Here is a 57671-nt window from a genome sequence, read left to right as displayed (position 1 = left end):
GAATTTGCCGTAGTAGAAGTTCAAATCACGAACCTGAATCTTACTCGGGGCAGTTTCAACCATACTCATTTCACTCTTTTCCTCATCCAGCGCCGCATCCGCCACGCCGTAAAATAATGCCTGATGGCGCTACGCTTATCAGGCCTACAATGTCTTTAACCGTGTTTTTTCTTCGCGAAAACAACACGCGCCAGAATATTCAGCAGCAGTACGCACAGGGTAATAATCAGCACGCCCGCCCAGGCTAATTGTTGCCATTCGGCAAACGGGCTCATCGCGAATTTAAAAATGGTCACCGGCAGGTTGGCGATCGGCTGCATCATGTCGGTGCTCCAGAACTGGTTGGAGAGCGCGGTAAACAACAATGGCGCCGTTTCGCCGGCAATACGCGCAATAGCCAGCAGGATACCGGTCATAATGCCGGAGATAGAGGCTTTCAGCGTAATCGCGGAAATCATCTTCCACTTCGGCGTACCCAGCGCATAAGCGGCTTCACGCAGGCTATCCGGCACCAATTTGAGCATGTTTTCAGTGGTACGGATAACGATCGGTACCTGCAACAGCGCCAGCGCAATCACCCCTGCCCAGCCGGAGAAGTGCTGCATCTGCGCCACCACGATGGTGTAAACAAACAGCCCCACAACAATTGACGGCGCGGAAAGCAGAATGTCGTTAATAAAGCGAATGATTTCCGCCAGCCAGGATTTACGGCCATATTCCGCCAGATAGATCCCGGCCATAATCCCCAGCGGCGTACCCAATACGGTAGCCCAGAGAATCAATAATCCACTCCCCGCCAGGGCGTTCGCCAGCCCGCCGCCCGCCGTGTTCGGCGGCGGCGTCATTTCGGTAAACAGCGCCAGCGACATCCCGTCGATACCACGCGTGATGGTGGACATCAAAATCCAGATCAGCCAGAACAGGCCAAATGCCATCGTCGCCATTGAGAGCGTTAGTGCGATACGGTTCTTCATGCGGCGACGCGCCTGCATCTTGCGACGGGATTCCGCGAGCTGCGCGGTGTTCTGCATATCAAGCGTAGCCATTAACGTGCTCCCTCGTTCTTCGCCAGACGCATAATCATGAACTTAGACGCCGCCAGGACGATAAAGGTGATCACAAACAGGATCAGCCCCAGCTCCATCAACGCTGCCACGTGCAGGCCCGATTCCGCCTCAGCGAATTCGTTCGCCAGCGCGGAAGTGATGCTGTTGCCCGGCATATACAGCGACGCGCTGTCGAGCTGGTAAGTGTTGCCGATGATAAAAGTGACCGCCATCGTTTCACCCAGAGCACGGCCCAGCCCCAGCATAATGCCGCCGATCACGCCATTTTTGGTGAACGGTAGCACGATGCGCCAGATAACTTCCCAGGTAGTACAGCCGATACCGTAAGCGGACTCTTTCATCATTACCGGTGTTTGCTCGAAGACGTCGCGCATAACCGCCGCAATGTAGGGGATGATCATGATGGCGAGGATGACGCCCGCCGCCAGAATGCCGATACCAAAGGCCGGGCCGGAGAACAGCGCGCCGACAAACGGAATGTTGGAAAGAATATTGCCGACCGGCTCCTGGAAGTACGTCGCAAACAGCGGCGCGAAGATAAACAGCCCCCACATGCCGTACACGATACTGGGAATTGCCGCCAGCAGTTCAATGGCGATGCCGAGCGGACGCTTTAGCCAGCCTGGCGCCAGCTCGGTTAAAAACAGGGCAATGCCGAAACTGACCGGAACGGCGATCAGCAGTGCGATAAAGGAGGTCACCAGCGTGCCATAAATGGGCACCAGAGCGCCGTAGATATCGTTTGGCGCGTCCCATTCCTTAGTCCAAAGAAATGAGAAACCAAATTTCTGAATACTTGGCCAGGAGGAGATGATCAATGAGACGATAATACCGCCCAACATCAATAGCACAATCAGCGCAGCCAGTTTTACCAGCGCGCTGAAAATCATGTCGCCTTTTTTACCCGGCGGGTTAAAAGCAGGCTTGGTTGCAGCCATAAATTACTCTTTCCATTAAACGCATTTTACGACGTTGCCCCTGCCGGATGGCGCTACGCTTATCCGGCCTACAACGTGGGCCTGCGGTCGAAACCGTAGGGCGGATAAGCGTAGCGCCATCCGCCAATTCGTTAATTAATACAGCGCCTTACCGTTGCTGTCTTTTATACTGGTCTTCCATGCAGCACGAACCTGCTCAACAACGTTATCCGGCAGGCTGGCGTAGTCCAGATCATTCGCCTGCTTAGCGCCATTTTTGTAGGCCCAGTCGAAGAACTTCAACACTTCAGCACCCTGCTCAGGTTTCTTCTGCGCTTTGTGGACCAGGATAAACGTGGTGGAAGTGATTGGCCACACATCGTCACCTTTCTGGTTGGTCAGATCCTGCGCGAAGGTTTTGCTCCAGTCTGCGCCTTTCGCCGCATTAGAGAAGCTCTCTTCCGTCGGGCTTACCGGTTTGCCGTCGGCAGAAACCAATTTGGTGTAGGCCAGGTTGTTCTGCTTGGCGTAAGCGTATTCAACGTAGCCGATAGCGCCTGGCAGACGCTGTACAAATGCCGCGATGCCGTCGTTACCTTTACCGCCCAGACCGGTTGGCCAGTTCACGGTAGAACCCGCGCCCACTTTCGATTTCCACTCGTCGTTGACTTTCGCCAGGTAACTGGTGAACACGAAGGAGGTACCGGAACCGTCAGCGCGACGCACCACAGCGATGTTCTGAGAAGGCAGCTTCACGCCTGGGTTCAGTTTGGTGATGGCTTCATCATCCCACTTCTTGATTTTACCGAGGTAGATGTCACCCAGCGTTTTACCATCCAGCACCAGTTCGCCGGATTTGAGGCCTGGAATATTCACCGCCAGCACCACGCCGCCGATCACCGTCGGGAACTGGAACAGGCCTTCCTGATTCAGTTTTTCGTCAGACAGCGGCGCATCGGAAGCGCCAAAATCAACGGTATTCGCGGTGATTTGTTTCACGCCGCCGGAAGAGCCTATCCCCTGGTAATTGACTTTGTTACCGGTTTCTTTCTGGTAGGTATCCGCCCATTTGGCATACACCGGCGCAGGAAACGTTGCACCGGCACCTGTCAGGCTTGCTGCTGCAAAGGCAGAGAACGCGCTCATCGATAAGGTCGCGGCGACAACAGTTGCGACAGTGGTACGCATAACTTTCATAATGTCTCCTGCACGGTTTCGGTAAATCGTTGTTTGAGTTGCTACGATGAGCAAAATAGGACAAATTGATGACAGTTATATGTCTTGATTATGACGGTTTGATGACAATGGAAATAAAAAAAGCTGGCCCGGGGAGACACCAGACCAGCCTGCAGGGGGAGATGAATTAGACTGTTTGCGCAACCGCAGACGGTTTCAACAGCGCGTACATCAGGCCGCAGACAATCGTGCCCAGGGCAATCGAGAGCAGATATTGCATCACATGTTCTACCGCATGCGGGATCGCCAGGACAAAGAGGCCACCGTGTGGCGCCATCAGTGTACAACCGAAATACATGGACAGTCCCCCGGCGATTGCGCCACCGACCATCGTGGAAGGGATGACGCGCATCGGGTCACGCGCGGCGAAGGGAATCGCCCCTTCAGAGATAAAGCACAGCCCCAGAATAAAAGATGCATTACCCGCTTCATGCTCAGCGGCATTGAATTTCGCTCTGGCCGCCCAGGTTGCGACGCCCATTCCTAATGCCGGTACCATCCCTGCCGCCATAATGGCCGCCATCGGCATATAGGAATGAGAAGCCAGTAAACCGACGCCGAAGGTATACGCAGCTTTATTCACCGGCCCACCAAGGTCAAAACCTTGCATTGCGCCCAGCAACATTCCCAGCAAGATAGCATTCGTAGAGGTCATATTCCCCAGGAACGTCGTCAGCCCTTCCATCACCGCAGACACCGGGCCACCCACCACGTAAATCATGATTAGGCCGGTAATCAGCGTAGACAGTAGCGGCAGAACCAGCACAGGCTTAAGCGCTTCCATTGACGCTGGTAGCTTAATATTTTGCGCCAGAAACCGTACGCTGTAACCGGCCAGAAAACCGGCCACAATCCCTCCCAGGAAACCGGCGCCGCACAGGCTGGCCAACATCCCGCCAATAAGCCCCGGGGCCAGACCCGGACGATCGGCAATTGAGAAGGCAATAAACCCAGCCAGTACCGGCACCATCAGCGCAAAGGCCGCCTTACCACCGATTTGAAATAACGCAGCCGCCAGCGTGCCCGGCTCGTTGAAGGCCTGGATACCGAAGACAAAAGAGAGTGCGATACACAATCCTCCCGCCACCACCAAAGGAAGCATATGGGATACGCCGGTCATTAAATGCTTATAAACGCCGGGTAGCTCTGTTTTACCAGCTGAAGAAGAGCGCCCGGCACTCCCCTGATAGACCTCGGCGCTATTGAAAGCATTATCCATTTCCTGCGCACTCTTTTTTAGCGCCGCGCCGGTACTGGTGCGATAGAGTCTTTTGCCAACAAAGCCTGACAGATCCAGCTCAATATCCGCCGCGATAATCACCACATCCGCCTGCGCTATCTCTTCCGCGGTCAGCGTGTTCTTCGCCCCGACGGAACCGCGGGTTTCAACCTTGATCCAGTCACCACGCTTGCGGGCTTCAATTTCCAACGCTTCTGCCGCCATAAAGGTATGGGCGACGCCCGTCGGACAGGCCGTCACAGCAACAATTTTTTTAGTCATAGTAGGGTACCCTGTTCTTTTAATTTAAAGAAAAAGCGGGAAAAAATGTTACAGGCGTGACCAGGCCGCTGCTTTCTGGAACAGCGCGTCATCCGGGCGAATCCCGGTATAAAGGACAAATTGCTCCACGGCCTGAATAGCAAACACTTCGGAACCGGTAATCACGGTTTTACCGCGTTCACGGGCGTAGCGGATTAGCGGCGTGACGGGCGGTAGCGCCACCACATCAAAGATAACGCTCGCCTTATCCACTTCCTGTTCGGAATAAGAAAGTTTGTCGGCATCATTACCGCCAGCCATTCCGATAGGCGTGGCGTTAATTAACAAATCAGCTTCAATACCGTCGGTATCCGGGCGCCATTCATAGCCATAGAGTTCGGCCAGTTGTTTACCTGACGCTTCATCAATCGCGACAATATAACCACGGGTAAACCCCGCATCCTTCAGCGCGCAGGCCACCGCCTTTGCCATACCACCGCTGCCACGCAAAGCAAACACCAGGTCGGGAGAGACCTTGTAATTCGCCAGCAAGCGAGCTATTGCAATGTAATCGGTGTTGTACGCCTTCAGATGGCCATTGGTATTCACAATGGTATTAACTGAGTGAATGGCCTGAGCGGAAGCATCCAGTTCATCCACCAGCGGAATGCAGGCTTCTTTAAACGGCATAGAGATCGCGCATCCACGGATCCCCAACCCGCGCACGCCGCTAATGGCCTGCGTAAGATCGGTCGGCGAAAAAGCTTTGTAGAGATAATTGAGATCCAGCGCTTCGTACAGATAGTTGTGAAAGCGTGTACCGAAGTTACTTGGGCGTGCCGCCAGGGACATGCAGACCTGAGTGTCTTTATTAATGCGCTTTGTCATGATGAATCCTCATAGAAGTTGCGATAGAGAAAATCATCGGCTAAAAAGGGGATATTAAAAATTGCTCATTCCCGTTCGGGAAATTTCACCTTTTATGACAACCCGGCACACTGAACAAAAATACTTAAAGCTACTCCAGCACTATGGCGACAAGCCTGTTAGCGTGACATTACAGGAGCTGGCGGATGTGTTGTTCTGCACCCGACGGCATATGCGTAATCTGTTGCTTCAGATGCAGGAGGCAAAGTGGCTCATCTGGCAATCACAGGCCGGACGTGGGCATCGCGCCCGGCTTCACCTGCGCTATAAACCAGAACAGCTGTTAAGCGAAAAGGCGGAGCAGTTACTGGAGTCTGGTCATATTGATCAGGCCATTCAGCTGCTGGGTAAAAATAAGCACCAGGTGGCGCAACTGCTGCGTTCAAAGCTGGGCTATAGCGTGCGGGCAGACTATCAGCGGCTGTGCATCCCCTATTATCGGACAATGCCGTCGCTGTGCCCCGGCATACCGTTGCGTCGCTCTGAGCAGCATCTGGTCAGGCAGATTTTTAGCGGCCTGACGCGCATAAATGAGGAAAAAGGTGAAGTCGAAGCCGATCTTGCCCACCACTGGCGGCAGATTGATCCACTGCGCTGGCGTTTTTATCTGCGCCCCGCCGTCCTCTGGCATGATGGTCAGGAGCTGACGATCGACGCGGTTATCGCTTCACTGACCCGCAGCGCTAAGCTGCCGTTGTTCTCGCACTTGCAGACCATTCAGGCCACCGGGCCGCTGAGCCTTGAAATTACGCTGGCGCACCCGGATAACCGACTGCCGCTGCTGCTCAGCCATATTGATGCCATGATCCTACCGCCTGACCATACACAACGCGCTGATTTCCCGGCACATCCTGTGGGGACTGGCCCTTATGAGGTGGTGGAAAACAATGGCTTTCATCTACAAATGAAGGCCTTTGACCACTATTTCGGTCTGCGCGGGCTGCTGGATGAAGTGGAGGTCTTTATCTGGCCGAATTTAACGGAGACAGACAACCTGGCGGAATCGCTGTCGGATAACGACACGGCAGCCTGGCTCAGCTCCAGCCTGAGCGATGAGGATTACGTTTCCGGACGGCTTAGCCAGGTATCAGGCAAACCTTCTGACAACCTGCGCGAGATGTTTCTTGAGCGTGGAGGATATTTTTTATTATGCGACAGCCGCTCCCCGCACTGGCATACCGCCGAACATCGCCGCTGGCTACGGGAAACACTCAGCCCTTACGCCATACTCCAGCATCTGAGTGAGGCAATTCGCCCCTTCTGGGTACCGGGCGGCAGCCTGCTGTCCTCCTGGTTTCATACTATTGAGGCGGGCCCGGCCTGTTCACCTTTTATCTCGTCGTCGCCCTACGCAAAACTGCGTCTGGCCTATCACGATCAGCACCCTGAATTTCCAATGCTCCTGGATATCATGCAAGAGATCATGCGCCAGCAGGGCATTTTACTTGAGGGCGTTGAGCTGAATTATGATGACTGGGCGAATGGCAAAGCCAATGTGGATCTCTGGCTGGGGACGGTCAATTTCCCCATTCCCGAAGAGTGGAACGTCGGTACATGGCTACTGGGCTCCCCTTTACTGCGCCACGCCATCAGTGGTGGGGATGATGCGCTGCTGGCCCAATGGGAAACCCAGTGGCATGCCGAAACCATCAGCGCGGAACAACTGGTCAGGGAAACCACCCGTTCAGGCTGGCTACAGCCGCTTTTTCACCACTGGATGCGACTCAAAAGCAACGACCGGGCCAGGGGGATCCACCTGAATAACCTGGGGTGGTTTGATTTCCGATCCACCTGGATTGAGCCAGGGCCTTAAAGAAGAGAATGTGACCGGGTGCCCGTAGCGCAGGCAGGCGTAGCACCTCTTAGTCGCTCTTCAGCCACCATAGAGAAAGAACAGCGCCTGTCACAGCGCACAAAAAAAGGCCGTCTGTCGACGGCCTTCTGCCTGGTACTACATTTGTACTTACTCTACGGTAACCGATTTCGCCAGGTTACGCGGCTGGTCAACGTCGGTGCCTTTAATCAGCGCCACGTGATACGCCAGCAGTTGCAGCGGAACGGTGTAGAAGATAGGCGCAATGACCTCTTCCACATGCGGCATCTCGATGATGTGCATGTTGTCGTTGCTGACGAAACCCGCATCCTGATCGGCGAAGACGTACAACTGACCGCCACGTGCGCGAACTTCTTCGATGTTGGATTTCAGTTTCTCCAGCAGTTCGTTGTTCGGCGCCACCACAATCACCGGCATATCGGCGTCAATCAGCGCCAACGGCCCGTGTTTCAGCTCGCCTGCAGCATAGGCTTCCGCGTGAATGTAAGAGATCTCTTTCAGCTTCAGCGCGCCTTCGAGCGCAATCGGATATTGATCGCCACGCCCCAGGAATAGCGCGTGATGCTTGTCGGAGAAATCTTCTGCAAGCAGCTCGATGCGTTTGTCCTGCGACAGCATCTGCTCAATACGGCTCGGCAGCGCCTGTAGGCCATGAACGATATCATGCTCAATGGACGCATCCAGACCTTTCAGGCGAGACAGTTTCGCCACCAGCATCAACAGCACGGTTAACTGGGTGGTGAAGGCTTTGGTAGATGCTACGCCAATTTCCGTACCCGCGTTGGTCATCAGCGCCAGATCGGATTCACGCACCAGCGAAGAGCCCGGCACGTTACAAATTGCCAGAGAGCCCAAATATCCCAGCTCTTTCGACAGACGCAGGCCAGCCAGGGTATCTGCGGTTTCGCCAGACTGTGACAGGGTGATCATCAGGCTGTTACGGCGCACGGCAGATTTGCGATAACGGAATTCAGAGGCGATTTCAACGTCGCACGGAATACCTGCCAGCGATTCAAACCAGTAACGGGAAACCATACCGGAGTTGTAAGACGTACCGCAGGCGAGGATCTGAATATGCTCAACCTTCGACAGCAGTTCGTCGGCGTTCGGTCCCAGCTCGCTTAAATCCACCTGACCGTGGCTGATGCGCCCGGTAAGGGTGTTTTTGATCGCGTTCGGCTGTTCGTAGATCTCTTTCTGCATGTAGTGGCGGTAAATACCTTTATCGCCCGCGTCATATTGCAGATTGGATTCGATATCCTGACGTTTTACTTCCGCGCCGGTGTTATCGAAGATATTTACCGAACGGCGAGTGATTTCAGCGATATCGCCCTCTTCAAGGAAGATAAAGCGACGAGTCACTGGCAACAGCGCCAGCTGGTCAGAAGCGATAAAGTTTTCGCCCATACCCAGGCCAATCACCAGCGGGCTACCAGAACGTGCCGCCAGTAGGGTATCCGGGTGACGGGTATCCATAATTACCGTACCATATGCGCCACGCAGTTGCGGGATAGCACGCAGAACAGCCTCACGCAGAGTACCGCCCTGTTTCAGTTCCCAGTTTACCAGGTGTGCAATCACTTCGGTGTCGGTTTCAGAAACGAAGGTATAGCCACGCGCTTTTAACGCTTCACGCAGCGGTTCATGGTTTTCGATGATGCCGTTATGCACCACCACAATGTGTTCAGAAACATGCGGATGCGCGTTAGCTTCTGAAGGTTCACCGTGCGTCGCCCAGCGAGTGTGAGCAATACCAGTGCCGCCATGCAGAGGATGTTCTTCCGCTGCCTGAGCCAGCATCTGGACTTTACCGAGGCGACGCAGGCGGGTCATATGACCTTCTGCATCCACCACGGCCAGACCGGCAGAGTCATATCCGCGGTATTCCAGACGACGTAAACCTTCGAGAAGGATTTCAGCTACATCACGCTGCGCGATAGCGCCAACAATTCCACACATAGTTTTATTTCCTGATTATGGCATTACGCCATGCGTTGTCGCTGACCTGTATGCCCGTCGTTGCGGGCGCCCCGAGCCTTGTAGAGAGTGGGGTTATTTTTATAAGTACTGCTCATGGAGCGGAGGATTATTTTATCCTCTCATCTCCGGTCTGCCGGATGGCGCTGACGCTTATCCGACCTACAAAATCACTTTTTCTTCACCGGACGCTGCCAGCCTTGCTTATGCACCTGCGGCACGCGGCTTAATACCAGTTCATTGTCGGCTACATTACGGGTGACGGTAGTCCCTGCGGCGATGGTGGCCCCTTTACCAACAGTAACCGGCGCCACCAGTTGGGTATCGGAGCCGACAAACACATCGTCGCCAATAACCGTTTTGAATTTGTTCGCGCCATCATAGTTACAGGTGATGGTCCCCGCGCCGATATTCACGTTGTCGCCAATTTCCGCATCGCCCAAGTAGGTCAGATGGCCGGCTTTAGAACCTTTACCGAGACGCGCTTTTTTCATTTCAACGAAATTGCCGACGTGAGCGCCCGCTAACAGCTCCGCGCCGGGACGCAGGCGAGCAAACGGACCGATGGTGCAGGCCGCTTCCAGATGCGCATCTTCCACCACGCTGTATGGGCTAATTTCGCAGTCATCGCCAATAACGCTGTTTTTAATAATGCAGCCCGCGCCGATCTTCACGCGGTGACCGAGCGTTACATAACCTTCGATGATAACGTTAGCGTCAATTTCCACATCCATTCCACAATGAAGGGTGCCGCGAAGATCAAAACGTGCCGGATCGCGCAACATAACACCGGATAACAGCAGTTTCTCCGCCTGTTCGGCCTGGTAAATACGCTCCAGACGAGAAAGCTGTAGACGGTTATTCACGCCGTCCGTTTCGCTGATGCGAGCCGGATGCACCGCGGCGATTTCTCGTCCTTCCTGATAAGCCAGCGCAATGATATCAGTGATGTAATATTCACCCTGCGCATTATTGTTAGTCAGCTTAGACAACCAACGTTTCATGTCCGCGCCGTTGGCGATCAGAATACCGGTGTTAATTTCCTGAATCTGACGCTGTTCATCAGTGGCGTCTTTATGTTCAACGATGCCGGTCACTTTACCGTTTTCACGCGTAATACGGCCATAGCCGCTCGGATCGTCCAGCTTCACGGTTAATAACCCAATACCACCCTGCGGTTTGGCATCGCGCAGGCGCTGTAAGGTTTCAACCGAAATCAGCGGCACGTCGCCGTAAAGCATTAAAATATCTTCATCGTCGCTAAAGAAGGGCGCGGCCTGCTGCATTGCGTGACCTGTTCCCAACTGTTCCGCCTGAAGCACCCAGTTCAGCTTGTCATCTTTCAGGGTCTGTTTTAACAACTCGCCACCGTGGCCATAGACCAGATGAACCTGTGCGGCCCCTAATTTAGTAGCTGCATCAATGACATGCTGCACCATGGGTTTACCCGCCAGCGTGTGCAGCACTTTAGGAATATCGGAATACATGCGTGTGCCTTTACCTGCGGCAAGGATCACTACGCTCATAGCACTATTTAACATACGCGTCCTGACTGTAATTTGAGAACGAATTTATACTGTTTCACGTTGAAAATACTACATTTTTTTCATCGTAAAATGGAAGAAGGATAAAACGCTCACCGGGATAAAATCCCCGCCTGCTAATGAATCATTTTCGTTCATTACCGCGCCTCTTGTCTCCTGAAAAGTAAAAACACCCGCGTATTGGCAACGTAGTCCGATGTTTTTGCTGTTTTTTTACTCCATAAATAAAGAAGATAACGTAATAAAGCGCAGGGGAGTCAGAAAAGCAAAAACCAGCGACAGAGGCCGCTGGTTTTCCGTTGCGCGTATTTTTTACTTAATTACGCGACATAAAAATCCGCAAAATATACCAGAACATGGTCGCGATAGAAGCAAACAGATGTAATGCCGCGCCAGCAGGGCGATCGGTAGGGTAATGGTGAATAATGTTAGAAGTATCGTAAAGTATAAACCCGGCGCACAGCAGTACCATTAGCGCAGAAAACCAGACGCCCAGCGAGAAGCCGCAGATGACGCTGGCAATAATCGCGCCAAAAGCAATGAACCCAGCCATAGTCAGAAACGAGCGCAGAAAAGAAAAGTCTTTTTTTATAGAAAAAGCGGTAAACGTCAGGCCGCCGACCAGCAACAGAGTCGTTATTGCCGCCGCGCCAATGCTCGACGGGTTAATATACGCCGCCACCGTTAACAGGGGGGCAAAAATCAGGGATTCTGCCAACACATAAATCCCCAGCCCGATAAGTTGCGTTTGATTATTCCCCGCATTATCCGCCAGACGGGTCGCCAGCATTCCCACCAGCATAAAAGCGCCGAGAACAACCAACCAGCTATATCTTCCACCAGCCAGCAGCACATCAAGCGCATACTCCCCGACCCCTATAAAACTCCACGCCGCGCTCAATACGATAAAACCGACGATGGCGACGGCGAGATGAAGATAAGCACGACGAATAAAGGTAGTACGATCAATCCTTGAGTCGGGTTGTGGACCCGCAAAGGATGGCTGAAATGACATAGTAATAATCCCTCATTTTATGCAATAAAAACGCATCCATTCCTCCCTTCTTCGCACAATGTGCAGATGCCAATGACAGAAAGAAGGATTTAATGAAAACAGCGCTGTCGCTGAAAACGCGTCGCCTTCAGCCGCTTGTTTTTGTCGTTGCTAGTTTATCGAATAAAAATTGAGAGGATAAAAAAAAACCAGTCCGCAATCAGACTGGTTTTATGCTTTCAAGCCGGTGTTACATCGCTTTTTTGGTCAACTCGATAACGCGCAGTTTAGCGATCGCTTTGGCCAGTTCCGCAGACGCCTGAGCGTAATCCACGTCACCGTGCGAGCTCTTAATGTGCTCTTCGGCTTTACGCTTCGCTTCCAGGGCTCGCGCTTCGTCGAGATCCTGACCGCGAATCGCGGTATCCGCCAGAACGGTCACGCTGCCAGGCTGCACTTCCAGAATGCCGCCGGACAGATAGATAAACTCTTCATGACCGTGCTGCTTAACGATGCGAATCATACCAGGCTTAATGGCGGTGAGTAGCGGCGCGTGCCCCGGGTAAATCCCCAGTTCGCCTTCGCTACCCGTAACCTGGATTTTCTCGACCAGACCGGAGAACATTTGTTGCTCCGCGCTGACGACATCCAGGTGGTAAGTCATTGCCATATCACCCTCCGATTAAGGCGTTAAAGTTTTTTGGCTTTTTCCACGGCTTCGTCGATGGAACCGACCATGTAGAACGCCTGCTCCGGCAGGTGATCGTATTCGCCTTCCATGATGCCTTTAAAGCCACGGATGGTGTCTTTCAGGGAGACGTATTTGCCCGGAGAACCGGTAAATACTTCCGCCACGAAGAACGGCTGGGACAGGAAGCGCTGAATTTTACGCGCGCGAGCTACCACCAGTTTATCTTCTTCAGACAGTTCATCCATACCGAGGATGGCGATGATGTCTTTCAGTTCCTGATAACGCTGCAGGATGGACTGAACGCCACGCGCGGTGTCGTAGTGTTCCTGACCAACAACCAGCGGATCCAGCTGACGGCTGGTGGAGTCCAGCGGGTCAACGGCCGGGTAGATACCCAGGGATGCGATCTGACGGCTCAGTACCACGGTTGCATCTAAGTGCGCAAAGGTGGTGGCTGGAGACGGGTCAGTCAAGTCATCCGCCGGTACGTATACCGCCTGTACGGAGGTGATAGAACCGGTTTTGGTGGAGGTGATACGTTCCTGCAGAACGCCCATCTCTTCCGCCAGAGTCGGCTGGTAACCTACTGCGGAAGGCATACGGCCCAGCAGTGCGGATACTTCCGTACCGGCCAGGGTGTAACGATAGATGTTATCGACGAACAGCAGTACGTCACGACCTTCGTCACGGAATTTCTCCGCCATGGTCAGACCGGTCAATGCAACGCGCAGACGGTTTCCCGGCGGCTCGTTCATCTGGCCATACACCAGGGATACTTTATCGATAACGTTGGAGTCGGTCATTTCGTGGTAGAAGTCGTTACCCTCACGAGTACGTTCCCCTACGCCCGCAAACACTGAGTAACCGGAGTGCTCGATCGCGATGTTACGGATAAGCTCCATCATGTTTACGGTTTTACCTACACCCGCACCACCGAACAGACCGACTTTACCGCCCTTCGCGAACGGACACATCAGGTCGATAACTTTGATACCGGTTTCCAGCAGTTCCTGAGAGTTTGACAACTCTTCGTAGGAAGGCGCTGCGCGGTGAATCGCCCAACGCTCTTCTTCGCCGATCTCGCCTTTCATGTCGACCGGTTCGCCCAGGACGTTCATGATACGACCCAGCGTAGCTTTACCTACCGGGACTTCGATCGGGTGTTCGAGATCTTTTACATCCAGACCGCGACGCAGACCGTCAGAAGACCCCATCGCGATGGTACGCACAATACCGCCGCCAAGCTGCTGCTGAACTTCCAGCACCAGCTTCTCATTACCATTCTGCACCTCAAGGGCATCGTACACGCGTGGTACGGCATCCTGAGGGAACTCGACGTCGACCACGGCGCCGATTACCTGGACAATCTTTCCAGTAGCCATCTTAAATCCTCTACGAAATAACCTGGTTAAACCGCGGCGGCCCCCGAGACGATCTCGGTGAGTTCCTGAGTAATGCTGGCCTGACGAGCTTTGTTGTATACCAACTGCAGCTCTTTAATCAGGCTGCCGCCATTATCGGTTGCGGCTTTCATCGCCACCATTCGTGCGGCCTGCTCGCTGGCCAGGTTTTCTACCACGCCCTGATAAACCTGAGACTCCACATAACGACGCAGGAGAGTATCCAGCAGCGCTTTCGGGTCTGGTTCATACAGGTAATCCCAGGCTTTACGCTTCAGATCATCATCTTCTGACGCCGGCAGCGGCAGCAGTTGAGTGATCGTCGGCACCTGAGACATGGTGTTAATAAATTTGTTGCTGACAATGTAAAGCTTGTCCAGACGGCCTTCGTCGTAGGCCTGCAACATCACTTTAACCGGACCGATCAGTTCGGACAGAGAAGGGTTATCCCCCATACCTGTCACCTGAGCGACAACGTTGCCGCCTACGGAATTAAAGAATGACACGCCCTTAGAGCCGATCATTGCGAGTTCGCACTGAACGCCTTTATCGGACCATGCCTTCATATCCGCCAGCAGCTTTTTGAACAGGTTAATGTTCAAGCCACCGCACAAACCACGGTCGGTCGACACTACCAGGTAGCCCACGCGTTTAACGTCGCGCTCTTCCAGGTAGGGGTGCTTATATTCCAGATTACCGTTCGCAAGGTGACCAATCACTTTGCGCATGGTCTCTGCATAAGGACGGCTGGCCGCCATGCGATCCTGCGATTTACGCATTTTGGAAGCGGCGACCATCTCCATCGCTTTAGTGATCTTTTGCGTGTTCTGGACGCTTGCGATCTTACTACGTATCTCTTTTGCGCCGGCCATGAGCTTCTCCTCAATGCCTTACGGCCTGCCCTAAGGCAAGCCGCCAGACGTTACCAGGACTGGGTTGCTTTGAAGGAATCGAGGATGCCTTTCAGCTTGCCTTCGATTTCGTCGTTATAGCCACCGGACTGGTTGATCTCTTGCATCAGCGGAGCGTGATCACGGTCGACGTAAGCCAGCAGTGCGGCTTCGAAGCTACCGATTTTCGCCAGTTCGACATCCGCCAGATAACCACGTTCTGCTGCGAACAGAACCAGAGACTGCTGCGCGACGGACATCGGCGCATACTGTTTCTGTTTCAGCAGTTCGGTCACTTTCTGACCGTGGTCAAGCTGTTTACGGGTGGCATCGTCAAGGTCGGATGCAAACTGAGAGAACGCCGCCAGTTCACGATACTGCGCCAGCGCGGTACGAATACCACCGGACAGTTTTTTCATGATCTTGGTCTGGGCTGCGCCACCTACACGGGATACCGAGATACCCGGGTTAACCGCAGGACGGATACCGGCGTTAAACAGGTTAGATTCCAGGAAGATCTGACCATCGGTAATGGAAATTACGTTGGTCGGAACGAACGCGGAAACGTCACCTGCCTGCGTTTCGATAATCGGCAGCGCAGTCAGTGAACCGGTTTTCCCTTTCACTTCACCTTTAGTGAAGGCTTCGACGTAGTCGGCGTTAACACGCGCAGCACGCTCCAGCAGACGAGAGTGGAGGTAGAATACGTCGCCCGGGAATGCTTCACGTCCTGGCGGACGACGGAGCAGCAGGGAGATCTGACGGTAAGCAACAGCCTGTTTAGACAGGTCATCGTAAATGATCAGCGCATCTTCGCCGCGGTCACGGAAGTATTCGCCCATTGCGCAACCGGCATACGGCGCCAGATATTGCAGCGCAGCGGATTCGGACGCGGTCGCCACCACAACAATGGTGTTAGCCAGCGCGCCGTGCTCTTCCAGTTTACGCACCACGTTAGAGATGGTGGACGCTTTCTGGCCGATAGCGACATAGATACATTTGATGCCGGAGTCGCGCTGGTTGATGATGGCGTCGATAGCCAGCGCGGTTTTACCGGTCTGACGGTCACCGATGATCAGTTCACGCTGACCACGACCGATTGGGATCATGGAGTCAACGGCTTTATAGCCGGTCTGCACCGGCTGATCGACAGACTGACGATCGATAACGCCCGGCGCAATCGCTTCAACGGCAGAGAAGCCGTCATTATCAACCGGACCTTTACCGTCAATTGGCGCACCCAGGGTGTTTACCACACGTCCCAGCAGGCCGCGGCCAACCGGAACTTCCAGGATACGACCCGTACATTTAACCTTCATGCCTTCGGCAAGGTCAGCGTATGGACCCATGACTACCGCACCCACGGAGTCGCGCTCCAGGTTCAGTGCGATAGCGTAACGGTTACCCGGCAGGGAGATCATTTCACCCTGCATACAATCGGCCAGGCCGTGAATGCGGATAACACCGTCACTGACAGAAACAATAGTACCTTCGTTGTGAGCTTCGCTCACCACATTGAACTGAGCAATGCGCTGCTTGATCAGTTCGCTGATTTCGGTGGAATTCAGTTGCATGCTCCAGTCCCCTTAAGACTGCAAGACGTCTGCAAGGCGCTCAAGACGGCCGCGTACGCTGCCATCAATGACCATATCACCCGCCCGGATGATAACGCCTGCCATTACAGACTTATCGATTTTGCAATTCAGCTTCACTTTGCGTGACAGACGTTTTTCCATCGCGGCGCTGATTTTCGAAAGCTGCTCTTCACTCAATGCGGTTGCCGACGTAACTTCTACCTCGGAGGTAGCTTCACTGGCGGCACGCAGATGAATAAACTGCTCCAGAACATCCGGGAGCGCGTTCAGACGATTATTTTCAGCCATCACCCGAATCAGGTTCTGACCGTTTTCGTCTAACTGCTCACCGCAGACTGCGATAAACGACTCAGCGAGCGTTTCCGGCGCCAGCGCGCCAGAGAGAAGCTCTGCCATTTGTTCGTTCTTGGTTACCTCGGCGGCAAACGCCAGCATATCCTGCCAGCGCTCTACACTTTGGTGTTCAACGGCAAAGTCAAAAGCTGCTTTGGCGTAGGGGCGAGCTACCGTAACAAATTCAGACATCAGCCCCTCCCTCCTTACAGTTCAGCGACAAGTTTATCCACGATGTCGCTGTTAGCAGCTTCATCCACGGAACGTTCGATGATCTTCTCGGCGCCAGCAACAGCCAGGATAGCAACTTGCTTACGCAGCTCTTCACGGGCGCGTTTACGCTCGGCTTCAATTTCCGCCTGCGCCTGCGCCACGATTTTAGTACGTTCCTGCTCTGCTTCAGTTTTGGCTTCGTCCAGGATCTGAGCGCGGCGTTTGTTTGCCTGCTCGATGATTACCTGAGCTTCCGCTTTCGCTTTTTTCAGCTGGTCGGTCGCGCTGGCCTTTGCAAGGTCAAGATCCTTATGTGCTCGTTCAGCAGAAGCGAGACCGTCAGCAATTTCTTTCTGACGTTTCTCGATGGCTGCCATTAACGGCGGCCATACGTACTTCATGCAAAACCAGACAAAGAGAATAAACGCGATGGCCTGGCCGAGGATTGTTGCGTTAAGATTCACAGCACAATGCCTCTATCTAGTTAACCTTCTGATATTGCTCTTAATTCAAGCAACGCTTACTACGCGACAGCGAACATCACGTACAGACCCAGACCTACAGCGATCATCGGGATAGCATCCACCAGACCCATAACGATAAAGAACTGAGTACGCAGCAGAGGAATCAGATCAGGTTGACGCGCCGCGCCTTCCAGGAATTTACCCCCGAGGATGCCGATACCGATCGCAGCACCGATTGCCGCCAGACCCATCATCACAGCGGCAGCCATGTACAGCAGATCCATATTCAGGTTTTCCATGACAGTCTCCAGTTTGTTTCAGTTAAAACGTAGTAGTGTTGGTAAATTAATGCTCTTCGGACGCCATCGACAGATAGACAATCGTCAGAACCATGAAAATGAAGGCTTGCAGCGTAATAATCAGGATGTGGAAAATGGCCCACGGCACATTCAGAATCCACTGTGACCACCACGGCAACAGACCAGCAATCAGAATGAAAATCAGCTCACCGGCATACATGTTGCCGAACAGTCGCAGACCGAGAGAAACCGGTTTGGACAGCAGACTTACCCCTTCAAGGATTAAGTTGACAGGAATGAACGCCCAGTGATTGAACGGCTGCAGCGTCAACTCTTTTGCGAAGCCGCCGATGCCTTTCATTTTGATGCTGTAGAACAGAATAAGGATGAATACGCCCAGCGCCATCGACAGGGTGATGTTGACGTCAGCAGACGGCACCACGCGCGTTGCCGGCAGACCCAGCCAATGCTCAGCGATATACGGCAGCAGGTCGATAGGCAGTAAGTCCATCAGGTTCATAAGGAATACCCAGACGAAAATCGTCAGGGCCAGCGGCGCAATCAGCTTGCTTTTGCCATGGTACATGTCTTTGACGCTGCCATGCACAAAGCCGACTATCAGCTCAATCGCGGTCTGAAACTTGCCTGGCACGCCGCTGGTCGCTTTTTTAGCAACGCTACGGAACATCACCAGAAACAACAGACCCAGCACCACCGAGAAGAACATGGAGTCAATATTGAGCGTCCAGAAGGTGGCTGGGGGGTTCTGCGGATCCACCAGCGAGAAAGTACGCAGGTCCAACTGAAGGTTATTCAGATGGTGTCCTATGTATTCCTGCGGCGTCATATTTTCTGAAGCCATGATGCCTTTTACCCTTTGTTGTTAATTACAGCCGGCGCCAGTATCTGAACCACCAGCACCAAAACCCACGTAACGATCAGCGGCAAAAACACCGCCTTTAAAACCGCCAACGCCACCACCAGTAAAACCAGCATCGCTAACACCTTGAAGGCTTCACCGAAGGCGAAAGTCCAGGACACGCGGCCCTTAGCAGGTGTATGCGCCTGGTGACGCCAGGCAAATATCATAAACAACATATTAGGCAGTGCCACTGCCAATCCCCCACATACTGCGGAGATGCCCCAGAAGGGGTCTTTGAGGCAAAACAGCAATCCACTTGCTATTACCGCCAGAAACTGAATGAACAGAAGCTTACGAGCAACGTTTCGACTCACGAGCGACACAGACATCACGTTTTTACTCCTGCTCACTTCGAGGTATGCCGCGTGTCGTATAAAACGTTCTTTAAGACTTAGAGTCAAGCATCAAAAAGCGGTCAAATTATACGGTGCGCCCCCGTGATTTCAAACAATAAGTAGCCAAAAGGTGAATAAATGTTTAAATATTTTTCTCTGGCCCGCATTTTTAACTTTTAGCCAAAGTGTGAACGATCGTACAAAACTGCAAATAGCGCGAAAACACTGGCGATAAAGCGTGCACCAGATCACACATTAAACATATTCATGCTTACGCAATTCATTTACGTGTCAATTCATGCCTTTTCATCTTTTTGATATTTAAGCGTAAAACCAGGTACTGTTTTAAAAATACCAGCTTACACCTTAAAAACGCCCCATTGACATTTATAATAAAAATTTAACAAGCAAAAGTGATTTTTCGATTCGATTTTTAGCAGACTGATATTTACAAAGTTGATTACTCTCTGTTTTAACAAAAGAAGCGACGTTGTCATGTTGAAACGAAACCGTAAATCCAGAGTTAAATGTAACAACGCTGAAATGCGTTATACCTGTCGATTTTTAACACAAGCCGCGTCGTTTTTTTTCTATTTTTTTTGATAAAAATTAAACTTTGTTTGACTTAATAATCACCAGATGCCGCTCGCCTTCCAGTTGCGGAACGCGTAATTTTTCAACAGATTCGACGCTAAAATTGTCAGGTAGTGAGGCAATTTCATCCCCTGGCAATTGCCCTTTTAAGGCATAAAAACGCCCTTTCTCTCCCGGCAGATGGTGGCACCAGCTCACCATATCATTCAACGATGCGAAAGCGCGGCTGATAACGCCATCAAACGGCGGTTCGGAGGGATAGGCTTCAACGCGGCTTTGAACCGGCGTGATGTTTTCCAGTTTCAGTTCGTGCTGGACCTGACGCAGAAAACGTACCCGCTTGCCCAGGCTGTCGAGTAAGGTGAAATGCGCGTCAGGGAGAACAATAGCCAGCGGGATGCCCGGCAGCCCCGGTCCTGTTCCTACGTCGATAAAACGCTGTCCCTGAAGATACGGCGCAACGACTATGCTGTCGAGAATATGGCGTACCAACATTTCGTTGGGATCCCGCACTGACGTCAGGTTGTATGCTTTGTTCCATTTGTGCAGCATATCAACGTAGGCGACCAGCAGCGTTTTCTGGTGATCGGTAAGAGAAATACCGGCATCAGCCAGCAGACGAGAGAGTTTGTTGAGCACGGTCATTACCTGTTAATAATCAAATGCCCGATGCGCTTTCGCTTATCGGGCCTACAAATTTGTAGGGCGGGCAAGCGAAGCGCCCCCGCCAAATTAGTGTTATCAAGCGCTACGACGCAGCATACCTTGTTTTTTCAGCCATACCAGCAGAATGGAGATTGCCGCTGGCGTAACGCCGGAGATACGCGATGCCTGGCCGATAGACGCCGGTTTATGATCGTTCAGCTTGGCGATAACTTCGTTCGACAGACCGGAAACCTGACGATAATCCAGCGTGGCAGGTAGCAACGTATTCTCGTTACGTAGTTGTTTTTCAATCTCATCCTGCTGGCGAGCGATATAGCCTTCGTATTTGACCTGGATTTCCACCTGCTCAGCGGCTTGCTCATCTTCAAGCGCAGGCGCGAATGCGGCAAGCGAAGTGAGCTGCGCGTAGGTCATTTCCGGACGACGCAACAGATCTTCGCCGCTGGCCTCACGGGAGAGAGGCGTGGTCAAATGCGCATTCACTTCATCGGCGGATTCCGCAGACGGCGTTACCCATGTCGATTTCAGCCGCTGACGTTCGCGTTCGATATTTTCCAGCTTCTCGTTGAAGCGCGCCCAGCGTTCATCATCCACCAGACCCAGCTCGCGGCCCATTTCAGTCAGACGCAGATCGGCATTGTCCTCACGTAGCATCAGACGATATTCGGCACGGGAGGTAAACATGCGATACGGCTCTTTGGTGCCCAGCGTACAGAGATCGTCCACCAGCACGCCGAGATAAGCCTGAGAACGCGCAGGCGCCCAGCCCTCTTTGTCGGCGGAAAGACGCGCGGCATTCAGACCAGCGAGCAAGCCCTGCGCCGCAGCCTCTTCATAGCCGGTAGTACCGTTGATTTGACCAGCAAAGAACAGGCCGTGAATAAATTTACTTTCCAGAGTCGGTTTCAGATCGCGCGGGTCGAAGAAATCGTACTCAATCGCGTAACCAGGGCGAACGATCTTCGCGTTCTCCATACCCTGCATGGAACGGACAATCTGCATCTGCACGTCAAACGGCAGGCTGGTGGAGATACCGTTAGGGTAAATCTCGTTAGAGGTCAGTCCTTCCGGCTCAAGGAAGATCTGATGCTGGTTACGATCGGCAAAACGCATCACCTTGTCTTCGATCGAAGGACAGTAGCGTGGGCCGATCCCTTCGATCACGCCAGCGTACATTGGGCTACGATCGAGGTTATTACGAATCACGTCATGGGTTTTCTCATTGGTATGCGTGATGTAACACGGCACCTGTTGCGGATGCTGAGAAGCATTCCCCATAAACGAGAAAACCGGCATCGGGTTATCGCCATGCTGTTGAGCCAACACGCTGAAATCGATAGTACGCGCATCAATACGCGGCGGTGTGCCGGTTTTCAGGCGGCTGACGCGTAGCGGAAGCTCACGCAGACGGCGAGACAGCGGGATGGATGGCGGATCGCCAGCACGACCGCCGCTGTAGTTATCCAGACCAATATGAATTTTGCCATCCAGGAAGGTTCCGACGGTCAGTACCACCGCTTTCGCGCGGAATTTGAGCCCCATTTGGGTCACGGCGCCGACAACGCGATCGTTTTCGACAATCAGATCTTCAACAGCTTGCTGGAAGATCATCAGATTCGGCTGATTCTCCAGCGCGGTACGCACCGCCTGGCGGTATAAGACTCGATCCGCCTGAGCCCGGGTAGCGCGAACGGCCGGACCTTTGCTGGCGTTTAGTATCCTAAACTGAATACCTGCCTGATCGATCGCTTTCGCCATCAGACCGCCGAGCGCATCCACCTCTTTTACCAGATGTCCCTTTCCAATACCGCCGATCGCCGGGTTGCAGCTCATCTGTCCCAACGTGTCAATATTGTGTGTCAAAAGCAGAGTCTGTTGACCCATACGCGCTGCGGCCATCGCGGCCTCAGTGCCTGCATGACCCCCGCCAATAATAATGACGTCAAAAGGATCCTGATAAAACATGGTAATTGCCTCGCATAACGCGGTGTGAAAATGGATTGAAGCCCGGGCGGTGGATTCTACTCAACTTTAGCCGATGGAGAAAGCCCCGGGATCCGGGCTATTAAAAAGAAGATCTTTTTATTTAGAGATCTGTTCTATTGTGATCTCTTATTAGGATCGCGCCAGGCTGTGGATAACCCGGATCCTGTAATAAAGATCAATGCGTTGGAAAGGATCACTAGCTGTGAATGATCGGTGATCGTGGTCCGTATAAGCTGGGATCAAAACGGGTACTTATACACAACTCAAAAAGTGAACAACGGTTATTCTTTGGATAACTACCGGTTGATCCAAGCTTTCCACCAGATTTATCCACAATGGATCGCACGATCTTTACACTTATTTGAGTAAATTAATCCAGGATCCGAGCCAAATCTCCGCTGGATCTTCCGGAATCTCATGTTCAAGGATGTTGATCTTCAGTGTTTCCCCAACCTGTTTTGCGCCAGCGCCTTTCAGTTCCGCTTCTATTTTCTCAATCGCGCCGCAAAACGTGTCGTATTCTCGACTGCCAATGCCAATTGCGCCGAAACGTACCGCGGAAAGATCGGGTTTCTGCGTCTGAAGGTCTTCATAGAAAGGGGTCAGGTTGTCCGGAATGTCTCCGGCACCGTGCGTTGAGCTGATTATCAGCCAGATCCCGGAAGTTGACAGATCCTCTAATAACGGACCGTGCACCGTTTCGGTTGAAAAACCGGCAGCTTCCAGCTTTTCCGCCAGATGTTCCGCGACGTATTCGGCGCCGCCCAGGGTGCTGCCGCTGATAAGAGTAATGTCTGCCATTGATCGCTCGCTCAGGTAAAGAGGCTGCATTGTACTCTGTGAACGAGCTGGGATCTACCTGTGGAAAAATGTGGGATTAAAAAAGCCGATCATGGCTTGATGGTGCGCATGATCGGGTTCTGCAAGACGATCAGTGTCTCAGTGGACTGAATTTCATCAATTGTTTGGATCTTGTTGATAAGTACGTGCTGAAGCGCGTCGATTGATTTGCACATCACTTTTATAAAGATGCTGTAGTGACCGGTGGTGTAATACGCTTCCGTCACCTCATCCAGGCTTTCCAGCCGGGCCAGTGCGGAGGGATAGTCTTTGGCGCTTTTGAGGATGATGCCAATAAAGCAGCCCACATCGTAGCCCAGTTGTTTAGGGCTGACGTCAATCCGTGCGCCCGTAATGATCCCGGCCTGCTTCATTTTCTCGACGCGAACGTGAATGGTTCCAGGGCTAACGCCAAATTGTTTGGCCAGTTCGGCGTAGGCGGTGCGGGCATTTCCCATTAAGGCGTCAAGTATGCCGCGGTCCAGATTGTCGATCTGATAATTTTCCATCGCTTTTTCTTATGCAGATTAATGATTATCTCTATTTTAGCCATTATTTTTAACGAATCAAAACCGAAGTTAGCTTTTTATCTGTTGATTATTGAATAGTGCTCTCGTTTTGTTGCTTAATCATAGGCAACAGGACGCAGGAGTAAAAAAATGAAAACCGCTTACATTGCCAAACAACGTCAAATTAGCTTCGTGAAATCACATTTCTCTCGCCAGCTGGAGGAGCGTCTGGGTCTGATTGAGGTCCAGGCGCCGATCCTGAGTCGCGTAGGGGATGGTACGCAGGATAATTTGTCCGGCTGTGAAAAAGCGGTGCAGGTAAAAGTGAAAGCATTGCCTGACGCCCAGTTCGAAGTGGTGCATTCACTGGCGAAGTGGAAACGTCAAACCCTGGGGCAACATGACTTCAGCGCGGGCGAAGGGCTGTACACGCACATGAAAGCCCTTCGCCCCGATGAAGACCGACTCTCTCCGCTCCACTCGGTCTATGTGGATCAGTGGGACTGGGAGCGTGTCATGGGCGATGGCGAGCGCCAATTTTCCACCCTGAAAAGCACAGTAGAGGCTATATGGGCAGGAATTAAGGCGACGGAAGCAGAAGTGCATAAACAGTTTGGTCTGGCGCCGTTCCTGCCAGAGCAAATTCAGTTTGTTCACAGTCAGGAACTGCTGGCGCGTTTCCCGGATCTGGATGCGAAAGGGCGCGAACGCGCGATCGCCAAAGAACTTGGCGCCGTTTTCCTGGTGGGGATCGGCGGTAAACTGAGCGATGGCCACCGCCATGATGTACGCGCGCCGGATTATGATGACTGGAGCTCCGCATCTGAGCTGGGCTACGCCGGTCTGAACGGCGATATCCTGGTGTGGAACCCGGTGCTGGAAGATGCGTTTGAGCTTTCCTCTATGGGTATCCGCGTAGATGCCGATACGCTGATGCGCCAGCTGGCGTTGACCGGTGATGAAGATCGTCTGCAACTGGAGTGGCATCAGGCGCTGCTGCGCGGCGAAATGCCGCAGACCATCGGCGGCGGGATTGGGCAGTCGCGTCTGACGATGTTGCTGCTGCAATTGCCGCATATTGGTCAGGTACAGTGCGGCGTATGGCCCGCGCAGGTTCGCGAAAGCATTCCTGCTATTTTATAAGCCGTTAGCGCCGCCAGCGTCTCAGCAGGCGGCTTCGCATCCCGGTGTCAAAGCGCCAGATATGATCGAAAATGCGCATGATGCCGGGTTTGCCGTGCGCCGACATCGCCACCGCATGGAATCGATGCTGGTGAAGACGCTGCAACTCTCCCACTTTGCTCACCACGTCATCCGGCAAGCGCTGGGCGATAAAATCCGAAATGACCACCGCATCGGCATCAAACCATTCCCGTCCCTGCATTCTTTCAATAATGGCGCGAAAACAGCTGGCGATATCCGTGCCGCCGCGAAAACGTTGACTTAAAAAGCGGATGGCCTGCTCGATACCTTCCGGGCCGGAGAGTTCATAGCGCACAACGTCAGTGGAAAACAGCATAATAAAGCAGCGGCGGTTATCCGCCAGCGCAACGCGCATCAACGCCAGGCAGAACGCTTTTGCGCACTGCTCGTTAAATCCTCCCATCGAGCCTGAAGTATCGACGCAGACAATAAACGGTCCGCGCGGCTGCTCGTCGACATCCTGGTGTACTACCGGCCGTTCGGTCACTTTCTCACGCCACGCTTCGCCATGCAGGCGATAGGTGAGGAGCTGTTTTTCCACTAACCGGCGGTAAAATTCATATTCCAGCTCGGTGATGCCGAGCGTCGCCAGCTCTGGCGGCAACAGGCGCAGAATATCATCGCCTTGCTGAATACCGTCAACCTGCTCCAGCACCGTTGCGGGTTCGCGTACCAGTGTACGAAAGGTTTCCATCGGCGCGTCTTTTTTCGGTACCGATTTGGCTTCCCGCGAACGTCCCAGTTGTTCCGCCAGTTGCATTAGCTCCGGCTGGGCGGCGAGAAATTCGCCGTATTTTACGATCAGTTGATAATCACCACGTTTAAGCTGGCCCGCGCTCATATCCCACAGGCGGCCTGCGGCATTATCATTTTCCGCCAGCGTCGGTTCCAGTTGCCCGCTCAGCGTCATCCGTTCCTGAACGTCACTCAGCAACTGCTCGCGCTCTTCTTCCAGTAGTTGTTGGTTTAACGTGGTGGCCTGCACGACCAGACTTAACCGCCAGCGTTGCAAAAAAAGCGTGTGTAGCGCAGGGGTAAAGGTACTGTTGCTCTCCGTCAACTGCTTCGCCTGCGCGGCATACGGTGAATGCAGGCGGTGAAGCAACGCCAGTATTTGCGGCAGTTGCACGATGAACTGTGGGGTAGAGAGAAGTTGGCTTTGCTGATAACACATGACCTCTTCCGTGAGTTCCGGCGGAACGCGTGCGTCTTTAAGACGGCTGCGTAGCGCTTCCCGCCAGCGCGGGAGATCGGCGGTCACGGCGTTTTTTAAACGCGGAAACTTTTCAAAGAAAATGACCAGTTGTGGGGAAGCCAGTAGCGCGAGGATCATCTCTTCGACCATTCCCTCTTCGCTGACGGCCAGCATGGTATTTAGCGTATCCAGCGTCAGCATTGTTTCGCCTGGCGGATCTGTTCTCCTACATCCTGCAGGCTGGCCTCAATGCGCCCTAACCAGTCGCTGTGAATAAACAGGCAATGTTGCTGTTCGCTGAAGCGGGTATGCTGCTGGCGCCAGTCGTTTTCTAACGTTTCCAGCTGCTGTTTGATCTCCGCAGGCATACTGTCTTCAGCCGTTCCCGGTAACGCCAGACGGGTACCTTGTAGACTGATGTCGCGCACCACCAGATGTTGAGCGTTATCGACTTCCATATTCAGCGTTTGGGCAAAGCCGATCCCGTTCAGTTTGCCGCGGATCTCGCCGCCTTTGGTCAGCCAAAGTTCCAGCGCGCTGCGGTCAAAGGTAATATGGATCACTTCCATATCATGCAATTTGAGCGGTTTTTGTAGCAATAACGTCAACGTTGACGCACTGGCTTCCGGCGGTAAAGTGTAATGCGGGCGACGGCTGAACATACCGCCTTCTTTAATGACGGTGAAGGCGGTTTTATCGCTTTGCTGTTGCTGCAACTGAAGGCGACGCTGGACGATACCGCCGAGGCGAGTCAGCATGGCCTGCTGCTGCCAGGCGTGTCCGGTCATCAATATTTCCAGTTGCTGTTGCATGAGATTCAGACTCTGCGCGTCATACCACAAGCAATCTTTTAGCAGGATAAGGTCAATCGGCGCAACCGCGTCGCGTCCGCTAAAGAAGGCGCTGGCCTGTAACAGGCGGATGGCTTTCTTCCAGCGACGGTCGGAGACATAAGGCGCATTCGGCAAATTATCCAGCTGTTGGCGCAGAGTAAATATCAGCTCAAAGACCGGATCAGGGAGTGAAATCGCGCCGATATCCTTTTGCCACTGTTGATATTCTTCGTCGCTAACCTGTAACGAGGCAGGTACCGGGTTATCACTTTCATCCTGCTGACTGACCAGCATGGAGCGGAAATTGGCTTTATCCTGAACTTTATCCAGCCACAGGCGAATCAACATTCGGTCGTACAACGCTTCCAGGCTGCTGTCCGCTTCGGGCAGTTCGTTAGAGGCCGCCACCAGCAGCCGCATCGGAATTTTTTCCTCAAATGCGCCGTTGCGGAAATGGCGTTCGTTAATGGCGGTCAGCAATGTGTTCAGGATAGCTGGCCCGGCTTTCCAGATTTCATCCAGAAAAACGATTTCGGCTTCGGGAAGGTAGCCGGTCGTTAAGCGTTCATAGCGACCTTCATCTTTCAGCGCCTGAATAGAGAGCGGGCCAAAAACCTCTTCCGGCGTGGAAAAGCGTGTCATCAGATATTCAAAAGCGCGGGCGCGCTGGAAAGCAAACTTCAGGCGGCGGGCAATCAGACTCTTGGCGATACCGGGCGGGCCCAACAAAAAGACGCTCTCACCGCTTAACGCCGCCAGTAGGCAAAGGCGTATGGCATGACTACGTTCATACAGCCCCTTCTCAAGGGCGCTGCTCAGACGGGAAATTCTTTCCGCTAATAAATGTGGGTGAGCCATAATAAAGAGGCGTCCTTTCGACAAATGGATCATGCTAATTGCGAGTATAGACGTTTCACCACCGGGGCTGTAATCGTCTGACGCGCTGTTTATTTTTCTTTGAGCCAGGTTAATCTGGCTTCATTTAGGGGTACGATTTTATGATTAATCGTGCATACTGTGCGCTTTTTTGTGGGCCAAGGGACTAAGCACACATTTCATATCTATACACTCATTCATTCAAACTACATCAAGGCGGCAAAGGAGTGAATCCCCTGGCACTGACTTAAACGTGTGACTGGGGTAAGCGAATGCAGCCGACAAGGAGGTAGGGTGAAGGGTGACGTGTATAAACGAAAGATGAGTCTATGAGCACTGATAATAAGCAATCGTTGCCTGCGATTACCCTCGCAGCTATTGGGGTTGTCTACGGTGATATTGGTACCAGCCCGCTTTATACGCTTCGTGAATGTTTGTCCGGTCAGTTTGGTTTTGGCGTTGAACGAGATGCCGTATTTGGTTTTCTGTCGCTGATCTTCTGGCTACTCATCTTTGTGGTTTCCATCAAATATCTCACCTTCGTGATGCGCGCCGATAACGCGGGTGAAGGTGGAATTTTGACGCTGATGTCGCTTGCCGGGCGTAATACCTCGGCGCGCACCACATCCATGTTAGTTATCATGGGACTGATAGGCGGCAGCTTTTTCTATGGCGAAGTGGTGATTACGCCGGCGATTTCGGTGATGTCGGCGATTGAAGGCCTGGAGATTGTCGCGCCGCAGCTGGATACCTGGATTGTCCCGCTCTCCATTATTGTGCTGACTCTGTTGTTTATGATTCAGAAGCACGGTACGGGAATGGTAGGGAAACTCTTTGCGCCGATCATGCTGACCTGGTTTTTAATCCTGGCGGTACTTGGCCTGCGCAGTATTATCGCCAATCCCGAAGTGTTACATGCGCTGAATCCTGTCTGGGCGGTACGTTTTTTCCTTGAATATAAAACCGTATCATTTATTGCGTTGGGCGCGGTGGTGCTGTCGATTACCGGCGTAGAGGCGTTGTACGCCGATATGGGACACTTCGGTAAGTTCCCGATTCGCCTGGCGTGGTTTACCGTGGTATTGCCGTCGTTAGTACTGAACTACTTTGGTCAGGGCGCATTGCTACTTAAGCATCCGGAAGCGATTAAAAACCCCTTCTTCCTGTTGGCGCCGGACTGGGCGTTAATTCCGCTGCTGATTCTGGCCGCGCTGGCGACGGTGATCGCCTCCCAGGCGGTCATTTCCGGCGTCTTTTCGCTGACGCGTCAGGCCGTGCGTCTTGGCTATTTGTCGCCAATGCGCATTATCCATACCTCCGAGATGGAGTCCGGTCAGATCTATATCCCTTTCGTTAACTGGCTGCTTTATTTCGCGGTCGTGGTTGTTATTGTTAGCTTTGAGCACTCCAGCAACCTGGCGGCGGCCTATGGTATCGCCGTGACCGGCACGATGGTGCTGACGTCTATTCTTTCTACGACCGTGGCGCGTAAGAACTGGCACTGGAACAAATATTTTGTCGCGCTGATCCTCATCGCATTCCTGTGCGTGGATATCCCGCTGTTCTCGGCTAACCTCGATAAATTGTTGTCCGGCGGTTGGCTGCCGCTGAGCCTGGGTCTGATCATGTTCACGATCATGACCACCTGGAAGAGCGAGCGTTTCCGTCTGTTGCGTCGTATGCATGAACACGGTAATTCGCTGGAAGCGATGATTGCTTCACTGGAGAAGTCACCGCCGGTTCGGGTGCCGGGTACTGCCGTATACATGTCGCGCGCGCTCAGTGTGATCCCTTTTGCTTTATTGCATAACCTGAAGCACAACAAAGTGTTGCATGAGCGCGTAATCTTACTGACGTTGCGTACGGAAGATGCGCCTTATGTGCATAACGTTCGCCGGGTGCAGATTGAGCAGTTGTCTCCGACATTCTGGCGCGTGGTGGCCAGCTACGGCTGGCGCGAAACGCCAAACGTTGAAGAGGTGTTCCACCGCTGCGGTCTGGAAGGCCTTAGCTGTCGGATGATGGAAACGTCGTTCTTTATGTCGCACGAGTCGTTGATTGTCGGCAAACGCCCGTGGTATTTGCGTCTGCGTGGCAAGCTGTATTTGTTGTTGCAACGCAACGCCCTGCGCGCGCCGGATCAGTTCGAGATCCCGCCTAACCGCGTGATTGAGTTAGGTACGCAGGTCGAGATTTAACCTCCCATCAACATGCCGGGGGCCGCGTTGGGTTACCCGGCCTGGCCAATCCGTAGATTCCCACAAGATAATCGCCTGATTTCCGCTAGCGAAACGTTTCGACGGCGATCACAATTCTGTTACGTCATGATGGTTTTATGAACACATCCGGGGTTACACTGCGGCCAGCGAAACGTTTCGCTAGTGGAGCAGAAAAATGAAGAAAGGCACCGTACTCAACTCTGAAATCTCGTCGGTCATTTCCCGTCTGGGGCATACTGATACTCTGGTAGTCTGTGATGCGGGTTTACCCATCCCGAATAGCACCGCGCGTATCGATATGGCACTAACCCAGGGCGTACCTTCTTTTATGCAGGTGGTGGATGTCGTGACCCGGGAAATGCAGGTTGAGGCGGCGATTCTTGCAACGGAAATCAAACAACAGAATCCGCAGCTCCACGAAACGTTGCTCACTCACCTTGAGCAACTGCAGCAACACCAGGGAAACACCATAAAAATTAGTTATACGACACACGAACAATTCAAAAAATTGACTGCAGACAGTCAGGCGGTGATTCGCAGCGGGGAGTGTTCCCCGTATGCGAACGTCATTCTTTGCGCTGGCGTCACTTTCTGAGGCCGCTATGGACGCATTACTGCAACTCAAAGGGATCGATAAAGCGTTCCCCGGCGTGAAGGCTCTCTCCGGCGCCGCGTTAAACGTTTATCCTGGCCGCGTTATGGCGCTGGTGGGGGAAAACGGCGCCGGAAAATCCACCATGATGAAAGTATTAACCGGCATCTATACGCGAGATGCGGGATCGTTGTTATGGCTGGGTAAAGAGACCACCTTTAATGGGCCTAAATCGTCTCAGGAAGCCGGGATCGGCATTATTCATCAGGAACTGAACCTGATCCCGCAGTTGACCATTGCGGAAAACATCTTCCTGGGCCGTGAGTTTGTGAATCGCTTTGGCAAAATCGACTGGAAAAAGATGTATGCCGAAGCCGACCACCTCTTAGCCAAACTCAATCTGCGTTTTAAGAGCGATAAGCTGGTGGGCGAACTCTCTATCGGCGATCAGCAAATGGTGGAAATCGCCAAAGTGCTGAGCTTCGAATCCAAAGTCATCATTATGGATGAACCGACCGATGCGCTGACCGACACTGAAACCGACTCTCTGTTCCGCGTTATCCGCGAATTAAAATCGCAGGGGCGCGGCATTGTCTATATCTCCCACCGTATGAAAGAGATCTTCGAAATTTGCGATGACGTGACGGTCTTCCGCGATGGGCAATTTATCGCCGAGCGTGAAGTGGCCACGTTGACCGAAGATTCTCTTATCGAAATGATGGTGGGACGTAAGCTGGAAGATCAGTACCCGCATCTGGATAACGCGCCGGGTGAGATTCGCCTCAAGGTCGATAATCTGTGCGGACCGGGCGTGAATGATGTCTCTTTTGTGCTGCGAAAAGGCGAGATTCTTGGCATCTCCGGCCTGATGGGCGCCGGTCGCACCGAGCTGATGAAAGTATTGTACGGCGCGATGCCGCGAACCAGCGGTTATGTGACGCTCGATGGACACGAAGTGGTGACGCGCTCTCCGCAGGACGGGCTGGCCAATGGCATCGTTTATATCTCTGAAGACCGTAAGCGCGATGGACTGGTGCTCGGCATGTCAGTTAAAGAGAATATGTCGCTGACGGCGCTGGACTATTTCAGCCGCGCTGGCGGAAGCCTGAAACACAAAGATGAGCAGCAGGCGGTGGGGGATTTTATCCGTCTGTTCAACGTCAAGACGCCTTCAATGGAACAGGCGATAGGCCTGCTTTCCGGTGGTAATCAGCAAAAAGTGGCGATTGCCCGCGGGTTGATGACGCGCCCGAAAGTGCTCATTCTCGACGAGCCGACCCGCGGCGTGGACGTCGGCGCCAAGAAAGAGATTTACCAGCTTATCAACCAGTTTAAGGCCGACGGCCTGAGCATCATTCTGGTCTCATCTGAGATGCCAGAAGTATTAGGCATGAGCGATCGCATCATCGTCATGCATGAAGGGCATCTCAGCGGTGAATTTACTCGCGAGCAGGCCACCCAGGAAGTGTTAATGGCTGCCGCAGTGGGCAAGCTTAATCGCGTGAATCAGGAGTAAAAAAGATGACAACCCAGGCTGTTTCTGGTCGCCGTTATTTCACTAAAGCGTGGCTTCTTGAGCAGAAGTCGCTCATTGCCCTGCTGGTGTTGATCGCGATTGTTTCGACGTTGAGCCCCAACTTTTTTACCGTTAATAATCTGTTCAATATTCTTCAACAGACCTCCGTTAACGCCATTATGGCGGTGGGGATGACGTTGGTGATTCTGACATCGGGGATCGATCTGTCCGTCGGTTCCCTGCTGGCGCTCACCGGTGCGGTTGCCGCTTCAATCGTCGGCGTTGAAGTGAATGCGCTGGTCGCGGTTGCCGCCGCGCTGGCGCTGGGCGCTGCGATTGGCGCCGTCACTGGCGTTATCGTCGCGAAGGGCCGCGTACAGGCGTTTATCGCTACGCTGGTGATGATGCTGCTACTGCGTGGCGTGACGATGGTTTACACCGACGGTAGCCCGGTCAACACCGGCTTTACCGATAACGCCGATCTGTTTGGCTGGTTCGGTATCGGTCGTCCGCTGGGCGTTCCTACGCCGGTCTGGATCATGGCTATCGTCTTTATCGCCGCCTGGTATATGCTGCATCACACTCGTCTGGGACGCTATATCTACGCGCTGGGCGGTAACGAAGCGGCGACGCGTCTGTCTGGCATTAGCGTGAGCAAAGTGAAAATTATCGTCTATTCACTTTGCGGCCTGACAGCATCGCTGGCGGGCATCATTGAAGTGGCGCGCCTCTCTTCCGCGCAGCCGACGGCGGGTACCGGCTATGAGCTGGATGCTATTGCCGCCGTGGTGCTGGGCGGCACCAGCCTTGCAGGTGGTAAAGGGCGCATTGTTGGGACATTGATCGGCGCATTGATTCTCGGCTTCCTTAATAATGGTTTGAATTTGTTAGGTGTTTCCTCCTATTACCAGATGATCGTCAAAGCGGTGGTGATTTTGCTGGCGGTACTGGTAGACAACAAAAAGCAGTAACAACGACTACAGGACATCTGAAATATGAACATGAAAAAACTGGCTACCCTGGTATCTGCTGTTGCGCTGAGCGCCACCGTGAGCGCGAATGCAATGGCGAAAGACACCATTGCGCTGGTGATCTCTACCCTCAATAATCCCTTCTTCGTGTCGTTAAAAGACGGGGCGCAAAAAGAGGCGGATAAACTGGGTTATAACCTGGTGGTGCTGGACTCCCAGAACAACCCTGCCAAAGAGCTGGCGAACGTGCAGGATTTAACCGTTCGCGGGACCAAAATTCTGCTGATCAACCCGACTGACTCCGATGCGGTGGGTAACGCGGTGAAGATGGCGAACCAGGCGAAGATTCCGGTTATCACGCTTGACCGCCAGGCAACCAAAGGCGATGTCGTCAGCCATATCGCGTCTGATAACGTGCTGGGCGGTAAGATCGCTGGCGACTATATCGCGAAAAAAGCTGGCGAAGGCGCCAAAGTGATTGAGTTGCAAGGCATTGCCGGAACATCTGCGGCGCGTGAGCGTGGCGAAGGTTTCCAGCAGGCGGTAGCCGCCCACAAATTTAATGTCCTGGCCAGCCAGCCTGCTGATTTCGACCGTACTAAGGGTCTGAACGTCATGCAGAACCTGCTAACCGCGCATCCGGATGTTCAGGCTGTCTTCGCCCAGAACGATGAAATGGCGCTGGGCGCACTGCGCGCACTGCAAACTGCCGGTAAAGCAGATGTGATGGTGGTTGGATTTGACGGTACGCCGGATGGCGAAAAGGCCGTAAAAGATGGCAAACTGGCAGCGACTATCGCTCAGTTACCGGATCAAATCGGCGCCAAAGGCGTTGAAGTGGCGGATAAGGTGTTGAAAGGCGAAAAAGTTCAGGCCAAATATCCGGTTGACCTGAAACTGGTCATCAAGCAGTAATAAACGACACGGGTCAACTATGGCCTGATGGCGACAGAAATACGCGAGCCTCCGCTGAGGTGAACGTAAAAAAAAGAAAAGCAGGGCACGCGCCACCCTAACCGGTGGCGCACTTTGACGTGGAACCCCGAATATGAAAACCGCAGGTAATCTCATCGTCCTTGGCAGCATTAATGCCGATCATATCCTTAATCTTGAGTCCTTCCCTACCCCGGGTGAAACGGTAACCGGTAGCCATTATCAGGTCGCGTTTGGTGGGAAAGGCGCGAATCAGGCGGTTGCTGCGGGACGTAGCGGGGCAAATATTGCGTTTATCGCCTGCACGGGCGATGACGATATTGGCGACAGTATTCGTAAACAATTAGTCAGCGATCGTATTGATATCGCGCCAGTTAGCGTTATTAAAGGCGAGTCTACCGGGGTGGCGCTGATTTTCGTTAATGGCGAAGGCGAGAACGTCATCGGTATTCATGCCGGAGCGAATGCCGCGTTATCGCCGGCGTTGGTTGATGCGCAGCGTGAACGTATCGCGCAGGCGGATGCGTTACTGATGCAACTGGAATCGCCGCTGGAAAGCGTACTGGCGGCGGCGAAAATCGCCCATCAACATCATACTACTGTTGCGCTTAATCCGGCGCCTGCCCGTGAGTTACCGGATGAACTGCTGGCGCTGGTGGACATCATCACGCCAAATGAAACGGAAGCTGAAAAGCTGACGGGCGTGCGTGTGGAAAATGACGACGATGCCGCGAAAGCTGCGCAGGTTTTGCATGATAAAGGCATTCGAACCGTATTAATTACCTTAGGAAGCCGTGGCGTCTGGGCCAGCGTAGACGGCGAGGGCCGCCGCGTTCCTGGATTTAGCGTTGAGGCTGTCGATACCATTGCTGCCGGAGATACGTTTAACGGCGCCTTTATCACCGCGATACTGGAGGAGACGCCGTTGCCGGAAGCGATTCGCTTTGCCCATGCCGCCGCCGCGATTGCCGTAACGCGTAAAGGCGCGCAACCTTCCGTTCCGTGGCGCGAAGAGATAGAAGCGTTTTTACATCAGCAGGGGTAACGCTTGGCTACTATGAAAGATGTTGCCCGCCTGGCGGGAGTCTCTACATCGACGGTCTCTCACGTTATTAACAAAGATCGCTTTGTGAGTGAGACGATAACCGAAAAAGTTGAAGCGGCGATTAAATCGCTCAACTATGCGCCTTCTGCGCTGGCGCGAAGCCTCAAGTTAAACCAGACCCGCACGATTGGTATGCTAATTACCGCCAGTACCAACCCTTTTTATTCCGAACTGGTGCGCGGCGTTGAGCGAAGCTGTTTTGAGCGCGGTTATAGTCTGGTGCTGTGCAATACCGAAGGCGACGAGCAACGGATGAACCGCAACCTGGAGACGCTGATGCAAAAACGGGTAGACGGTTTACTGCTGCTGTGTACCGAAACGCATCAGCCTTCTCGTGAAATCATGGAGCGTTATCCGTCTATTCCTACCGTCATGATGGACTGGTCGCCGTTTGATGGTGAGGGCGATAGCGATCTCATTCAGGATAATTCGTTGCTAGGCGGCGATCTTGCTACCCAATACCTTATCGATAAAGGATTTACCCGAATAGCCTGTATTACCGGCCCGCTGGACAAAACGCCAGCGCGTTTACGGCTGGAAGGGTATCGGGCGGCGATGAAACGCGCAGGGCTGGCTATTCCGCAAGGCTATGAGATCACCGGCGATTTTGAATTTGGCGGCGGCTTTGACGCCATGCAGGCGTTACTCGCCCATCAACAGCGACCGCAAGCGGTTTTTACCGGAAACGATGCGATGGCTGTCGGCGCCTATCAGGCGCTATATCAGGCGGGGCTTCGTATTCCGCAGGATATGGCAGTCATTGGCTATGATGATATTGAGCTGGCGCGCTATATGACGCCGCCGCTGACGACTATCCATCAGCCGAAAGATGAATTGGGCGAGCTGGCTATTGATGTGTTGATTCATCGGATGGCGCAGCCCGCCTTGCAACAACAGCGACTTCAGCTTACTCCGGTTTTGACGGTGCGTGGGTCGGTTTAGATTTATGCCGTTCTTTAATCAGATTGTTGCCGTCTTTGGCTCTTAGCAGCATAAACATCAGCGCGGACACGATAGTGATCGCCCCCATCGTGATAAAGGTATAGTGGAACTGTTCCACGGTACTGGTGCCCGCAAAACCTTCATAAATACGTAACACCGCCGCGCTGATCGCCACGCCTAAACTGATAGACAATTGCTGCGTAACCGCCAGAACGCTGTTGCCGCTGCTGGCATTATCGTCCGTCAGATCCGCAAGAGTAATCGTATTCATTGCCGTAAATTGAGTGGACATCGCCATTCCAAGAATGAATAGCGGCAGCACGAGCATCCAGATCGGCATGGCGGGAGATTGAAACGAAAACTGGGCAATCATCAGACCGATAAATACCGTAATGCCGACCAGAGTCTTCCGGTATCCCAAACGTCGTAAAACCTGCGTTACGGTCGATTTCGCGATAATAGAACCCAAAGCCGTCGGCGCCATCATGCAGCCGGCGATCAGAGCCGGGTAGCCAAAACCAACCTGTAGCATTAACGGCATCAAAAAAGGTACGCAGCCTGTCCCCAGACGCGTGGCGAGGTTGCCGGCAATACCGACGGAAAATGTGCGTGTCTTAAACAGCGATAGTGATATTAACGGTGTCGGATGACGGCGGGCGTGGCGGATATAGGCCAATAGTAGAACGATACTGCAAAAAATAATGGCGGATGCGATCCATGTCGCCACAATCTTTTCGCCAAACAGTTCCATTCCGCTGGAAAATAAAACCAGACTTAACCCAAAAAGAAAGAAGCCGGTCATGTCAAACTTGCGACGCGGCGTGGTGAAGTTGGGCATATATTTGCGGGCATACAGAATGCCTGCAACACCAATGGGAATATTAATCAGGAAGATCCAGTGCCAGCTTGCCCAGGTCACCAGTACGCCGCCTAATACCGGCCCCAGAATCGGACCTACCAGCCCCGGCATAGTGACAAAGTTAAGAACGGGCAGCAGCTCACTACGCGGATAGGCTCGCAATAACGCCAGCCGCGCCACTGGCATCATCATCGCTCCGCCGACGCCTTGTACGACGCGAAAAATAACCAATTCAGATAGTGAACTGGAGAGCGCGCAGGCCAGCGAGCCTAACGTAAACAGACTTACGGCAACCATAAAAACGCGACGCGTACCAAAGCGGTCAGCCAGCCAGCCGCTTACCGGAATTAACATAGCTACTGTCAGGGTATAACTGATAATAGCGGACTGCATGGCGAGTGGTGAACGGTTAAGACTATGCGCAATAGCCGGTAAAGCGGTATTCAAAATGGTGGCGTCTAGCGCCTGCATAAAGAAGGCCATCGCCGCGATCCACGGCAGGCCAGCCATACTGCGCGCTTTTTTGCTGGTCATTCAATATCCTGTTAATTATCTGGTCTCTCATTGGGCGCTATTAACAACGCCTGGCAGGCCTGGAAAGCGCGTTCGCCGTCGCCATCAGCGATGGCATCAACAATGGCCTGGTGCAAATCCAGCTTTACCACCTCGTTATAGGTGATTGAGGTAAAGTAAGTGTGATAAACCGAATGAAATAGCGTCGCAAAAGAGATTAGAAAGGGATTGGCGCTCATTTCGTAGATATGCTCGTGCCACGCCATATCCACTTCAATCCAGCGTTCACGCTTAAAATGCTTTTTCAGCGCGACCATCTCTTCCATTAAGGCATTAAGCCGCGCTTTCTGCTCCGGTGTGCCAAGAGTCGCCGCCAGCAGGCAGGCTTGCGGCTCCAGGCTAATACGCATCACCAGAAAATGCTCTACCACCTGATGAAAATTTTCTTCCGTCATCCACCAGGTCAGCAGCTCTTGATCCAGAAAGTTCCAGTTTCCCTGCGGCATCACCCGCGTACCAATGCGCGGACGAGGTAGCACCATACCTTTAGCCGTCAACGTTTTCACCGCTTCGCGAACTGCCGTTCGACTTACGCCGTACTGCTCGCCCAGTTCTATTTCGCCGGGAAGAATCGTACCGGGGGCGTAGTCACCCTTTAATATCCGCTGCGCCAGCTTTTCAGCCAGAACATAGGATAGATTTTTCTGTGCGGCTAATTGTTGTGCGCTTAAAGGCATGAATGTTCTTCCTTTCTCTTTCGTTTGGTTATTAGTATGCCACCTGGAAGTGTGATTGCAGTTGCAATAACGGCAATTTGCTTATTTTATGGCACGTTAAGCACGCTATTGATGAAAAAAGAGACACTCAGAAAATTATTTTAAATTTCCTCTTGTCAGGCAGAAATAACTCCCTATAATGCGCCACCACTGACACGGAACAACGGCACACAGGCCGCCGGGTCAGCGGGGTTCAGACCAGAACCTCACGGAGAAAAGCGAAAATAAACGCTTGACTCTGAAGCGGGAAAGCGTAATATGCACACCCCGCGCCGCTGAGAAAAAGCGAAGCGGCACTGCTCTTTAACAATTTATCAGACAATCTGTGTGGGCACTCGAAGATACGGTTTCTTAACGTCCTAGGACGAAAAATGAATACCAAGTCTCAAGAGTGAACACGTAATTCATTACGAAGTTTAATTCATTGAGCATCAAACTTTTAAATTGAAGAGTTTGATCATGGCTCAGATTGAACGCTGGCGGCAGGCCTAACACATGCAAGTCGAACGGTAACAGGAAGCAGCTTGCTGCTTCGCTGACGAGTGGCGGACGGGTGAGTAATGTCTGGGAAACTGCCTGATGGAGGGGGATAACTACTGGAAACGGTGGCTAATACCGCATAACGTCGCAAGACCAAAGAGGGGGACCTTCGGGCCTCTTGCCATCAGATGTGCCCAGATGGGATTAGCTTGTTGGTGAGGTAACGGCTCACCAAGGCGACGATCCCTAGCTGGTCTGAGAGGATGACCAGCCACACTGGAACTGAGACACGGTCCAGACTCCTACGGGAGGCAGCAGTGGGGAATATTGCACAATGGGCGCAAGCCTGATGCAGCCATGCCGCGTGTATGAAGAAGGCCTTCGGGTTGTAAAGTACTTTCAGCGGGGAGGAAGGTGTTGTGGTTAATAACCGCAGCAATTGACGTTACCCGCAGAAGAAGCACCGGCTAACTCCGTGCCAGCAGCCGCGGTAATACGGAGGGTGCAAGCGTTAATCGGAATTACTGGGCGTAAAGCGCACGCAGGCGGTCTGTCAAGTCGGATGTGAAATCCCCGGGCTCAACCTGGGAACTGCATTCGAAACTGGCAGGCTTGAGTCTTGTAGAGGGGGGTAGAATTCCAGGTGTAGCGGTGAAATGCGTAGAGATCTGGAGGAATACCGGTGGCGAAGGCGGCCCCCTGGACAAAGACTGACGCTCAGGTGCGAAAGCGTGGGGAGCAAACAGGATTAGATACCCTGGTAGTCCACGCCGTAAACGATGTCTACTTGGAGGTTGTGCCCTTGAGGCGTGGCTTCCGGAGCTAACGCGTTAAGTAGACCGCCTGGGGAGTACGGCCGCAAGGTTAAAACTCAAATGAATTGACGGGGGCCCGCACAAGCGGTGGAGCATGTGGTTTAATTCGATGCAACGCGAAGAACCTTACCTGGTCTTGACATCCACAGAACTTTCCAGAGATGGATTGGTGCCTTCGGGAACTGTGAGACAGGTGCTGCATGGCTGTCGTCAGCTCGTGTTGTGAAATGTTGGGTTAAGTCCCGCAACGAGCGCAACCCTTATCCTTTGTTGCCAGCGATTAGGTCGGGAACTCAAAGGAGACTGCCAGTGATAAACTGGAGGAAGGTGGGGATGACGTCAAGTCATCATGGCCCTTACGACCAGGGCTACACACGTGCTACAATGGCGCATACAAAGAGAAGCGACCTCGCGAGAGCAAGCGGACCTCATAAAGTGCGTCGTAGTCCGGATTGGAGTCTGCAACTCGACTCCATGAAGTCGGAATCGCTAGTAATCGTGGATCAGAATGCCACGGTGAATACGTTCCCGGGCCTTGTACACACCGCCCGTCACACCATGGGAGTGGGTTGCAAAAGAAGTAGGTAGCTTAACCTTCGGGAGGGCGCTTACCACTTTGTGATTCATGACTGGGGTGAAGTCGTAACAAGGTAACCGTAGGGGAACCTGCGGTTGGATCACCTCCTTACCTTAAAGAAGCGTACTTTGCAGTGCTCACACAGATTGTCTGATGAAAAGTAAATAGCAAGGCGTCTTGCGAAGCAGACTGATACGTCCCCTTCGTCTAGAGGCCCAGGACACCGCCCTTTCACGGCGGTAACAGGGGTTCGAATCCCCTAGGGGACGCCACTTGCTGGTTTGTGAGTGAAAGTCACCTGCCTTAATATCTCAAAACTGACTTACGAGTCACGTTTGAGATATTTGCTCTTTAAAAATCTGGATCAAGCTGAAAATTGAAACACAGAACAACGAAAGTTGTTCGTGAGTCTCTCAAATTTTCGCAACACGATGATGAATCACAAGAAACATCTTCGGGTTGTGAGGTTAAGCGACTAAGCGTACACGGTGGATGCCCTGGCAGTCAGAGGCGATGAAGGACGTGCTAATCTGCGATAAGCGCCGGTAAGGTGATATGAACCGTTATAACCGGCGATTTCCGAATGGGGAAACCCAGTGTGATTCGTCACACTATCATTAACTGAATCCATAGGTTAATGAGGCGAACCGGGGGAACTGAAACATCTAAGTACCCCGAGGAAAAGAAATCAACCGAGATTCCCCCAGTAGCGGCGAGCGAACGGGGAGGAGCCCAGAGCCTGAATCAGCATGTGTGTTAGTGGAAGCGTCTGGAAAGGCGCGCGATACAGGGTGACAGCCCCGTACACAAAAGCGCATGTGCTGTGAGCTCGATGAGTAGGGCGGGACACGTGGTATCCTGTCTGAATATGGGGGGACCATCCTCCAAGGCTAAATACTCCTGACTGACCGATAGTGAACCAGTACCGTGAGGGAAAGGCGAAAAGAACCCCGGCGAGGGGAGTGAAAAAGAACCTGAAACCGTGTACGTACAAGCAGTGGGAGCACAGGTTTACCTGTGTGACTGCGTACCTTTTGTATAATGGGTCAGCGACTTATATTCTGTAGCAAGGTTAACCGTATAGGGGAGCCGGAGGGAAACCGAGTCTTAATTGGGCGTTAAGTTGCAGGGTATAGACCCGAAACCCGGTGATCTAGCCATGGGCAGGTTGAAGGTTGGGTAACACTAACTGGAGGACCGAACCGACTAATGTTGAAAAATTAGCGGATGACCTGTGGCTGGGGGTGAAAGGCCAATCAAACCGGGAGATAGCTGGTTCTCCCCGAAAGCTATTTAGGTAGCGCCTCGTGAATTCATCTCCGGGGGTAGAGCACTGTTTCGGCTAGGGGGCCATCCCGGCTTACCAACCCGATGCAAACTGCGAATACCGGAGAATGTTATCACGGGAGACACACGGCGGGTGCTAACGTCCGTCGTGAAGAGGGAAACAACCCAGACCGCCAGCTAAGGTCCCAAAGTCATGGTTAAGTGGGAAACGATGTGGGAAGGCCCAGACAGCCAGGATGTTGGCTTAGAAGCAGCCATCATTTAAAGAAAGCGTAATAGCTCACTGGTCGAGTCGGCCTGCGCGGAAGATGTAACGGGGCTAAACCATGCACCGAAGCTGCGGCAGCGAACGTATCACTTAAAGCGATTCAGCGGGTTACGATTGACGGAGCGAAGCGACGTCAAAGCGTATACAAAGTCGAGTCGGTTTAAGGATACGTTCGTTGGGTAGGGGAGCGTTCTGTAAGCCTGTGAAGGTGTGTCGTGAGGCATGCTGGAGGTATCAGAAGTGCGAATGCTGACATAAGTAACGATAAAGCGGGTGAAAAGCCCGCTCGCCGGAAGACCAAGGGTTCCTGTCCAACGTTAATCGGGGCAGGGTGAGTCGACCCCTAAGGCGAGGCCGAAAGGCGTAGTCGATGGGAAACGGGTTAATATTCCCGTACTTGGTGTTACTGCGAAGGGGGGACGGAGAAGGCTATGTTGGCCGGGCGACGGTTGTCCCGGTTTAAGCGTGTAGGTGTGTGTTCCAGGTAAATCCGGTTCACTTTAACACTGAGGCGTGACGACGAGGCACTACGGTGCTGAAGCAACAAATGCCCTGCTTCCAGGAAAAGCCTCTAAGCATCAGGTAACATCAAATCGTACCCCAAACCGACACAGGTGGTCAGGTAGAGAATACCAAGGCGCTTGAGAGAACTCGGGTGAAGGAACTAGGCAAAATGGTGCCGTAACTTCGGGAGAAGGCACGCTGACACGTAGGTGAAGTGATTTACTCATGGAGCTGAAGTCAGTCGAAGATACCAGCTGGCTGCAACTGTTTATTAAAAACACAGCACTGTGCAAACACGAAAGTGGACGTATACGGTGTGACGCCTGCCCGGTGCCGGAAGGTTAATTGATGGGGTCAGCGCAAGCGAAGCTCCTGATCGAAGCCCCGGTAAACGGCGGCCGTAACTATAACGGTCCTAAGGTAGCGAAATTCCTTGTCGGGTAAGTTCCGACCTGCACGAATGGCGTAATGATGGCCAGGCTGTCTCCACCCGAGACTCAGTGAAATTGAACTCGCTGTGAAGATGCAGTGTACCCGCGGCAAGACGGAAAGACCCCGTGAACCTTTACTATAGCTTGACACTGAACATTGAGCCTTGATGTGTAGGATAGGTGGGAGGCTTTGAAGCGTGGACGCCAGTCTGCGTGGAGCCGACCTTGAAATACCACCCTTTAATGTTTGATGTTCTAACGTGGACCCGTGATCCGGGTTGCGGACAGTGTCTGGTGGGTAGTTTGACTGGGGCGGTCTCCTCCTAAAGAGTAACGGAGGAGCACGAAGGTTGGCTAATCCTGGTCGGACATCAGGAGGTTAGTGCAATGGCATAAGCCAGCTTGACTGCGAGCGTGACGGCGCGAGCAGGTGCGAAAGCAGGTCATAGTGATCCGGTGGTTCTGAATGGAAGGGCCATCGCTCAACGGATAAAAGGTACTCCGGGGATAACAGGCTGATACCGCCCAAGAGTTCATATCGACGGCGGTGTTTGGCACCTCGATGTCGGCTCATCACATCCTGGGGCTGAAGTAGGTCCCAAGGGTATGGCTGTTCGCCATTTAAAGTGGTACGCGAGCTGGGTTTAGAACGTCGTGAGACAGTTCGGTCCCTATCTGCCGTGGGCGCTGGAGAACTGAGGGGGGCTGCTCCTAGTACGAGAGGACCGGAGTGGACGCATCACTGGTGTTCGGGTTGTCATGCCAATGGCACTGCCCGGTAGCTAAATGCGGAAGAGATAAGTGCTGAAAGCATCTAAGCACGAAACTTGCCCCGAGATGAGTTCTCCCTGAGACTTAGAGTCTCCTGAAGGAACGTTGAAGACGACGACGTTGATAGGCCGGGTGTGTAAGCGCAGCGATGCGTTGAGCTAACCGGTACTAATGAACCGTGAGGCTTAACCTTACAACGCCGAAGATGTTTTGGCGGTTGAGAGACGATTTTCAGCACTGATTCAGATTACATCAGAACGTAAAAACGGTCTGATAACAGAATTTGCCTGGCGGCACTAGCGCGGTGGTCCCACCTGACCCCATGCCGAACTCAGAAGTGAAACGCCGTAGCGCCGATGGTAGTGTGGGGTCTCCCCATGCGAGAGTAGGGAACTGCCAGGCATCAAATTAAGCAGTAAACTGATGTAAAAATCAGTGGTTGTAAAAGAATTCGGTGGAGCGGTAGTTCAGTTGGTTAGAATACCTGCCTGTCACGCAGGGGGTCGCGGGTTCGAGTCCCGTCCGTTCCGCCACCCTAATTAGGGGCGTAGTTCAATTGGTAGAGCACCGGTCTCCAAAACCGGGTGTTGGGAGTTCGAGTCTCTCCGCCCCTGCCAGAAATAATCCTTAGCATCTGCTAAGGATTTTTTTTTGCCTAAAATTACCTGATTATCTGATCAGGTAATCGTAAGTTCCCTTCTTTTTCTTTTCATCATTTTCATTGTTCATCCAGCACATCCGTTTTTAACAGATCGCAGATCAGCGAGTATTTATCGCTGTTTTGCAGCCAAATAGCGTATAGTGGCCGTGAAAGCGTTGCGCTGTCGGCAACGGTATGTAATCCGCCCTTTTCATTTGCCCAGTTTACAGGAAGCCAGCTACAGCCATTTAATGCGCTAAGCTGCTGTCGGGCGAGTTCGGCTGAGCTGGTTGTTAATACCGGCACTTCATCTGCTGCGATCAGCCCTGTTTCATGCTGTTGGAAGTCTGGTCCCCACTCCAGCCGCAGATAATTGAGTTCTGATTTCTTACGGGCAGGGCTGCTGCAATATAACGCCAAAGTGAAGTGCCCTAACAGCTGACTGCTGAACTCATCCATTTTGGGCGCTTCGGTAGTAATGAGGAGATCAAGCTGGCGTTCATGAAGTTGCTTCACAAGCGATTGCCGTTGAGCGATTCTGGCTTCGAACTGCAGGCCGCTTTGCGGCTCCTGTAGTTGGTACAGTCGCCCCAGCCAGGCGTTAAGCATACACTCCCATAAAGACGCGCTGGCGCCGATGGAAAACTCGTTATGGCGTGAGGTATGCGCCACCTCTTTACGTGCCGCCTGCCACGTATTCATCAGCGTTTCCGCATACGGTAAAAGTTTTTCGCCAGCCGTGGTTAAACGGATATTGTTTCTGTGCCGCGTAAAAAGGTTTACGCCCAGTTGATTCTCCAGTTGCCTGATACGAAAGCTCACCGCGGATTGCGTCAGGTAAAGTGCTTCTGCGGCCCGCCCGAAATGGCGTGTCCGGCTAACTTCCAGGAAAGTTTTTAACAATTCCGTATCCACTGTGCTCTCCACAAAATTATTTGTCGTTATGATTTAAATGTTTTGTTTTACACTCTGTCAAGCGTAACTAATACTCCGCGCCATAAATAGCTCAGACAAAGAATTAGGAGCGTGCAGGATGGCGGAAAGCTTTACGACGACTAATCGATATTTTGACAATAAACATTATCCACGTGGATTCTCTCGTCACGGTGATTTCACGATTAAAGAGGCACAACTGCTTGAGCGTCATGGTCATGCCTTTAATGATCTGGATCTTGGCAAGCGTGAGCCTGTGACTGAAGAAGAGAAGCTGTTTGTAGCGGTATGTCGCGGTGAACGCGAGCCGGTAACGGATGCAGAACGCGTCTGGTCCAAGTATATGACGCGTATCAAGCGTCCAAAACGCTTCCACACCTTGTCTGGCGGCAAGCCGCAAGTTGAAGGCGCAGAAGACTACACCGAAGCTGATGATTAATAAAAAGGGCGTAATGCCCTTTTTTTACGCCAACAGCTTTTGCAAATGAATTAACAACCTGTCTATCGCCCGATAGCTTACCGCCTCCTGCAAATGCTGACGCGAGATCTGGTCAGCCAGTTCTATGTCGGCAATGGTTCTGGCAACTTTTAGTAAACGCTGCCAGGCGCGAATGGATAATCCAAGATGCACCAGCGTGTCTTCAAGCCAGCGGGCGTCATCGTGATGCAAAACACAATATTTTTGGATTTCGCGACCCTCCAGACGCGCGTTTAACTTCTTCTGGCGTCGGTACTGCCGTTCATGGGCGGCGATGACCCGCTTTTTTACCGTAGCGCTGCTCTCACCCTTTGAGGCGTGTTGGCTAAGAATCCCGGGCGGTGGAAGCGGTATCTCAAGCGAAAGGTCAAAACGATCAAGAAACGGGCCTGACAACCGATTAAGGTAACGTAGTGTCTGTTCTGGCGTGCAGCGATTATGGTTTCCCTGATAATGTCCGGTCGGGCTGGGATTCATTGCGGCGATTAACTGGAACCTGGCAGGGTACGTTATTTTCGCTCTGGTACGGGATAAATGAATTTGACCGGATTCTATAGGTTCACGTAGCGCATCCAGTGTGCGTCGTTCAAATTCAGGCAATTCATCAAGGAACAAAATTCCGTTGTGCGCCAGCGATATCTCTCCCGGGGCGGGTATTGCGCCGCCGCCGACCATAGCAGTAAGTGAGGCGCTATGATGAGGTGAGCGAAAGGGGCGTTGCTGCCATCGTTTTTGTACCGTATCGGCATTAACCAGACTGAGGATCGCGGCGCTTTCCAACGCCTCCTCATTGCTTAATGGTGGAAGAATCCCGCTCAGTCGACTGGCCAGCATGGTTTTACCCGTACCCGGCGGGCCGATCAATAGCAGATTATGTCCCCCTGCCGCTGTAATCTCCAGGCCGCGTTTACCCTGCTCCTGACCGATCACATCGCGAAGATCGGCAGTTGCGGTAGGCGATGCCATATCCTGAGCTAAAGGTCTTTCCAGGGCGTGTTTCCCTTCCAGAAAGGCGCAGACGGTTTGTAGATGATCGGCGATAAAACATCCTTCTTTGCTTATAAGCCCAACCTCCGCCGCGTTCTCTGTTGCGACGATAATATTTCTGCCGGCCCTGATGGCTTCCGTTGCACTTGATATTGCGCCAGGAACGCCGCGTAATGCGCCTGTAAGCGCTAACTCACCCACCAGCTCATATGCCTCAAGATTCGACGCTGTAAGCTGCTCAGACGCGGCCAGAAGCGCAACAGCAATAGGCAGGTCATACCTTCCACCCTCTTTCGGTAGATCGGCTGGAGCAAGGTTAATGGTTATTTTTTTAGCCGGAAATTCATATCCGCTATTAATAATCGCACTACGTACCCGGTCACGCGCCTCTTTTACCGTGGTTTCCGGTAGGCCAACCATGGTTAATCCCGGTAATCCATTACTGATATGCACCTCTATAGTGATAGGCGGCGCATTGACGCCAAGTGCGGCGCGGGTATGAACAATCGCCAGTGACATAATCCCTCCTGTTACGTGGATTATGCGGAATAGAAGAGAAAATCGAATTACTGACTTTTTGTTTTTTAGCGACTGCTTCCTGAATTTTGGCGTCATTTTCAGGTAAGAAACATCAAACTGGAAGAACGCTCGCAGAAGCGAAAAGAAGGAAAACAGGATGTAGAGTGCGCCAAAAGGGGGAGGAAAACGTGAAAATTTTTCAGTTGCTAATTTTTCTTATAAAAAACAAAGTACTTTTAGGCATTCACCTGCATTATCTGAAACGTGGTTAAAAAAATATCTTGTGCTATTGGCAAAACCTATGGTAACTCTTTAGGTATTCCTTCGAACAAGATGCAAGAATAGACAAAAATGACAGCCCTTCTACGAGTGATTAGCCTGGTCGTGATTAGCGTGGTGGTGATTATTATCCCACCGTGCGGGGCTGCACTTGGACGAGGAAAGGCTTAGAAATCAAGCCTTAACGAACTAAGACCCCCGCACCGAAAGGTCCGGGGGTTTTTTTTGGCCTGAAAAACTTAAGCGAGGAGCAGAGCGTGAATAACAGCATAAAATTCTGTTTCTCAAGATTTACGACGGGGATGTAACTATGAACGGGGCACAGTGGGTGGTACATGCTTTGCGAGCGCAGGGGGTGAAAACCGTATTTGGTTATCCTGGCGGCGCAATTATGCCGGTTTACGACGCGTTGTATGACGGTGGTGTGGAGCATTTGTTGTGCCGACACGAGCAGGGTGCGGCAATGGCGGCAATCGGTTATGCCCGTTCTACCGGCAAAACCGGTGTTTGTATCGCCACTTCCGGCCCTGGCGCCACTAACCTGATCACTGGCCTGGCGGATGCGTTGTTAGATTCGGTCCCCGTCGTCGCGATCACGGGTCAGGTTTCCGCCCCGTTCATCGGCACCGATGCGTTCCAGGAGGTGGATGTGTTAGGGCTGTCGCTGGCCTGTACCAAACACAGCTTCCTGGTGCAGTCGCTGGAAGAGTTGCCGCGCATCATGGCGGAGGCTTTTGAAGTCGCCAACGCTGGCCGTCCTGGCCCGGTTCTGGTGGATATCCCGAAAGATATCCAGTTGGCCAGCGGTGAGCTGGAACCCTGGTTTACTACCGTTGCTAACGAAGCGACTTTCCCGCAGGCTGATGTGGAACAGGCGCGCCAGATGCTGGAACAGGCGAAAAAACCCATGCTGTACGTCGGCGGTGGTGTTGGTATGGCGCAGGCAGTTCCGGCGCTGCGTAAATTTATCGCGGTAACGCAAATGCCAGTTACCTGCACGCTGAAAGGGCTGGGGGCTGTTGAAGCTGATTATCCGTACTATCTGGGCATGCTGGGAATGCACGGTACTAAAGCGGCTAATTTCGCGGTGCAAGAGTGTGATTTACTGATCGCAGTGGGTGCACGTTTTGATGACCGGGTGACCGGTAAGCTGAATACGTTTGCGCCGAACGCCAGCGTAATCCATATGGATATCGACCCGGCGGAAATGAACAAACTGCGTCAGGCACACGTCGCGTTGCAGGGCGATTTAAATTCGCTGTTGCCGGCATTACAGCAACCGCTGAAGATCGACGCATGGCGTCAGTCCTGTGCAGAGCTGCGCGCAGAACACGCCTGGCGCTATGACCATCCTGGCGAGACTATCTATGCGCCGTTGTTGTTGAAGCAATTGTCGGAACGCAAACCCGCAGACAGCGTGGTGACGACGGATGTGGGGCAGCATCAGATGTGGTCAGCCCAGCATATGACTTACACCCGCCCGGAGAACTTCATCACCTCCAGCGGTCTGGGGACGATGGGATTCGGCTTACCGGCGGCCGTTGGCGCGCAGGTAGCGCGACCGAATGATACCGTTATCTGTATCTCCGGTGACGGCTCCTTCATGATGAATGTTCAGGAGTTGGGCACCGTAAAACGCAAGCAGTTACCGTTGAAGATAGTCTTACTCGACAACCAGCGGTTAGGGATGGTTCGACAATGGCAGCAACTGTTTTTCCAGGAGCGATATAGCGAAACCACCCTGACCGATAACCCCGATTTCCTCATGCTGGCCAGCGCCTTCGGCATTCCAGGCCAGCACATTACTCGTAAAGACCAGGTTGAAGCGGCACTCGACACGATGTTGGCAAGCGAAGGGCCGTACCTGCTTCACGTCTCAATCGACGAACTTGAAAATGTCTGGCCGTTGGTGCCGCCTGGCGCCAGTAACTCTGAAATGCTGGAGAAATTATCATGATGCAACATCAGGTCAATGTATCGGCACGCTTTAATCCAGAAACCTTAGAACGTGTTTTACGCGTGGTGCGCCATCGTGGTTTTCAGGTGTGCTCCATGAATATGGAAGCCGCGACCGATGCGCAGAATATAAATATTGAATTGACCGTTGCCAGTCCCCGGTCGGTCGACTTACTGTTTAGTCAGTTAAGTAAACTGGTAGATGTTGCGCATGTCGCGATCTGCCAGAGCGCTGCCACATCACAACAAATCCGCGCCTGAGCGCAAAAGGAAGAAAAATGACGACGAAAAAAGCTGATTATATTTGGTTCAATGGCGAGATGGTGCGCTGGGAAGACGCGAAGGTTCACGTAATGTCTCACGCGCTGCACTACGGTACGTCGGTATTTGAAGGGATTCGGTGCTACGACTCTCACAAAGGTCCGGTAGTGTTTCGTCATCGTGAACATATGCAGCGCCTGCGCGACTCAGCAAAAATTTATCGTTTTCCGGTTTCCCAGAGCATTGATGAGCTGATGGAAGCCTGCCGCGACGTAATTCGTAAAAATAATCTGACCAGCGCCTATATCCGTCCGTTGGTATTTGTCGGCGATGTCGGTATGGGCGTTAACCCGCCCCCGGGATACACCACTGACGTCATCATCGCCGCGTTCCCGTGGGGGGCATACCTGGGCGCCGAAGCGCTGGATCAGGGGATCGATGCGATGGTTTCTTCCTGGAACCGCGCTGCGCCGAACACCATTCCGACCGCCGCCAAAGCAGGCGGGAACTATCTTTCCTCACTGCTGGTGGGTAGCGAAGCGCGCCGCCACGGCTATCAGGAAGGCATCGCCCTGGATGTAAACGGCTATATCTCCGAAGGCGCAGGTGAAAACCTGTTTGAGGTAAAAGATGGCGTGCTGTTTACTCCGCCGTTTACCTCTTCCGCGCTGCCAGGCATTACTCGCGACGCGATTATCAAACTGGCGAAAGAGCTGGGTATTGAAGTGCGCGAGCAGGTGCTGTCCCGTGAATCGCTGTATCTGGCCGACGAAGTGTTTATGTCCGGAACCGCGGCAGAAATTACTCCGGTACGCAGCGTTGATGGTATCCAGGTAGGTGAAGGCCGTTGCGGCCCTGTTACCAAGCGTATTCAACAAGCCTTCTTTGGTCTCTTCACTGGAGAAACCGAGGATAAATGGGGCTGGTTGGATCCGGTAAATTCATAATAAATAAAATTAATATTTTCCCAAAATAATTTGCGTCACAGGAAGGCGGTAACGCAGCGAATCCCCAGAAGCTTACTGTAGTAAGTGACTGGGGTGAGTGAGGCAGCCAACGCACCTGTGGCGTGAAGTATGAAGGGAAAAGATGGGGAGTAAATAAAGCATGCCTAAGTACCGTTCCGCCACCACCACTCATGGTCGTAATATGGCGGGTGCCCGCGCGCTGTGGCGCGCCACCGGAATGACCGACAGTGATTTTGGCAAACCGATTATCGCCGTGGTGAACTCATTCACTCAGTTTGTGCCGGGTCACGTTCATCTGCGCGATCTCGGTAAGCTGGTCGCCGAACAGATTGAAGCTTCCGGCGGGGTGGCGAAAGAGTTCAACACTATTGCCGTGGATGACGGGATTGCCATGGGGCACGGGGGTATGCTCTATTCACTGCCGTCGCGCGAGCTGATCGCCGACTCCGTTGAGTACATGGTGAACGCTCACTGCGCTGACGCGATGGTGTGTATCTCCAACTGCGACAAAATCACCCCAGGGATGCTCATGGCCTCGCTGCGCCTGAATATTCCGGTGATCTTTGTCTCCGGCGGCCCGATGGAAGCCGGGAAAACCAAGCTTTCAGACAAAATTATCAAGCTGGATCTGGTTGATGCCATGATTCAGGGAGCGGACCCGAAAGTCTCTGACGATCAAAGTAACCAGGTTGAACGCTCCGCCTGTCCAACCTGCGGCTCCTGCTCCGGCATGTTTACCGCTAACTCCATGAACTGCCTGACCGAAGCGCTGGGCCTGTCGCAGCCGGGCAACGGCTCGCTGCTGGCAACTCACGCTGACCGTAAGCAGTTGTTCCTCAATGCCGGTAAGCGGATTGTTGAACTGACTAAACGCTATTACGAGCAAAACGACGAAAGTGCACTGCCGCGTAACATCGCCAGCAAAGCCGCGTTTGAAAACGCGATGACGCTGGATATCGCGATGGGCGGTTCGACCAACACCGTTCTTCACCTGCTGGCGGCGGCGCAGGAAGCGGAAATCGACTTCACCATGAGTGATATCGACAAGCTGTCCCGCAAGGTGCCGCAGCTGTGTAAAGTGGCGCCAAGTACCCAGAAATACCATATGGAAGATGTTCACCGTGCCGGCGGTGTGCTGGGTATTTTAGGCGAGCTGGATCGCGCCGGGCTGCTGAACCGCAACGTGAAAAACGTATTAGGCCTGACGTTGCCGCAAACGCTGGAACAGTACGACATCACGGTTACGCAGGACGAAGCGGTTAAAAAAATGTTCCGTGCTGGCCCTGCCGGTATCCGTACTACCCAGGCGTTCTCGCAGGATTGTCGCTGGGATTCGCTGGATGACGACCGCGCAGCGGGTTGCATCCGCTCGCTGGAATATGCCTATAGCAAAGACGGCGGTCTGGCGGTGCTGTATGGCAACTTCGCCGAAAACGGCTGCATTGTGAAAACCGCAGGCGTGGATGACAGCATCCTTAAATTTACCGGCCCGGCTAAAGTGTATGAAAGCCAGGACGACGCGGTAGAGGCGATTCTCGGCGGCAAAGTAGTGGAAGGCGATGTAGTCGTGATCCGCTACGAAGGGCCGAAAGGCGGGCCGGGAATGCAGGAAATGCTCTATCCGACCAGTTTCCTGAAGTCGATGGGGCTGGGCAAAGCCTGCGCGCTCATCACCGATGGGCGTTTCTCCGGCGGTACTTCGGGTCTTTCCATCGGCCACGTCTCGCCGGAAGCGGCCAGCGGCGGCACTATTGCGTTGATTGAAGATGGCGACACTATTGCGATTGATATCCCGAACCGCAGCATTCAGTTGCAGTTGAGTGAGGCTGAAATCGCCGCACGCCGCGAGGCGCAGGAAGCTCGTGGCGACAAAGCCTGGACGCCGAAAAATCGTCAGCGTCAGGTTTCGTTTGCCCTGCGTGCCTACGCCAGCCTGGCGACCAGCGCCGATAAAGGCGCGGTGCGCGATAAATCGAAATTGGGAGGTTGATGATGGCGGAATCTCAACCTCTGTCAGTCGCGCCGGAAGGGGCGGAGTATCTGCGCGCGGTGCTACGCGCGCCAGTATACGAAGCGGCGCAGGTGACACCGCTGCAAAAAATGGAAAAGCTCTCGTCACGTCTGGACAACGTTATTCTCGTCAAACGCGAAGACCGGCAGCCGGTACATAGCTTTAAGCTGCGCGGCGCTTACGCGATGATGGCCGGATTGACCGAAGAACAAAAAGCCCACGGCGTGATTACCGCGTCGGCGGGGAACCATGCACAGGGCGTGGCGTTTTCCTCCGCGCGGCTTGGCGTGAAGTCGCTGATCGTCATGCCAAAAGCAACGGCGGATATTAAAGTCGATGCGGTACGCGGTTTTGGCGGCGAAGTGCTGTTGCACGGCGCTAATTTTGATGAAGCGAAAGCGAAAGCTATTGAACTGGCGCAGCAGCAGGGTTTTACTTGGGTGCCGCCGTTTGATCACCCAATGGTGATCGCCGGGCAGGGCACGCTGGCGCTGGAACTGCTTCAGCAGGATTCGCATCTCGATCGTGTCTTTGTGCCGGTTGGCGGCGGCGGCCTGGCGGCGGGCGTAGCGGTACTGATCAAACAATTGATGCCGCAAATCAAAGTGATTGCCGTCGAAGCGGAGGATTCCGCCTGCCTGAAAGCGGCGTTGGAAGCCGGTCATCCAGTGGATCTCCCGCGCGTTGGGTTGTTTGCTGAAGGCGTAGCGGTAAAACGCATCGGCGACGAAACCTTCCGCCTGTGCCAGGAATATCTCGACGACATTATTACAGTCGATAGCGACGCTATCTGCGCGGCGATGAAAGATCTGTTTGAAGATGTGCGTGCGGTGGCGGAGCCGTCCGGCGCGCTGGCGCTGGCGGGGATGAAGAAATATATCGCCCAGCACAATATTCGCGGCGAACGCCTGGCGCACGTCCTTTCCGGCGCCAACGTCAACTTCCACGGCTTGCGCTATGTGTCTGAACGCTGCGAGCTGGGGGAACAGCGCGAAGCGTTACTGGCGGTGACCATTCCGGAAGAAAAGGGGAGCTTTCTCAAATTCTGCCAGTTGCTTGGCGGGCGTATGGTCACCGAATTTAACTACCGTTTTGCCGACGCGAAAAATGCCTGTATTTTTGTCGGCGTACGCGTCAGTCAGGGGCTGGAGGAGCGAAAAGAGATTATCACCCAACTGTGCGACGGCGGTTATAGCGTAGTGGATCTCTCCGACGATGAAATGGCGAAGCTGCATGTGCGCTATATGGTCGGCGGACGCCCCTCCAAGCCATTACAGGAGCGTTTGTATAGTTTCGAATTTCCGGAGTCGCCCGGCGCGTTGCTCAAATTCCTGCATACGCTTGGCACGCACTGGAATATTTCGCTATTCCATTACCGTAGCCACGGTACCGATTATGGCCGCGTGCTGGCGGCGTTCGAGTTAGGCGATCATGAGCCGGATTTCGAAACCCGGCTGCATGAGCTGGGCTATGAATGCCATGATGAGAGCAATAACCCGGCGTTCCGGTTCTTTCTGGCGGGTTAATTCAGCGTTTAGTTTTTCGGGCCCACAAAGTAAAGTGGGCCTGATATCCAGATATTATCTTCCCTCAGTTATTGGGCTTTTCTGCCAGCCCGGAGCATCCACTCATTTCATTTTGCGAGACGTTTTCCAGAAGGCGCCCAATCTGCTTGTGGTGAAACTCGGCTCACCATATCGTTAGCACCGCCATCACTTGCACCTGCTAAAAACAATGTATAAAATTTTATACACAAAGGATGTTATGTTACTCACTCGAGCTCTCTCCAATGAAAAAGAAATTCGATGAGTGGGATCTTCTCTGGAGGATCTCCTGGCTTTTCCCATAACGGTACGTAAAGCAGTCGGTTATCAGCTTCACAAAATTCAGTATGGAATTGAACCCGATGACTGGAAACCGTTTTCAGAAATTGGGGCTGGGGTAAATGAAATTCGTATTCGTGACAACAATGGTATCTATCGCGTTATGTATGTCGCTAAGTTTGAAGAAGCACTCTACGTTTTGCATAGTTTCCAAAAACAGACGCAACAAACCAGTCAGCATGATAAAAACATCGCCAGAACGCGTTATAACCGGGTGGTGCAACAACGGAGAAACAGCTTGTGATTGCCAAAACTGATAGTGATATTCGCCATGTGACGCCATCTGGCGGTAATGTTTTTGCTGATTTGGGGTTTCATAAGCAGGACGCAGAAAAGTTTTACGCTGATTCCCTGAATGAAATCGAAAACACGTTAGCCATTAAACAACAGCTAATGGAAGAAATTACCCTCTGGATTACGCAAAACCAGATGAAGCAAGCCGAGGTTGCTACAGTTTTGCATATATCCCGACCGCGCGTTTCGGATGTCGTCAACAAGAAATGCAGCAAATTCACCATTGATGCTCTGGTGAATATGCTTAGCCGTATTGGGAAGCCTGTTCGGGTAATGGTAGGGCCGTAAAACTAATTCGGTAAAATCTTCCAGAACGCATCAATTAGCGGCTCATGCAGCCGCTTTTTTTGCGCGCAGACGCCGAGTTCAAACGGCGTTTTTTCATCGCTGCGTTCTAAAATCATCACCCGGTTGCGCACTGGCTCCGGGCTGTTTTCCAGCACCACTTCCGGCAGCAGCGCCACGCCGCAGCCCAGCGCCACCATTGAGACCATCGCTTCGTGACCGCCGACGGTGGCGTAAATCTGCGGATTGCTGATTTTATGCCGGCGGAACCATAGCTCAATGCGACGGCGTACCGGCCCCTGGTCGGCCATGATAAACGGCACCGTCGACCAGTCTGGCTTGTCGACCGAAACCTGATTACGCACCGGGCAGGGCAGCGCCGGGGCGATCAGCACCACCGCCAGATTTTCCAGCATCGAAAACGCCACTGCGCCGGGCAGCGTTTCTGGTTTGCCGGCGATTGCCAGATCGGCCTCGCCGGTGACTACTTTTTCCATCGCATCGGCGGCGTCGCCGGTGGTGAGCTTAATTTCCACCGAGGGATGCTCGGCGCGAAAACGGTCGAGGATTGGCGGCAGGTGGCTGTATGCCGCGGTCACTGAACAGAAGATATGGAGTTCGCCGGAAAGGGACGGCCCCTGCTGATCGAGGGTATGGCGCAGCTGCTGGTACTGCAAAAGCGTCTGTTGGGCAAACACTCGCAGCTCTTCACCCGCTTCGGTCAGCGTGACCGTACGGTTATCGCGCACAAACAGCGGCTGGCCGAGATCTTCTTCCAGCCGCTGAATCTGCCGGGAGAGCGTGGAGGGGCTGACGTGCATCGCCCGCGCGCTGCGGCCAAAGTGGCGGCTTTCCGCCAGATGCAAGAAGGTTTTTAGATCGCGTAAATCCACAGACAGACCTCCGGTTTTTGACGTTGCATAAACCGCAACATAACGTTGTGAATATATCAATTTCCGCAATAAATTTCCTGTTGTAATGTGGGTTCATTCGCACAGATAGCAATCTGTAAACCGAACAATAAGCGCGACACACAACATCACGGAGTACACCATCATGGCTAACTACTTTAATACACTGAATCTGCGCCAGCAGCTGGCGCAGTTGGGTAAATGCCGCTTTATGGGCCGCGACGAATTCGCCGACGGCGCGAGCTACCTTCAGGGTAAAAAAGTGGTCATCGTCGGCTGCGGCGCGCAGGGGCTGAACCAGGGCCTGAACATGCGTGACTCCGGTCTGGACATCGCCTACGCCCTGCGTAAAGAAGCGATTGCTGAGAAGCGTGCTTCCTGGCGTAAAGCGACCGAAAACGGCTTCAAAGTGGGTACCTACGAAGAGCTGATCCCGCAGGCGGATCTGGTGGTTAACCTGACGCCAGACAAACAGCACTCCGACGTGGTGCGCTCCGTACAGCCGCTGATGAAAGACGGCGCGGCGCTGGGCTATTCACACGGCTTCAACATCGTGGAAGTGGGCGAGCAGATCCGTAAAGACATCACCGTGGTGATGGTGGCGCCGAAGTGTCCGGGCACCGAAGTGCGCGAAGAGTACAAACGTGGTTTCGGCGTGCCGACGCTGATCGCGGTACACCCGGAAAACGACCCGAAAGGCGAAGGTATGGCGATTGCTAAAGCCTGGGCGGCGGCCACCGGTGGTCACCGTGCGGGCGTACTGGAATCTTCTTTCGTGGCAGAAGTGAAATCTGACCTGATGGGCGAGCAGACCATCCTGTGCGGTATGCTGCAGGCCGGTTCTCTGCTGTGTTTCGACAAGCTGGTGGCAGAAGGCACCGACCCGGCATACGCCGAAAAACTGATTCAGTTCGGCTGGGAAACCATCACCGAAGCGCTGAAGCAGGGCGGCATCACCCTGATGATGGACCGTCTGTCTAACCCGGCGAAACTGCGTGCTTACGCGCTGTCCGAACAACTGAAAGAGATCATGACGCCGTTGTTCCAGAAACACATGGATGACATCATCTCCGGCGAATTCTCTTCCGGCATGATGGCTGACTGGGCTAACGACGATAAGAAACTGCTGACCTGGCGTGAAGAGACCGGTAAAACCGCGTTCGAAACCGCGCCGCAGTTTGAAGGTAAAATCGGCGAGCAGGAGTACTTCGATAAAGGCGTGCTGATGATCGCGATGGTGAAAGCGGGCGTTGAGCTGGCGTTCGAAACCATGGTCGATTCCGGCATCATCGAAGAATCCGCTTACTACGAATCACTGCACGAACTGCCGCTGATTGCCAACACTATCGCTCGTAAGCGCCTGTACGAAATGAACGTGGTTATCTCCGATACCGCAGAATACGGTAACTACCTGTTCTCTTACGCTTGCGTACCGCTGCTGAAACCGTTTATGGCGGAATTGCAACCGGGCGATCTGGGTAGTGCTATCCCGGAAGGCGCGGTAGACAACGCACAGCTTCGCGACGTGAACGACGCAATTCGTAGTCATGCGATTGAGCAGGTAGGTAAGAAACTGCGCGGCTATATGACGGATATGAAACGTATTGCGGTAGCGGGTTGATATACCTTGTCGGGTGGCGCTAGCGCCACCCGGTTTTTTATTTGCGATACAATACCTTAATGATGTGGTAACCGAACTGGGTATGCAGCGGGCCGGTTGGCTCCAGTACCGGGCAGGAAAAGACTACTTTATCGAATGCCGGAACCATCTGGCCCTGACGAAATTCGCCTAAATGACCGCCTTTTTTACCGGATGGGCAGATAGAATGCTTCTTCGCCAGCTTCTCAAAATCGCCGCCGTTTTTAATTTGCTCCAGAAGATCCAAT

50 protein-coding genes, 3 tRNA genes and 3 rRNA genes (2 of these 56 only partly in view) are annotated in these 57671 nt (G+C 53.1%); 26 read left to right on the top strand and 30 right to left on the bottom strand.

The window, feature by feature from the left end; genetic code table 11:
• The 6 genes from pstB to QEN31_RS23565 all read right to left on the bottom strand — a co-directional run.
• A protein-coding gene (gene pstB / locus QEN31_RS23590) for a phosphate ABC transporter ATP-binding protein PstB (RefSeq protein ID WP_000063118.1) crosses the window boundary here: on the bottom strand, positions 1–69 show its beginning. 705 nt of this gene lie to the left of the window's left edge; 69 of the gene's 774 nt are visible here — the first part of the coding sequence; its start codon is at positions 67–69; the stop codon falls past the left edge of the window.
• 86 nt (positions 70–155) lie between these two features.
• Positions 156–1046, bottom strand: coding sequence for a phosphate ABC transporter permease PstA (gene pstA / locus QEN31_RS23585; RefSeq protein WP_000212197.1), 891 nt, complete (start codon positions 1044–1046; stop codon positions 156–158).
• Complete coding sequence (gene pstC, locus QEN31_RS23580) at positions 1046–2005, bottom strand: phosphate ABC transporter permease PstC (protein ID WP_000741630.1); 960 nt, start codon at positions 2003–2005, stop codon at positions 1046–1048. Before pstC ends, pstA begins: the two co-directional genes overlap by 1 nt.
• 135 nt (positions 2006–2140) lie before the next feature.
• The gene (gene pstS, locus QEN31_RS23575; protein WP_000867130.1) at positions 2141–3181 is read right to left on the bottom strand and encodes a phosphate ABC transporter substrate-binding protein PstS; all 1041 of its coding nucleotides are present in this window, start codon (positions 3179–3181) and stop codon (positions 2141–2143) included.
• Positions 3182–3347: 166 nt separating this feature from the next.
• The gene (locus tag QEN31_RS23570; protein WP_000162545.1) at positions 3348–4721 is read right to left on the bottom strand and encodes a fructose-specific PTS transporter subunit EIIC; all 1374 of its coding nucleotides are present in this window, start codon (positions 4719–4721) and stop codon (positions 3348–3350) included.
• Positions 4722–4769: 48 nt separating this feature from the next.
• A complete protein-coding gene (locus QEN31_RS23565; protein WP_000166709.1) occupies positions 4770–5588 on the bottom strand; it encodes a shikimate 5-dehydrogenase in 819 nt (272 codons plus the stop codon).
• A 94-nt stretch (positions 5589–5682) separates the two neighbouring features.
• Between QEN31_RS23565 and QEN31_RS23560 the strand changes: the two genes are divergently transcribed.
• Positions 5683–7440 carry an SgrR family transcriptional regulator gene (locus QEN31_RS23560; RefSeq protein WP_327258366.1) on the top strand — a complete coding sequence of 586 codons (1758 nt, stop codon included), beginning with the start codon at positions 5683–5685 and terminating at the stop codon, positions 7438–7440.
• 150 nt (positions 7441–7590) lie between these two features.
• On the opposite strand, the gene glmS is transcribed toward QEN31_RS23560, so the two are convergent.
• The 16 genes from glmS to asnC all read right to left on the bottom strand — a co-directional run bounded on the left by glmS (position 7591) and on the right by asnC (position 23713).
• On the bottom strand, positions 7591–9420 hold the full coding sequence (glmS, locus tag QEN31_RS23555; RefSeq protein ID WP_000334066.1) for a glutamine--fructose-6-phosphate transaminase (isomerizing): 1830 nt from the start codon (positions 9418–9420) through the stop codon (positions 7591–7593).
• Between the two features lie 188 nt (positions 9421–9608).
• Positions 9609–10979 (bottom strand): bifunctional UDP-N-acetylglucosamine diphosphorylase/glucosamine-1-phosphate N-acetyltransferase GlmU, encoded by a 1371-nt coding sequence (gene glmU, locus QEN31_RS23550; RefSeq protein WP_000934854.1) that lies wholly within the window; start codon positions 10977–10979, stop codon positions 9609–9611.
• A 319-nt stretch (positions 10980–11298) separates the two neighbouring features.
• Positions 11299–11997, bottom strand: coding sequence for a Bax inhibitor-1/YccA family protein (locus QEN31_RS23545; protein ID WP_000009904.1), 699 nt, complete (start codon positions 11995–11997; stop codon positions 11299–11301).
• A 229-nt stretch (positions 11998–12226) separates the two neighbouring features.
• Positions 12227–12646 carry a F0F1 ATP synthase subunit epsilon gene (locus QEN31_RS23540; RefSeq protein ID WP_001251971.1) on the bottom strand — a complete coding sequence of 140 codons (420 nt, stop codon included), beginning with the start codon at positions 12644–12646 and terminating at the stop codon, positions 12227–12229.
• A 20-nt stretch (positions 12647–12666) separates the two neighbouring features.
• Positions 12667–14049, bottom strand: a complete 1383-nt coding sequence (atpD, locus tag QEN31_RS23535) for a F0F1 ATP synthase subunit beta (protein ID WP_000190499.1) — start codon at positions 14047–14049, stop codon at positions 12667–12669.
• A 26-nt stretch (positions 14050–14075) separates the two neighbouring features.
• A complete protein-coding gene (gene atpG, locus QEN31_RS23530) occupies positions 14076–14939 on the bottom strand; it encodes a F0F1 ATP synthase subunit gamma (RefSeq protein ID WP_000896506.1) in 864 nt (287 codons plus the stop codon).
• 50 nt (positions 14940–14989) lie between these two features.
• A complete protein-coding gene (gene atpA, locus QEN31_RS23525; protein WP_001176751.1) occupies positions 14990–16531 on the bottom strand; it encodes a F0F1 ATP synthase subunit alpha in 1542 nt (513 codons plus the stop codon).
• A gap of 12 nt (positions 16532–16543) precedes the next feature.
• Positions 16544–17077, bottom strand: coding sequence for a F0F1 ATP synthase subunit delta (atpH, locus tag QEN31_RS23520; RefSeq protein WP_001288957.1), 534 nt, complete (start codon positions 17075–17077; stop codon positions 16544–16546).
• A 14-nt stretch (positions 17078–17091) separates the two neighbouring features.
• Positions 17092–17562, bottom strand: a complete 471-nt coding sequence (atpF, locus tag QEN31_RS23515) for a F0F1 ATP synthase subunit B (protein ID WP_001052212.1) — start codon at positions 17560–17562, stop codon at positions 17092–17094.
• 59 nt (positions 17563–17621) lie between these two features.
• Positions 17622–17861, bottom strand: a complete 240-nt coding sequence (gene atpE / locus QEN31_RS23510; protein ID WP_000429386.1) for a F0F1 ATP synthase subunit C — start codon at positions 17859–17861, stop codon at positions 17622–17624.
• A gap of 46 nt (positions 17862–17907) precedes the next feature.
• Entirely contained in the window at positions 17908–18723 is an 816-nt protein-coding gene (atpB, locus tag QEN31_RS23505) for a F0F1 ATP synthase subunit A (protein ID WP_000135632.1), read from the bottom strand.
• A gap of 8 nt (positions 18724–18731) precedes the next feature.
• Positions 18732–19112 carry a F0F1 ATP synthase subunit I gene (atpI, locus tag QEN31_RS23500; RefSeq protein ID WP_000116685.1) on the bottom strand — a complete coding sequence of 127 codons (381 nt, stop codon included), beginning with the start codon at positions 19110–19112 and terminating at the stop codon, positions 18732–18734.
• A 615-nt stretch (positions 19113–19727) separates the two neighbouring features.
• The gene (gene rsmG, locus QEN31_RS23495) at positions 19728–20351 is read right to left on the bottom strand and encodes a 16S rRNA (guanine(527)-N(7))-methyltransferase RsmG (protein ID WP_001519938.1); all 624 of its coding nucleotides are present in this window, start codon (positions 20349–20351) and stop codon (positions 19728–19730) included.
• A gap of 102 nt (positions 20352–20453) precedes the next feature.
• Positions 20454–22343: a tRNA uridine-5-carboxymethylaminomethyl(34) synthesis enzyme MnmG gene (mnmG, locus tag QEN31_RS23490; RefSeq protein WP_000499872.1), complete on the bottom strand. Its 1890-nt coding sequence runs from the start codon at positions 22341–22343 to the stop codon at positions 20454–20456.
• 378 nt (positions 22344–22721) lie between these two features.
• Positions 22722–23165 carry an FMN-binding protein MioC gene (mioC, locus tag QEN31_RS23485; protein ID WP_000763722.1) on the bottom strand — a complete coding sequence of 148 codons (444 nt, stop codon included), beginning with the start codon at positions 23163–23165 and terminating at the stop codon, positions 22722–22724.
• Between the two features lie 89 nt (positions 23166–23254).
• A complete protein-coding gene (asnC, locus tag QEN31_RS23480) occupies positions 23255–23713 on the bottom strand; it encodes a transcriptional regulator AsnC (RefSeq protein ID WP_000433018.1) in 459 nt (152 codons plus the stop codon).
• Between the two features lie 150 nt (positions 23714–23863).
• On the opposite strand from asnC, the gene asnA reads away from it, so the two are divergent.
• Positions 23864–24856, top strand: a complete 993-nt coding sequence (asnA, locus tag QEN31_RS23475; RefSeq protein ID WP_000845121.1) for an aspartate--ammonia ligase — start codon at positions 23864–23866, stop codon at positions 24854–24856.
• Between the two features lie 4 nt (positions 24857–24860).
• Here asnA and viaA read toward each other — a convergent pair whose 3' ends face one another.
• Positions 24861–26312, bottom strand: coding sequence for an ATPase RavA stimulator ViaA (gene viaA / locus QEN31_RS23470; RefSeq protein ID WP_099949741.1), 1452 nt, complete (start codon positions 26310–26312; stop codon positions 24861–24863).
• On the bottom strand, positions 26306–27802 hold the full coding sequence (gene ravA, locus QEN31_RS23465) for an ATPase RavA (protein WP_000940991.1): 1497 nt from the start codon (positions 27800–27802) through the stop codon (positions 26306–26308). Before ravA ends, viaA begins: the two co-directional genes overlap by 7 nt.
• A 347-nt stretch (positions 27803–28149) precedes the next feature.
• On the opposite strand from ravA, the gene kup reads away from it, so the two are divergent.
• The 7 genes from kup (at position 28150) to rbsR (ending at position 36098) form a co-directional block, all read left to right on the top strand.
• Positions 28150–30018: a low affinity potassium transporter Kup gene (gene kup, locus QEN31_RS23460; protein ID WP_000102338.1), complete on the top strand. Its 1869-nt coding sequence runs from the start codon at positions 28150–28152 to the stop codon at positions 30016–30018.
• Between the two features lie 196 nt (positions 30019–30214).
• Positions 30215–30634, top strand: coding sequence for a D-ribose pyranase (gene rbsD, locus QEN31_RS23455; protein WP_000715944.1), 420 nt, complete (start codon positions 30215–30217; stop codon positions 30632–30634).
• A gap of 7 nt (positions 30635–30641) precedes the next feature.
• Entirely contained in the window at positions 30642–32147 is a 1506-nt protein-coding gene (rbsA, locus tag QEN31_RS23450; protein WP_000339359.1) for a ribose ABC transporter ATP-binding protein RbsA, read from the top strand.
• Positions 32148–32152: 5 nt separating this feature from the next.
• Positions 32153–33118: a ribose ABC transporter permease gene (gene rbsC, locus QEN31_RS23445; RefSeq protein ID WP_000211345.1), complete on the top strand. Its 966-nt coding sequence runs from the start codon at positions 32153–32155 to the stop codon at positions 33116–33118.
• 24 nt (positions 33119–33142) lie between these two features.
• Entirely contained in the window at positions 33143–34033 is an 891-nt protein-coding gene (rbsB, locus tag QEN31_RS23440) for a ribose ABC transporter substrate-binding protein RbsB (RefSeq protein WP_001056260.1), read from the top strand.
• A 133-nt stretch (positions 34034–34166) separates the two neighbouring features.
• Positions 34167–35096: a ribokinase gene (gene rbsK / locus QEN31_RS23435; RefSeq protein WP_000844728.1), complete on the top strand. Its 930-nt coding sequence runs from the start codon at positions 34167–34169 to the stop codon at positions 35094–35096.
• Between the two features lie 3 nt (positions 35097–35099).
• Positions 35100–36098: a ribose operon transcriptional repressor RbsR gene (gene rbsR / locus QEN31_RS23430; RefSeq protein ID WP_000224491.1), complete on the top strand. Its 999-nt coding sequence runs from the start codon at positions 35100–35102 to the stop codon at positions 36096–36098.
• Here the strand turns inward: rbsR and mdtD are convergent.
• Positions 36064–37491, bottom strand: coding sequence for a multidrug transporter subunit MdtD (mdtD, locus tag QEN31_RS23425; protein ID WP_000202071.1), 1428 nt, complete (start codon positions 37489–37491; stop codon positions 36064–36066). The two genes, rbsR and mdtD, sit on opposite strands and share 35 nt — an antisense overlap.
• 11 nt (positions 37492–37502) lie before the next feature.
• Positions 37503–38207: a FadR/GntR family transcriptional regulator gene (locus tag QEN31_RS23420; protein WP_001131148.1), complete on the bottom strand. Its 705-nt coding sequence runs from the start codon at positions 38205–38207 to the stop codon at positions 37503–37505.
• Between the two features lie 480 nt (positions 38208–38687).
• Here QEN31_RS23420 and QEN31_RS23415 point away from each other — a divergent pair.
• From QEN31_RS23415 to QEN31_RS23390, 6 genes are all read left to right on the top strand, one after another.
• Positions 38688–40229: ribosomal RNA gene (locus QEN31_RS23415) — 16S ribosomal RNA — on the top strand.
• 85 nt (positions 40230–40314) lie between these two features.
• Positions 40315–40390: transfer RNA gene (locus QEN31_RS23410), tRNA-Glu, on the top strand.
• 193 nt (positions 40391–40583) lie between these two features.
• Positions 40584–43572, top strand: a 23S ribosomal RNA gene (locus QEN31_RS23405).
• A gap of 93 nt (positions 43573–43665) precedes the next feature.
• Positions 43666–43781: ribosomal RNA gene (gene rrf, locus QEN31_RS23400) — 5S ribosomal RNA — on the top strand.
• The 16S, 23S and 5S rRNA genes sit together here with 3 tRNA genes alongside, the layout of an rRNA operon.
• Before the next feature lie 54 nt (positions 43782–43835).
• Positions 43836–43912: transfer RNA gene (locus tag QEN31_RS23395), tRNA-Asp, on the top strand.
• Positions 43913–43920: 8 nt separating this feature from the next.
• A tRNA-Trp gene (locus QEN31_RS23390) sits at positions 43921–43996 on the top strand.
• A gap of 101 nt (positions 43997–44097) precedes the next feature.
• Here the strand turns inward: QEN31_RS23390 and hdfR are convergent.
• On the bottom strand, positions 44098–44946 hold the full coding sequence (hdfR, locus tag QEN31_RS23385; protein WP_001541181.1) for an HTH-type transcriptional regulator HdfR: 849 nt from the start codon (positions 44944–44946) through the stop codon (positions 44098–44100).
• Positions 44947–45052: 106 nt separating this feature from the next.
• On the opposite strand from hdfR, the gene maoP reads away from it, so the two are divergent.
• Entirely contained in the window at positions 45053–45391 is a 339-nt protein-coding gene (maoP, locus tag QEN31_RS23380) for a macrodomain Ori organization protein MaoP (RefSeq protein ID WP_000840996.1), read from the top strand.
• A gap of 24 nt (positions 45392–45415) precedes the next feature.
• Here the strand turns inward: maoP and QEN31_RS23375 are convergent, their stop codons facing one another.
• Positions 45416–46936 carry a YifB family Mg chelatase-like AAA ATPase gene (locus tag QEN31_RS23375; protein WP_000050215.1) on the bottom strand — a complete coding sequence of 507 codons (1521 nt, stop codon included), beginning with the start codon at positions 46934–46936 and terminating at the stop codon, positions 45416–45418.
• A 351-nt stretch (positions 46937–47287) separates the two neighbouring features.
• On the opposite strand from QEN31_RS23375, the gene ilvL reads away from it, so the two are divergent.
• The 9 genes from ilvL (at position 47288) to QEN31_RS23330 (ending at position 54876) form a co-directional block, all read left to right on the top strand.
• Entirely contained in the window at positions 47288–47386 is a 99-nt protein-coding gene (gene ilvL / locus QEN31_RS23370; RefSeq protein ID WP_001311244.1) for an ilv operon leader peptide, read from the top strand.
• Between the two features lie 86 nt (positions 47387–47472).
• Entirely contained in the window at positions 47473–47523 is a 51-nt protein-coding gene (gene ilvX, locus QEN31_RS23365) for a peptide IlvX (protein ID WP_192930503.1), read from the top strand.
• 2 nt (positions 47524–47525) lie between these two features.
• Positions 47526–49172 carry an acetolactate synthase 2 catalytic subunit gene (gene ilvG / locus QEN31_RS23360; protein WP_001012570.1) on the top strand — a complete coding sequence of 549 codons (1647 nt, stop codon included), beginning with the start codon at positions 47526–47528 and terminating at the stop codon, positions 49170–49172.
• Complete coding sequence (ilvM, locus tag QEN31_RS23355) at positions 49169–49432, top strand: acetolactate synthase 2 small subunit (RefSeq protein ID WP_000983260.1); 264 nt, start codon at positions 49169–49171, stop codon at positions 49430–49432. The genes ilvG and ilvM overlap by 4 nt, the downstream gene beginning before the upstream one ends.
• 17 nt (positions 49433–49449) lie before the next feature.
• Positions 49450–50379, top strand: a complete 930-nt coding sequence (ilvE, locus tag QEN31_RS23350; RefSeq protein WP_000208528.1) for a branched-chain-amino-acid transaminase — start codon at positions 49450–49452, stop codon at positions 50377–50379.
• Between the two features lie 160 nt (positions 50380–50539).
• The gene (gene ilvD / locus QEN31_RS23345; RefSeq protein WP_001127434.1) at positions 50540–52390 is read left to right on the top strand and encodes a dihydroxy-acid dehydratase; all 1851 of its coding nucleotides are present in this window, start codon (positions 50540–50542) and stop codon (positions 52388–52390) included.
• 2 nt (positions 52391–52392) lie between these two features.
• Positions 52393–53937: a threonine ammonia-lyase, biosynthetic gene (gene ilvA, locus QEN31_RS23340; RefSeq protein ID WP_001518457.1), complete on the top strand. Its 1545-nt coding sequence runs from the start codon at positions 52393–52395 to the stop codon at positions 53935–53937.
• 283 nt (positions 53938–54220) lie between these two features.
• A complete protein-coding gene (locus QEN31_RS23335) occupies positions 54221–54538 on the top strand; it encodes a type II toxin-antitoxin system RelE/ParE family toxin (RefSeq protein ID WP_000535852.1) in 318 nt (105 codons plus the stop codon).
• Complete coding sequence (locus QEN31_RS23330) at positions 54535–54876, top strand: helix-turn-helix domain-containing protein (RefSeq protein WP_000560824.1); 342 nt, start codon at positions 54535–54537, stop codon at positions 54874–54876. Before QEN31_RS23335 ends, QEN31_RS23330 begins: the two co-directional genes overlap by 4 nt.
• 2 nt (positions 54877–54878) lie before the next feature.
• Here the strand turns inward: QEN31_RS23330 and ilvY are convergent, their stop codons facing one another.
• Positions 54879–55766, bottom strand: a complete 888-nt coding sequence (gene ilvY / locus QEN31_RS23325; protein WP_000365798.1) for an HTH-type transcriptional activator IlvY — start codon at positions 55764–55766, stop codon at positions 54879–54881.
• A 163-nt stretch (positions 55767–55929) separates the two neighbouring features.
• Between ilvY and ilvC the strand changes: the two genes are divergently transcribed.
• Entirely contained in the window at positions 55930–57405 is a 1476-nt protein-coding gene (gene ilvC, locus QEN31_RS23320) for a ketol-acid reductoisomerase (protein WP_000024932.1), read from the top strand.
• Positions 57406–57442: 37 nt separating this feature from the next.
• Here ilvC and ppiC read toward each other — a convergent pair whose 3' ends face one another.
• Positions 57443–57671: the 3' portion of a peptidylprolyl isomerase PpiC gene (gene ppiC, locus QEN31_RS23315; protein WP_001096806.1), read on the bottom strand. 53 nt of this gene lie beyond the right edge of the window; 229 of the gene's 282 nt are visible here — the last part of the coding sequence; the start codon falls outside the window, past its right edge; it ends in the stop codon at positions 57443–57445.

It is taken from the genome of Salmonella sp. SA15303 (assembly GCF_029962125.1).
Classification (GTDB): domain Bacteria; phylum Pseudomonadota; class Gammaproteobacteria; order Enterobacterales; family Enterobacteriaceae; genus Salmonella; species Salmonella enterica.
The sequence above is the reverse complement of the archived record's forward strand: the minus strand, read 5'-3'. Positions and strand labels throughout refer to the sequence as shown.

Bases quoted from the DNA above. Each gene is read 5' to 3' on its own strand.
- glmS (WP_000334066.1), bottom strand. From the start codon at position 9,420: ATGTGTGGAATTGTTGGCGCTATCGCGCAGCGTGATGTAGCTGAAATC.
- mdtD (WP_000202071.1), bottom strand. From the start codon at position 37,491: ATGACCAGCAAAAAAGCGCGCAGTATGGCTGGCCTGCCGTGGATCGCG.
- rbsD (WP_000715944.1), top strand. From the start codon at position 30,215: ATGAAGAAAGGCACCGTACTCAACTCTGAAATCTCGTCGGTCATTTCC.
- atpI (WP_000116685.1), bottom strand. From the start codon at position 19,112: ATGTCTGTGTCGCTCGTGAGTCGAAACGTTGCTCGTAAGCTTCTGTTC.
- kup (WP_000102338.1), top strand. From the start codon at position 28,150: ATGAGCACTGATAATAAGCAATCGTTGCCTGCGATTACCCTCGCAGCT.
- pstA (WP_000212197.1), bottom strand. From the start codon at position 1,046: ATGGCTACGCTTGATATGCAGAACACCGCGCAGCTCGCGGAATCCCGT.
- QEN31_RS23565 (WP_000166709.1), bottom strand. From the start codon at position 5,588: ATGACAAAGCGCATTAATAAAGACACTCAGGTCTGCATGTCCCTGGCG.
- ilvE (WP_000208528.1), top strand. From the start codon at position 49,450: ATGACGACGAAAAAAGCTGATTATATTTGGTTCAATGGCGAGATGGTG.
- maoP (WP_000840996.1), top strand. From the start codon at position 45,053: ATGGCGGAAAGCTTTACGACGACTAATCGATATTTTGACAATAAACAT.
- mnmG (WP_000499872.1), bottom strand. From the start codon at position 22,343: ATGTTTTATCAGGATCCTTTTGACGTCATTATTATTGGCGGGGGTCAT.
- ilvM (WP_000983260.1), top strand. From the start codon at position 49,169: ATGATGCAACATCAGGTCAATGTATCGGCACGCTTTAATCCAGAAACC.
- mioC (WP_000763722.1), bottom strand. From the start codon at position 23,165: ATGGCAGACATTACTCTTATCAGCGGCAGCACCCTGGGCGGCGCCGAA.
- atpD (WP_000190499.1), bottom strand. From the start codon at position 14,049: ATGGCTACTGGAAAGATTGTCCAGGTAATCGGCGCCGTGGTCGACGTC.
- QEN31_RS23540 (WP_001251971.1), bottom strand. From the start codon at position 12,646: ATGGCAATGACTTACCACCTGGATGTCGTCAGCGCGGAGCAACAAATG.
- rbsB (WP_001056260.1), top strand. From the start codon at position 33,143: ATGAACATGAAAAAACTGGCTACCCTGGTATCTGCTGTTGCGCTGAGC.
- rbsA (WP_000339359.1), top strand. From the start codon at position 30,642: ATGGACGCATTACTGCAACTCAAAGGGATCGATAAAGCGTTCCCCGGC.
- ilvL (WP_001311244.1), top strand. From the start codon at position 47,288: ATGACAGCCCTTCTACGAGTGATTAGCCTGGTCGTGATTAGCGTGGTG.
- atpA (WP_001176751.1), bottom strand. From the start codon at position 16,531: ATGCAACTGAATTCCACCGAAATCAGCGAACTGATCAAGCAGCGCATT.
- atpE (WP_000429386.1), bottom strand. From the start codon at position 17,861: ATGGAAAACCTGAATATGGATCTGCTGTACATGGCTGCCGCTGTGATG.
- ilvC (WP_000024932.1), top strand. From the start codon at position 55,930: ATGGCTAACTACTTTAATACACTGAATCTGCGCCAGCAGCTGGCGCAG.
- ravA (WP_000940991.1), bottom strand. From the start codon at position 27,802: ATGGCTCACCCACATTTATTAGCGGAAAGAATTTCCCGTCTGAGCAGC.
- asnA (WP_000845121.1), top strand. From the start codon at position 23,864: ATGAAAACCGCTTACATTGCCAAACAACGTCAAATTAGCTTCGTGAAA.
- viaA (WP_099949741.1), bottom strand. From the start codon at position 26,312: ATGCTGACGCTGGATACGCTAAATACCATGCTGGCCGTCAGCGAAGAG.
- atpG (WP_000896506.1), bottom strand. From the start codon at position 14,939: ATGGCCGGCGCAAAAGAGATACGTAGTAAGATCGCAAGCGTCCAGAAC.
- ilvG (WP_001012570.1), top strand. From the start codon at position 47,526: ATGAACGGGGCACAGTGGGTGGTACATGCTTTGCGAGCGCAGGGGGTG.
- rbsC (WP_000211345.1), top strand. From the start codon at position 32,153: ATGACAACCCAGGCTGTTTCTGGTCGCCGTTATTTCACTAAAGCGTGG.
- atpB (WP_000135632.1), bottom strand. From the start codon at position 18,723: ATGGCTTCAGAAAATATGACGCCGCAGGAATACATAGGACACCATCTG.
- QEN31_RS23570 (WP_000162545.1), bottom strand. From the start codon at position 4,721: ATGACTAAAAAAATTGTTGCTGTGACGGCCTGTCCGACGGGCGTCGCC.
- ilvA (WP_001518457.1), top strand. From the start codon at position 52,393: ATGGCGGAATCTCAACCTCTGTCAGTCGCGCCGGAAGGGGCGGAGTAT.
- QEN31_RS23375 (WP_000050215.1), bottom strand. From the start codon at position 46,936: ATGTCACTGGCGATTGTTCATACCCGCGCCGCACTTGGCGTCAATGCG.
- atpH (WP_001288957.1), bottom strand. From the start codon at position 17,077: ATGTCTGAATTTGTTACGGTAGCTCGCCCCTACGCCAAAGCAGCTTTT.
- QEN31_RS23560 (WP_327258366.1), top strand. From the start codon at position 5,683: ATGACAACCCGGCACACTGAACAAAAATACTTAAAGCTACTCCAGCAC.
- glmU (WP_000934854.1), bottom strand. From the start codon at position 10,979: ATGTTAAATAGTGCTATGAGCGTAGTGATCCTTGCCGCAGGTAAAGGC.
- QEN31_RS23545 (WP_000009904.1), bottom strand. From the start codon at position 11,997: ATGTCATTTCAGCCATCCTTTGCGGGTCCACAACCCGACTCAAGGATT.
- pstC (WP_000741630.1), bottom strand. From the start codon at position 2,005: ATGGCTGCAACCAAGCCTGCTTTTAACCCGCCGGGTAAAAAAGGCGAC.
- asnC (WP_000433018.1), bottom strand. From the start codon at position 23,713: ATGGAAAATTATCAGATCGACAATCTGGACCGCGGCATACTTGACGCC.
- ilvD (WP_001127434.1), top strand. From the start codon at position 50,540: ATGCCTAAGTACCGTTCCGCCACCACCACTCATGGTCGTAATATGGCG.
- rbsK (WP_000844728.1), top strand. From the start codon at position 34,167: ATGAAAACCGCAGGTAATCTCATCGTCCTTGGCAGCATTAATGCCGAT.
- QEN31_RS23420 (WP_001131148.1), bottom strand. From the start codon at position 38,207: ATGCCTTTAAGCGCACAACAATTAGCCGCACAGAAAAATCTATCCTAT.
- pstS (WP_000867130.1), bottom strand. From the start codon at position 3,181: ATGAAAGTTATGCGTACCACTGTCGCAACTGTTGTCGCCGCGACCTTA.